At 45.8% G+C, this 57,671-nt stretch carries 32 protein-coding genes and 1 pseudogene (1 of these 33 running past the window's edge); 18 read left to right on the forward strand and 15 right to left on the reverse strand.

Translation table 11 applies throughout. The features are described 5' to 3' along the window. Positions 1 to 115 precede the first annotated feature (115 nt). A pseudogene (locus tag QUB25_RS14865) lies at positions 116 to 301 on the forward strand (IS701 family transposase); the annotation flags it as partial. Here the strand turns inward: QUB25_RS14865 and QUB25_RS14870 are convergent. The 5 genes from QUB25_RS14870 to QUB25_RS14890 all read right to left on the reverse strand — a co-directional run bounded on the left by QUB25_RS14870 (position 277) and on the right by QUB25_RS14890 (position 5,853). Next, positions 277 to 1,908, reverse strand: a complete 1,632-nt coding sequence (locus tag QUB25_RS14870; protein WP_333183911.1) for a HAMP domain-containing protein — start codon at positions 1,906 to 1,908, stop codon at positions 277 to 279. The pseudogene QUB25_RS14865 and the gene QUB25_RS14870 sit on opposite strands and share 25 nt — an antisense overlap. 5 nt (positions 1,909 to 1,913) lie before the next feature. Next, positions 1,914 to 2,798: a substrate-binding domain-containing protein gene (locus tag QUB25_RS14875; protein WP_333183912.1), complete on the reverse strand. Its 885-nt coding sequence runs from the start codon at positions 2,796 to 2,798 to the stop codon at positions 1,914 to 1,916. A 674-nt stretch (positions 2,799 to 3,472) separates the two neighbouring features. Then, positions 3,473 to 3,994, reverse strand: a complete 522-nt coding sequence (locus tag QUB25_RS14880; protein ID WP_333183913.1) for a hypothetical protein — start codon at positions 3,992 to 3,994, stop codon at positions 3,473 to 3,475. An 8-nt stretch (positions 3,995 to 4,002) separates the two neighbouring features. Next, positions 4,003 to 4,500 carry a TIGR00725 family protein gene (locus QUB25_RS14885; protein WP_333183914.1) on the reverse strand — a complete coding sequence of 166 codons (498 nt, stop codon included), beginning with the start codon at positions 4,498 to 4,500 and terminating at the stop codon, positions 4,003 to 4,005. 468 nt (positions 4,501 to 4,968) lie between these two features. Then, on the reverse strand, positions 4,969 to 5,853 hold the full coding sequence (locus QUB25_RS14890; protein ID WP_333183915.1) for a 4-hydroxybenzoate solanesyltransferase: 885 nt from the start codon (positions 5,851 to 5,853) through the stop codon (positions 4,969 to 4,971). Positions 5,854 to 6,063: 210 nt separating this feature from the next. On the opposite strand from QUB25_RS14890, the gene QUB25_RS14895 reads away from it, so the two are divergent. Beyond that, the gene (locus QUB25_RS14895; RefSeq protein WP_333183916.1) at positions 6,064 to 7,680 is read left to right on the forward strand and encodes a Ppx/GppA phosphatase family protein; all 1,617 of its coding nucleotides are present in this window, start codon (positions 6,064 to 6,066) and stop codon (positions 7,678 to 7,680) included. 357 nt (positions 7,681 to 8,037) lie between these two features. Here QUB25_RS14895 and QUB25_RS14900 read toward each other — a convergent pair whose 3' ends face one another. The 5 genes from QUB25_RS14900 to QUB25_RS14920 all read right to left on the reverse strand — a co-directional run bounded on the left by QUB25_RS14900 (position 8,038) and on the right by QUB25_RS14920 (position 16,433). Next, positions 8,038 to 13,179 (reverse strand): Ig-like domain-containing protein, encoded by a 5,142-nt coding sequence (locus QUB25_RS14900; protein WP_333183917.1) that lies wholly within the window; start codon positions 13,177 to 13,179, stop codon positions 8,038 to 8,040. A 166-nt stretch (positions 13,180 to 13,345) separates the two neighbouring features. Next, positions 13,346 to 13,795: a DUF4347 domain-containing protein gene (locus tag QUB25_RS14905; RefSeq protein WP_333183918.1), complete on the reverse strand. Its 450-nt coding sequence runs from the start codon at positions 13,793 to 13,795 to the stop codon at positions 13,346 to 13,348. A 206-nt stretch (positions 13,796 to 14,001) separates the two neighbouring features. Further along, a complete protein-coding gene (locus QUB25_RS14910) occupies positions 14,002 to 14,694 on the reverse strand; it encodes a response regulator transcription factor (RefSeq protein WP_333183919.1) in 693 nt (230 codons plus the stop codon). Next, the gene (locus QUB25_RS14915) at positions 14,691 to 15,791 is read right to left on the reverse strand and encodes a HAMP domain-containing sensor histidine kinase (protein WP_333183920.1); all 1,101 of its coding nucleotides are present in this window, start codon (positions 15,789 to 15,791) and stop codon (positions 14,691 to 14,693) included. The genes QUB25_RS14910 and QUB25_RS14915 overlap by 4 nt, the downstream gene beginning before the upstream one ends. 411 nt (positions 15,792 to 16,202) lie before the next feature. Next, positions 16,203 to 16,433, reverse strand: coding sequence for a hypothetical protein (locus QUB25_RS14920; protein WP_333041452.1), 231 nt, complete (start codon positions 16,431 to 16,433; stop codon positions 16,203 to 16,205). 21 nt (positions 16,434 to 16,454) lie between these two features. Between QUB25_RS14920 and kdpA the strand changes: the two genes are divergently transcribed. The 7 genes from kdpA to QUB25_RS14955 all read left to right on the forward strand — a co-directional run bounded on the left by kdpA (position 16,455) and on the right by QUB25_RS14955 (position 24,842). Continuing rightward, a complete protein-coding gene (gene kdpA / locus QUB25_RS14925; RefSeq protein ID WP_333183921.1) occupies positions 16,455 to 18,215 on the forward strand; it encodes a potassium-transporting ATPase subunit KdpA in 1,761 nt (586 codons plus the stop codon). Between the two features lie 70 nt (positions 18,216 to 18,285). After that, positions 18,286 to 20,379, forward strand: a complete 2,094-nt coding sequence (gene kdpB, locus QUB25_RS14930; RefSeq protein ID WP_333183922.1) for a potassium-transporting ATPase subunit KdpB — start codon at positions 18,286 to 18,288, stop codon at positions 20,377 to 20,379. Between the two features lie 157 nt (positions 20,380 to 20,536). Further along, positions 20,537 to 20,806: a K(+)-transporting ATPase subunit F gene (gene kdpF, locus QUB25_RS14935; protein ID WP_333183923.1), complete on the forward strand. Its 270-nt coding sequence runs from the start codon at positions 20,537 to 20,539 to the stop codon at positions 20,804 to 20,806. 41 nt (positions 20,807 to 20,847) lie between these two features. After that, positions 20,848 to 21,477: a K(+)-transporting ATPase subunit C gene (gene kdpC, locus QUB25_RS14940; protein WP_333183924.1), complete on the forward strand. Its 630-nt coding sequence runs from the start codon at positions 20,848 to 20,850 to the stop codon at positions 21,475 to 21,477. A 74-nt stretch (positions 21,478 to 21,551) separates the two neighbouring features. Further along, complete coding sequence (locus QUB25_RS14945; protein WP_333041457.1) at positions 21,552 to 22,691, forward strand: universal stress protein; 1,140 nt, start codon at positions 21,552 to 21,554, stop codon at positions 22,689 to 22,691. 170 nt (positions 22,692 to 22,861) lie between these two features. Then, positions 22,862 to 24,130: a sodium:proton antiporter gene (locus tag QUB25_RS14950; protein ID WP_333064717.1), complete on the forward strand. Its 1,269-nt coding sequence runs from the start codon at positions 22,862 to 22,864 to the stop codon at positions 24,128 to 24,130. A gap of 238 nt (positions 24,131 to 24,368) precedes the next feature. Beyond that, on the forward strand, positions 24,369 to 24,842 hold the full coding sequence (locus tag QUB25_RS14955) for a hypothetical protein (protein WP_333183925.1): 474 nt from the start codon (positions 24,369 to 24,371) through the stop codon (positions 24,840 to 24,842). 379 nt (positions 24,843 to 25,221) lie between these two features. Here QUB25_RS14955 and QUB25_RS14960 read toward each other — a convergent pair whose 3' ends face one another. The 4 genes from QUB25_RS14960 to QUB25_RS14975 form a co-directional block, all read right to left on the reverse strand. Further along, complete coding sequence (locus QUB25_RS14960) at positions 25,222 to 25,857, reverse strand: class I SAM-dependent methyltransferase (RefSeq protein WP_333183926.1); 636 nt, start codon at positions 25,855 to 25,857, stop codon at positions 25,222 to 25,224. A gap of 71 nt (positions 25,858 to 25,928) precedes the next feature. After that, positions 25,929 to 26,324: a cupin domain-containing protein gene (locus QUB25_RS14965; RefSeq protein WP_333183927.1), complete on the reverse strand. Its 396-nt coding sequence runs from the start codon at positions 26,322 to 26,324 to the stop codon at positions 25,929 to 25,931. A gap of 24 nt (positions 26,325 to 26,348) precedes the next feature. Further along, positions 26,349 to 26,642, reverse strand: a complete 294-nt coding sequence (locus tag QUB25_RS14970) for a hypothetical protein (protein WP_333183928.1) — start codon at positions 26,640 to 26,642, stop codon at positions 26,349 to 26,351. A gap of 1,280 nt (positions 26,643 to 27,922) precedes the next feature. After that, positions 27,923 to 32,656 carry a glutamate synthase-related protein gene (locus tag QUB25_RS14975; RefSeq protein ID WP_333183929.1) on the reverse strand — a complete coding sequence of 1,578 codons (4,734 nt, stop codon included), beginning with the start codon at positions 32,654 to 32,656 and terminating at the stop codon, positions 27,923 to 27,925. A gap of 1,364 nt (positions 32,657 to 34,020) precedes the next feature. Between QUB25_RS14975 and QUB25_RS14985 the strand changes: the two genes are divergently transcribed. The 3 genes from QUB25_RS14985 (at position 34,021) to QUB25_RS14995 (ending at position 42,149) form a co-directional block, all read left to right on the forward strand. After that, entirely contained in the window at positions 34,021 to 39,513 is a 5,493-nt protein-coding gene (locus QUB25_RS14985) for an AAA family ATPase (RefSeq protein WP_333183930.1), read from the forward strand. A gap of 132 nt (positions 39,514 to 39,645) precedes the next feature. After that, a complete protein-coding gene (locus QUB25_RS14990; protein WP_333183931.1) occupies positions 39,646 to 41,778 on the forward strand; it encodes a phosphodiester glycosidase family protein in 2,133 nt (710 codons plus the stop codon). Positions 41,779 to 41,939: 161 nt separating this feature from the next. Then, positions 41,940 to 42,149: a hypothetical protein gene (locus tag QUB25_RS14995; protein ID WP_333183932.1), complete on the forward strand. Its 210-nt coding sequence runs from the start codon at positions 41,940 to 41,942 to the stop codon at positions 42,147 to 42,149. A 69-nt stretch (positions 42,150 to 42,218) separates the two neighbouring features. Here QUB25_RS14995 and QUB25_RS15000 read toward each other — a convergent pair whose 3' ends face one another. Continuing rightward, on the reverse strand, positions 42,219 to 43,352 hold the full coding sequence (locus QUB25_RS15000) for a succinylglutamate desuccinylase/aspartoacylase domain-containing protein (RefSeq protein WP_333183933.1): 1,134 nt from the start codon (positions 43,350 to 43,352) through the stop codon (positions 42,219 to 42,221). Between the two features lie 243 nt (positions 43,353 to 43,595). Between QUB25_RS15000 and QUB25_RS15005 the strand changes: the two genes are divergently transcribed. The 6 genes from QUB25_RS15005 to QUB25_RS15030 form a co-directional block, all read left to right on the forward strand. Next, a complete protein-coding gene (locus QUB25_RS15005; protein WP_333183934.1) occupies positions 43,596 to 46,343 on the forward strand; it encodes a DEAD/DEAH box helicase in 2,748 nt (915 codons plus the stop codon). 376 nt (positions 46,344 to 46,719) lie between these two features. Further along, positions 46,720 to 49,461: a family 10 glycosylhydrolase gene (locus QUB25_RS15010; RefSeq protein WP_445251951.1), complete on the forward strand. Its 2,742-nt coding sequence runs from the start codon at positions 46,720 to 46,722 to the stop codon at positions 49,459 to 49,461. Positions 49,462 to 49,918: 457 nt separating this feature from the next. Continuing rightward, positions 49,919 to 53,863 (forward strand): PAS domain S-box protein, encoded by a 3,945-nt coding sequence (locus QUB25_RS15015; protein WP_333183936.1) that lies wholly within the window; start codon positions 49,919 to 49,921, stop codon positions 53,861 to 53,863. Between the two features lie 7 nt (positions 53,864 to 53,870). Next, on the forward strand, positions 53,871 to 55,295 hold the full coding sequence (locus QUB25_RS15020; protein WP_333183937.1) for a response regulator: 1,425 nt from the start codon (positions 53,871 to 53,873) through the stop codon (positions 55,293 to 55,295). Between the two features lie 210 nt (positions 55,296 to 55,505). Next, positions 55,506 to 55,898, forward strand: coding sequence for a response regulator (locus tag QUB25_RS15025; protein WP_333062564.1), 393 nt, complete (start codon positions 55,506 to 55,508; stop codon positions 55,896 to 55,898). Then, positions 55,895 to 57,671, forward strand: partial view of a response regulator gene (locus tag QUB25_RS15030; RefSeq protein ID WP_333183938.1) — the 5' portion only. The gene runs 794 nt beyond the window's last position; the window shows 1,777 of its 2,571 coding nt (coding positions 1–1,777); it begins with the start codon at positions 55,895 to 55,897; the stop codon falls past the right edge of the window. The genes QUB25_RS15025 and QUB25_RS15030 overlap by 4 nt, the downstream gene beginning before the upstream one ends.

Genomic DNA, 57,671 nt, shown 5'->3' on the forward strand with positions numbered 1-57,671 from the left:
CAGTATTCATCTATAAATTTGACTGTGGGTACTGGTTTACGAGGCTCTACCATAGGACTGGCAATGCTTTTGGGGTGGGTCACTCCTTATACTACCACGAGAGTGACAAAAGAGGGTTAACAACCTCCGTTTAATACTTCAACCATTTGTACTATTTAATTTTATTAAACCTTGGCTACAAGTTTTTACTGTTCCTAAGTTATCCGAGGGCTTTTTTAAGCTTCAAATGCTTGTCAATAATTTAACTCGTTCAATTTTTCAAAACCTCAATATCCCTTATGGCAACTTTTCCTCTGCGTAGAGTGACAAAAGAGGGTTAAGTTGACCTGCATAGCATTCTACCAACGGTAACTCGCCATATTGTCTGACTACTTCAATGGTTGGGCGTTCTGGCTGGGCTTGAAGGCGATGTTCTAAAATCATCAAGGTGTTATCAATGCCTTCATGGATATCGACAGCCTTGAATTCCGAGTGATCCAGACGAGAAAAGCTACGCAACGAAACCACAATGTCCCGAATGCGACCGGTGCCAATTTTCATCGACTTAAGAATCTTAGCGAGATCCTCTTTTAAGTAGTTTAGATCCACATCGTCTAGGTCATCTTGAAGTGATGGGGACGGGTTGGGATAGTGCTGTTGATAGGCATCTAGTAATCGCAGTAAGTCATGGATGTGATCGTTGAGATGAGACAGGTTGCCGTAGATAAAGCTGACCGGGTTGTTGATTTCGTGCGCTATCCCCGCCACCATTTGTCCCAGTGCCGACATTTTTTCGTTATGCACCATCTGACTCTGGGTGCGGTGCAGTTCTTCAAGGGTACTCTCTAGTTGTTGCACCTGTTGGTTCAGTTGCTGATCGCGAGCTATAAGTTGCTCTGCCATACTCTTAAATCCCTGAGCTAAAAGCCGCACTTCATCCTGACTATCAACCGGAATAGCAATGGCTAAATTGCCTCTGGCCAATTCCTGGGTTGCCTTAGTCAGTCTTTGAATGCGATGGCTCAGAGTTTGGGTCAGACGGAAACCTCCGATCGTCACAACTGCGATCAGGACACTTCCCAATAGCCCAAAGCTACCCACCACAAACCACAACCGCTGTTGTGCTTGCTCGATTTCCTTGGCAGAATGCAGTACAGCAATTTTGAGAGTTGCCCCATCGAAACCTTGTAGCTTGATTGTTTTGATCAGGTATGATTCACCAGCAATCCCGATCTTAGTGGGCAACCCGTCTGGCTGGGGAAATTGCCAAGACTGATCGCGGTTAAGTGGCAAAGTAGCAGCCGTTACCTTCTCGTCGTCAAAAGCCACCAAATGTATGGATGTGTCGCCGCGAAGCGACTGGAGCGCTGTGTCGTCCATGGCTAATCCCGCAACCAAACCAGCTAGGATCTTTTGAGATGATTTGATTGATATTAACCCAATCATGGAAGCCGGAGCCCAGTTTTCTGCCAGGAGAACTCCCGGTAACTCTAGTCCGGTTCGGGCGGCACGGTTCACAGAGCCATCCTGCAATCTCGCCTGTCTTATTGCTCCCAACTGTGAAGACACTAAGACTTGACCATCAGTGTCAACTATTCTGATCAAATCCAGTTTAAAACCCGCTTGGATTGGTAATACTGTCCGCAGTAATAAAGGGCGATCGCCCTTTATTACTGCTGTGATGACATCATTATTTTCACTCACCGAACGGGCTTTCACACGGAGTGATTCTTGCCTTTGCTTTAGAGTTTCCTGCAGCATACTAGCCAGATCCACGATCTCCCTTCGCCCCATTTGTTCTAAGTTGTTTCTAGCAAAATAACCAAAACCCAAGGTTCCGACAGTCCATAGACTCAGAAATGCCAACAACAGAGGTGATAACAACTTGACGGAAACGGGTAACCGCGCGTATCTGGACTGGATGGCCATAGCTCTTAATTCTTGGCGGATTGGCTCACGGAAATAAAGCCAGACTCCTCCATCGCGTTGATTCCGGGCGGACTAGAGATGTATTTAATTAGCGCTTGGGTAGCCTCTGAAGGTTTTTTGTGCCACAGAATTGAAATTGTCCGAACCATCGGATACTTGCCCGCTTTGACATTTTCTCGTGTTGGTTCAACCCCGTTGAGGCTGAGGCGGTTGACAGGTAGTTTTTCGGAAATGGCGTGAGCCAGGGAAAAGGTACCGATGCTGTAAGGAGTGCTTTGAATTGCGTCGATCAATTCCCCTTCTTTCCGAAATACGATTGCTTCTAATGAATTCTTTAAATCTGCTCCTAGGTAATATTCCCGCAAGAGTCGCTTGGCAGATTCATCTTCTGGGCGATCGAGCAGTACAATTTTAGCATCGGTTCCTCCGAGTTCCTTCCAGTTGGTGATGCTGCCACTATAAATACCTTTGAGGTTTTCAGTCGTGAGGTTTTTCACCCCTGTGACGCTGGGATGAGTGGCAACTAAAAGGGCATCATGAACCACCTCGCGAGACTCTAAAGTGCCATCATTTTCTTCGGGCTTTAATTTTTTCGAGATTACACCTAGATCGACTAATGTCTGTTTAATCCCATCAATTATATTTTCAGACTGCCCCGGTTCTAGCTGGGTAATTTTGACGTTTTTTGCGGTAGCTTCGTAGTTGGTTTGCAGCACCTTAATCACACCCAACGTGCTGCTTGACCCCCCAACTTTGATCGAGGTTTGGGTTTGCGTTGCCGCAGTCGTGGGCGCTGTTGTGGTGGTGGCACTGCTGGTCGTCGTACTGCAACTGGGCAGCCCTATGAGGGCGATCGCAGTTAAAGCTACGCTAAGTAAATTCTGTTTCATGTTCAAATTCCTATGATCCTACGCTATTAAAGATTAGCTGGCTACTCAAAAATCGAGTTTTTGAATATTTTATCGCGCTTGCAACTCGATCAATGGATTTTTTATTTTTTAGCGATAAACTTTATATCTCACGGTTGATTTCACCCTACTAAATTTTATGCTAAATAATTAAAACTTGCAATGAGTCGAGCGCCACGTTTTGTGATGCTGTTTGATATGATTAGCGACCGCATGATAGTTATGATAGATGCGATCGCAGACAATAAAGCCTGAGCGATTAAAAATTACTGTTACAGGTAAATCGGGAAGCTTTTATACTGAATAATTTATCTTAATTGCCAGTTACAGATATTTTTTTTTAGATTCATACATCGATGATTTGCGATCGATCTAAAACGACGAAAATCAGAAATCATTTGATTTAGAGGGACTTAGACAAAAATTGAGGCGAAAATGGCTTCAAACCTAGATGGATTAAATCGAGACTTTCTGATGGAATAGGCATAAATCTAGTATTTACAGGGGTTTCAGGCATTGTTAAGTCATCGACCTCTTTCCTTTGCGAGTGCGAACCAGAGGTTTTAAGCTTCTAGAGGGGCCTGAAAATGTCTAAGTCCCATTAGGTGAATTTCGGTGCTGTAACTGAGAATGTTTGCCTTGCCAGTTATATCTTTTTAAGGAGAGGGAAGTTGTGGCTGAAAATTGCTGCTGCCTTTATAACCGGATAAAATAGCAAGTTTTTCCAAAGATTGCCGGCCCGTGTAATATTTCCCCCGAATTTCCCAAGTGGGATAAGCTTTAATATTGGCAGCTTTGCACAAATCTGGTTGAGCATCTTTGCCTCTGGGATCGCACTCAATGTAAGTAATGGCGGTAAATGCTTCTTTGCCGAAAAGTTCTTGTTGAGTGTGACAGTGAGGACACCAGTAAGCACCGTACATTCTAGCTTTGATTGTCTGCAAATGGGTTGCTAAAGCTATTTGATCCGGCACGGATTCGCTGCGAATAGGTGGCGCTTCTTGTTCGGTAAAAGGCTGTGCGAAAGGGGGAGGAGGAGGGAGGGTTTGTGCTAATTTTTGAGTGGATTTATTGCTGAAACTGAACTGTGCAATTCTTCCGTCTGCTTTGGTAGTGACGAAAATCCCCAAAGTCAGAAAAATGCCGATCGCACAAAAGTTGAATTTACTTAGTCTCATCTTGGATTTCATCTTGAATTTACTAGGATTTCGCGAGCTTGATTCATAGCCTCTACAGCAGTGTTTACCACAAAGATGTTAAATTGTGCTAAACCTTTAAAAAAAATTTGACTTTCCGCGCTGTGATTTAACAATATAACTTGTTTGTTAGCTTTGAGGGCGAGGGCAATTTCCGAAGCTGTGCCCGTCCCCATACCGCAGGCAATTATTACATCTGAAGAAAGAACGTTAATGTTATTTCTGGCGTTTCCCATATCGGTGACAATGGCAATATCTACAGCTTCAGAAAGGCCGCGAGTGTCATTTCCCGGAAGGATGCCGACTGTTAAACCGTTAGCTGATTTTGCTCCTTTGTTGGCGGCATCCATGACGCCGACATTTCTACCGCCAGTTAGCAATATCCATCCTGCTTCGGCGATGAGTTGTCCGAGTTGATAGGCGTTTTCTAAGTCAGTTGATGTGGCACTATCGCCGGGGCCCATGATGCCAATGATGATTTTTTTCATAGTTTTGGGGTGGATATATCGCATTTTTGAAAGAGCGAGAACTCTTCTGAATCTCGCTGAGAAACGGATCTAGATCTTTCTTAGCCAGATGCCACAGCCTCACCTGTCACAATCGGTTTGTATTTATTTTTATTCAGCAATATTTATTATAATTGAGTATAATTTTGTGTAACAAAAAAATATCAGTTTTTAGACGCCTGGACATCATTAATTTATGTAAAAAATTTAATTTAATTGGATTGATAACTAAGTATATTGAACTCAGTATATTTCTGTATAATAATCGTGAAAAAGGGGGAATAAACGATCGCTCGTCCCCCTTTTTTCGCGGATGTGCAGCCGTTGGAGACTTCGATACAAAGCAGAGAGACACAGGCTTTGAGGCTTAAATCAATGGGAAGTTCTTCTGTCAAAATTCAATCATTGGAGTTTCATACCCGTTTCCTGCAGGAAAAGCCCTACAAAAAACTAAAAAATCTCCCCAACAATCATCCCCGCCAATATGACAAACCCCACCCAAACATTTTGGCGAAAAATTTGACCGTAAACAAGCTTAGGAAGATCCGCCTTCTTCAGTTGACTGTACTGCAAAAACCACAAAATAGCCGCCGCACTAATTGCCATCCAAAAACCAATGTGCAAGTGCAGATTAATTCCCATTGCTGCTAACAAACCGACCGTACCAACAAAGAAAAAACCCACAGCATTAGCAGCATTATCCCCAAAAAATATCGCGCTGGAATTAACCCCCAAACGCAAATCGTCTTCCCGATCACTCATCGCATAAACTGTATCAAATCCCATCGTCCAAAACACGACTGCACCCCACAGAAGCCAAGTTGCTAATTCTAATTCGTCAACGGCGGCGCTCCAACTAATTAAAACTGCAAAACCCCAGGCAATTGATAACACTAATTGCGGCACTGGAAAGAATCTTTTGGCCAGCGGATAGCAGATAATTACTGGTACGGCGGCGACGCATAGCCAGAAGCTTAAAGGATTGAGATAAAAAGCGAGAATCGCCGCGCAAGCAAAGGAAATTAATGCAACTCCTATTCCAGTTTGCACTGTGAGGGCGCGGGATGCTAGCGGCCGCGATCGCGTTCTTTCTACTTCGGGATCGATATCGCGATCCCACAAGTCGTTGATGACGCATCCCGCCGCACTCGTGGCTAAGGTACCCAACACAATCACGCCCACCAATGCTGCGGGCGGCCTCCCGTCTGCTGCTAAAAAGACGGCCCAGAGGGCTGGAATCATTAAAATGAGCCTTCCTGCTGGCTTGTCCCATCTCAAAAGCCTCACGACGGTTAGCAATGTGGATTCGGGTTGGCGATCGGGCTCTGTAAGCATTTCGATTGTAGATTTGAGATTTTTAACTATAAATTTTATCAAATTTTAGGCACAATCACTTACTATCTCTGCTGGCGATCGTACTTCTGCCGAAATTTAAAACAGGTGAAAGTCGGGGCCAGTCAGCAGTTCCAGATTTTTGCTGATTTAATAGAATGCCTCACTGAATTCGTGAAATAATCATAAATATCTGTCAACCCCGATACTCCAATGGTTAATTCACTTGCTTCTGCGGAGTCAAATCGCATTATTGCTGCTATTGATATGGGTACTAACTCATTTCACATGGTGGTGGCGCGCATCGATCCGAAATTACCCGCGTTTACGATTATTGCTAGAGAAAAAGATACGGTTCGGTTGGGCGATTGTGAGGTTAAGACAGGGTGTTTGAAGTCCGAGGTTATGGAAAGGGCGATCGCCACTCTGCGCCGCTTTCAAGATATTGCTAAAACTTTCAATGCCGAACAAATTATCGCTGTGGCTACGAGTGCAGTTCGGGAAGCCCCTAACGGGCGGGATTTTCTCAAACAAGTTGCTGAAGAATTAGACCTGAATGTTAGTTTAATTTCCGGTCAGGAAGAAGCGCGGAGAATTTATCTCGGCGTTCTTTCTGGTATGGAGTTTAACAATCAGTCGCAGGTGATTATTGATATTGGGGGCGGTTCTACGGAGTTGATTTTAGGAGACAGTTCTGAGCCTCGGTGTCTCACCAGTACAAAAATTGGTGCTGTTCGCTTAACAGGACAATTTGTCAAAACTGACCCGATTAGCAGGGAGGAGTTTGCTTATTTGCAAGCTTATATTCGGATTTCGCTAGAAAGACCGATCGACGAATTGCGATCTCAATTCCATGAGGGCGAACCTTTGCGCTTGATTGGCACTGCTGGAACCATCGAAACTCTAGCGGCAATTAATGCTCGCGAAAAGTGGGGAACAGTGCCGAGTCCCCTAGCCGGATATCAGTTAAGTTTAAAAGATTTGCGCGATTTAGTCAATCGCTTTCGCAAACTTTCTTATGCCGAAAGGTTGGCAATTCCGGGAATGTCGGACAAGCGGGCGGAAATTATTCTGGCAGGCGCTTTGATTTTGCAGGAAGCTATGATACTATTAGGAATTGAATCGCTGACTGTTTGCGATCGATCTCTGAGAGAAGGCGTAATTGTTGACTGGATGCTGGCGCACGGTTTAATTGAAAACCGCTTACGCTATCAAGGTTCAATCCGCCAGCGCAGCATTCACCACATGGCTGAGAAATATCAAGTCAATTTAGAACAAAGCGAAAGAACCGCAGCATTTACTCTCAACTTCTTCGACCAAACTCAAGGAATTCTACACAACTGGGGAAGTGAAGAACGCGAGTTGCTGTGGGCTGCCGCAATTCTGCACAACTGCGGTTTGTACGTCAGTCATTCAGCGCACCACAAGCATTCTTACTATTTAATTCGCAATGGTGAGTTATTGGGCTACACTGAAACAGAGATTGAAGTAATTGCCAATTTGGCTCGCTATCACCGGAAAAATCCTCCCAAAAAGAAGCACGAAAACTTTATTACTCTTCCGAAAAAATACCGAGAATTCGTCAATAAATTGCATCCTTTTCTGCGGTTAGCTGTGGCTTTAGATAGGCGGCAAATAGGCGCAATTTCTGATTTTAAATGCGAATATCGCCCGGAAGTTAGAGAGTTTCACTTGCGCCTACAACCGCTCAATCCCGAAGACAATTGCGCTCTAGAATTGTGGAGTTTGGATTATAAAAAGCCGTGTTTTGAATATGAGTACAATCTCAAATTAGTGGCAACTTTGGAACCGACTCTGGTTCCGGTTTAAATACAAAGCCGAGCCTGGAAATGAGAGACTGTAGGGTGCGAAGTACGCACCCTACAGTTTCAACTTAACCCCAAGTCTAGTACCAATATTGTGTTTGACTCTATACTCCTCCCGATCGCCCTAGCCTACCTTCTGAAGGCAGGCTAGATTAATTTTAGAGAGGATAAATCAATGCGATATGACTATTTGCTGACGCTATACGAAAGATTTAAGTAGTGTCTCATATCATATCCGGTCGAGCGATCGCGATTTTTTTAGGGGTTCCCCTCACCAACAATACCTGCCAATAATTGACAATCTCACCAACCCACCCCGACCATGATATTATAGTTAATCGATCGGACATGATATTAGCGATCATTGTGATACAACCGGATTCGATATTATCTGCAAACCAGGTAGCCCGGTTACTGTAAAATCCTGTTGAGTGATCAGATTAGCTGGCACGCCCTTGAGGCTAGCTAAGATTTGATCGGTATTGGCAATTTTGATAAAAGTTGTAGTGTTTTCTTGAAGTATGCTGAGTCGATCGACCGTTAACCCTCCCATTAAAATTAATAAATCTTCACCTTGCGTAAAATCAGCGATTACATCCTGGCCTTCTCCCGCAGTCAAGAAAAAGTAATCGCGCCCGCTTCCCCCTTGCAGCGTATCGTTTCCGAAGTCTCCCATCAACCAGTCGTCGCCAATTCCCCCAATAAAAGTATCATCACCCTTACCGCCGTACAGAGTATCGCTACCGTCACCGCCACACAATTGATCGGCATCTTGATTACCAAAAATTAAATCATTGCCGCTGCCACCGCACAAATAATCTTGTTGACTGCTAGCTTCCGTAGCGATATTGTCAATATCTCCGAAAATCGTATCCTCGCCATCGCCACCGCAGATGGTGTCATTTCCCAAATCTCCAAAAAGCAAATCATTGCCAGAATCGCCGCAAATTATATCGTTATCTTTGCCGCCGTGTAAGGTATCATTGTCTTCGCCGCCACTTAGAGTATCTTCGCTTTCTTGTCCGTACAAAACGTCGTTGCCGTTATTGCCAAAAAGCAAATCTTTTCCTGTCAAGTCACCGTCAGGCGCCTCAGAAGTGTCGCCAAATAAACTGTCATTACCTTCATCGCCAAGTAGGGTATCGTTGCCTTTGTCGCCCCAAACTACGTCATTATCTTTGCCTGCGATCGCCACATCATGATCTTTACCCCCATAAATAATGTCATTCCCAGCGTGGCCGAGGAGATAGTCGTTATTTTCGTTGCCAAATATGGTGTCGCTGTCTGCATCCGCGCCAACAGTAACTGGGCTAGCAAGGCCACCGTAAATATTGTCGCTGCCGACAAAACCATTTAGCCAGTCGCTGCCGTTGAAACCGTTGATGATGTCATTAATATCGCTGCCGGTTAGAGTATCTTTACCGTCAGTACCGTTGAGGATATTTTCAGGGATATTCGGGCCGGCAATGGAAGTGCGATCGGGTAAAGTGATTCGATCGCACATACAGTCTTCCGAAGCTGCAGGAATTAGCGCAGGTGTGGGGGTTTCGGTTGTTGGAGATGTGGTTGGGGCAATCGAATTCTGATTGGCGATCGGCGTTTGCCCAGGTTTAGCCGTCGGAATTGGAGTTTCCGCAGATATCGGAATTGGCGTCGGAATTGGTGTCGGAGTTTCCGCAGGCGTCGGAGTTTTCGCAGGAATTGGCGTCGGAATTGGAGTTTCCGCAGGAATTGGCGTCGGAATTGGAGTTTCCGCAGGAATTGGCGTCGGTGTGGGAATTGGAGTTTCCGCAGGAATTGGCGTCGGTGTGGGAATTGGAATTTCAGCAGGAGTCGGCGTCGGAATTGGAGTTTCCGTAGGAATTGGCGTCGGCGTCGGAATTGGAGTTTCCGCAGGAATTGGCGTCGGCGTCGGGATTGGTGTCGGAGTTTCCGCAGGCGTCGGAGTTTCCGCAGGAATTGGCGTCGGTGTGGGAATTGGAGTCTCCGCAGGAATTGGCGTCGGTGTGGGAATTGGAGTTTCCGCAGGCGTCGGCGTCGGAATTGGAGTTTCCGCAGGAATTGGCGTCGGTGTGGGAATTGGCGTCGGTGTGGGAATTGGAGTTTCCGCAGGCGTCGGAATTGGCGTCGGTGTGGGAATTGGAGTTTCCGCAGGCGTCGGCGTCGGAATTGGCGTCGGTGTCGAAATTGGAGTTTCCGCAGGAATTGGCGTCGGAGTCGGAGTTGTATCTACAATAGTCAAAATAGCACTATAAATCGCTCCTAAATCTGCTCCATTAGTGGGATTGTTCAGAGTTAAGTTAACAGTTTCATCCTCTTCTATCTCTGAATCATCAACAATGGGAATCGTGAAAGCTTGAGCAGTTTCGCCAATGCCAAAATTTAACGTTCCCGATGTTTGGTTATAGTCATTGCCAGCATTAGCTGTTCCATTACTCGTACTGTAACTGACAGCAGCAGCCACATTAGTAGCATCAGTGCGAGTAACGGTAATTGTGGCAAACTGACCGTTTTCATTGGCGCTGTAGTTGGCGTTGCTGAAGTTAAATCTACCGGGAAGATTGACATTAATATTTGCTAAAATGGCTGGTGAAGTAAAAGCCCCATCGCTGACAGTGTAAGTAAAACTATCGGCACCAAAAAATCCAGGATTGGGAGTATAAGTAAACGAACCATCATTATTAAATCCGAGAGTGCCATTGTTGGGATTTGTGACTTTAGTTGCCGTCAATACATCACCGTCCGAGTCGATGTCGTTGGCTAAAACTCCCTCAACAACAGGCACATTCAGGACTTTACCGTGCAGGGTCTTGTAATTGTCAATTACTGCGAACGGTGGATTATTTGTGACATTAATATTTGCTAAAATGGCTGGTGAAGTAAAAGCCCCATCGCTGACAGTGTAAGTAAAACTATCGGAACCAAAAAATCCAGGATTGGGAGTATAAGTAAACGAACCATCGTTATTAAACCCGAGAGTGCCATTGTTGGGATTAGTGACTTTAGTTGCCGTCAATACATCACCGTCCGAGTCGATGTCGTTGGCTAAAACTCCCTCAACAACAGGCACATTCAGGACTTTACCATGCAGGGTCTTGTAATTGTCAATTACTGCGAACGGTGGATTATTTGTGACATTAATATTTGCTAAAATGGCTGGTGAAGTAAAAGCCCCATCGCTGACAGTGTAAGTAAAACTATCGGGACCAAAAAATCCAGGATTGGGAGTATAAGTAAACGAACCATCATTATTAAATCCGAGAGTGCCATTGTTGGGATTTGTGACTTTAGTTGCCGTCAATACATCACCGTCCGAGTCGATGTCGTTGGCTAAAACTCCCTCAACAACAGGCACATTCAGGACTTTACCGTGCAGGGTCTTGTAATTGTCAATTACTGCGAATGGTGGATTATTTGTGATGTTAATCACAAATGTCTGGTTTGCCGAAGTATCGACGCCACCGTTAGCTATACCGCCATTGTCTCTGAGGTTTAGAGTGATATTGGCAGCGCCAGTTGCACCCCCCGCCGGCGTAAAAGTCAGTTGTCCTAAAGAGTCGATCGCCGGTGGTACGCTGAATAAAGCAGTATTGTCATTACCCACTACTTGAAAACTAACAGTTTGAGCCGACTCGTTGGCGGGGCCTGGGGAAATGGCTGTAGCCCATCCAGGGACTGTTTGCGGGCCTGCGTTGTGGCTGGCGATGGGATCGACCCCTTTGACAAACGAAGGTGGATCGTTGACTGGATTAACTGCGATCGAACTTGTTAAACTATTAGTGCTAAACGGCGTTGTTCCCCCAGTAACTGAAGCATTAACGCCCGCAGTACCGTTACCCACTCCGTTACTTCCATCCCACGCCCGAAAAGTAATTGTTGGTTCGCTTCCAGGGGTACTGTAATAGTCTGGGTTGGGTACAAAGCGGACTCTCGCAGGCGTTTGCAGGGATACCCGCGTCAGGTTGATGTTAGCTTGCGCCGAGGTTGTGTCGTCACCGAGGAATAGAAAATTAGGAGTTTCGTAAGGATCTATCAAGCCGCTAAATCCTGAATAATCGCGCAGCGGGCCGGCTAGTATGATATCGCTGCCATCGGAAAGAAAGTAATTGTCACCTTCAACTCTGAGAGTGTAGTTAGTAGCAATATTGGTGTTATAACCAAAATTCTCTGCTGCAAGAAATAAGCCGTTGGTTTGTCCGCTTGGGTTGGGAGTAATGCCGTCGCCTTGTGCAAAGATATTGCCCGAAGTTGCAGATAGGCGCTGGAAACCAATTTCAATGGCTTTGCGATCGCTAGTAACGGCAACAATGCTAAAACCCGCCCGATTTTGATTAGTGCGGGATTCCGAGATAATTTGGAGATTAAAAGATAAGCTAAAGCCCGTAGTGCGATCGAGCGGGGGAAATGACGGATTTAAAGGATTTTTTGTATAGCCAGCATAAATTCTATTGTCCGCAGTGCTGTTTAAATTAACTCCCTTACCGCTAAATATTTCTGAAGCTTTAGTGGCAGGAGAAAGAAGATTTAAGTTAGTCAAAGACAGCCAATTTTGAGCAGTGGGAGTGTTACCAAGTAAGCCATTATAAAGAGGAGTCTGACCGATCATGGTTGCTGAACTTTCAGACACTGTGCCGAAATTTGTCCAAGTATTGCCGTTAGTTGAAAATTGCCAATTGCCGTTAGTATTGTCTGCTGCAGTGACTGCGACACCCAAAGGATCGCCATTAGCGTCACTTCCTAACTCGCTAGTGAGGTTAAAAATACTAAAGCCTGTGTTATCTGCGCTGGGTATATCTTCATTAATTGCGATCGGCGGATTAACATTAGGAGTTGCAAAAGTCGGAGCGATGTTAACCTGCGGGTTGCGGAGGCTGTTAATATAAATAGTGTTAATTCCGCCGTTGGGCAAACCCAACGAACCCGGATTATTTACAGCATAATTAGCTGTTTTGTTCACCCCGCCAATAGCGCTGGAAAACTCGACAATACCCCCGTTGGGTGGTGCTGGAATTTGCACCTTAGCTGCACTCCCAAATACCCCTAACCCAGTCGTCGGCCAGGCGAGGGAATCAACAGAAGTAATTCCCTCACTGCTAGTATCTACCCAAACAATATCTGACGCTGCAAAATCCCCGCCGAAAGGGTTAGTTCCGAATAAGACATTATTGAGATAAGTACCGCCAGCACCGTTATTTATCAGCAATTGAATGTTCCAATCAGCATTATTGCCGCCGGCAACGGGGTTGTAGGTAATATCATTAGTAGGAATGACATCTGAACCGCCGATCGCAATTATTGTTCCTGCCTTGAATACAGGAGAAATACTCTCCATGTTCCTGAACTGATAAGCAGAAAATTTCTGTGCTGTGTCACCGCTTGAATCGCCTACAAAAAAACTTTGAAGTTGAGCTATTGTTAGATCTTCGGTCAACAGCAGTTCAACATACTCATTCCCCAGGAATTGCCCGTTGCGGCGGAATTCGTTAATAATTATCTGTCCCATCTAGATGCACCTAAATTTGAAATGATTATGTATTAGCTGCCAACTACTGCCGCTGTTTTTTCACTGTTAAATTTGATTTGCGTAATTACACTGAGATTATGGCCCGTACAGTTGCTTGTGGAGGTCATTTTTGTTACTAAAATAATATCTGGATTGCTGAGCAGTGTCAAGCAAAAGCTTGGATTATTGCGGAACTGCCGATCGGCGATCTAGAAGCAGCAATTTTTGCCTTGGTTAGCTGACTCAGTTGCTGCACAAAGTTAGCGCCCTTCTCCCCCGCCGCTACCTCGCATCCGTAAAGCAAAATCTCTCCACTGTCTGCCAGCGATCGCGACCAACGCTGCAATTGTTTAGCATAACTTTTTAAATTTATTAAGTTTAGATCGATCGCGCCTAGCTGCAAACTCGCGGGGCTGCCGTGGGAGATGATATGAATGCTTTTTATATTGCTGCGACTCGCTAGCGCGGCCGTTATTTGTTCTAGTCCATCCCGCGCCCCATCCAGGGTAATAACTTCTGTGCCCAATTCGATGCCGTTGCGGAGAGTTTCGCCATCGGGAAGAGCAGAGTCGAGAAAGGCGATCGCGGTGGGGACTAAACTTATATAGTCTGGCATAATACACCTGAAGGTAGATGAAGGTACGGAAATTAAGGTGTATTTACGTTAGCAAATTTATATATGAAGTGTCATCGGTAAAATGTCAGCATCAAGGGTGAATAATAGTAATTTTTTGTGAAGCTGCAACGGATTCATCTTGTAGAGGCGAGTTAAGCAAGTAATTCATTTCAAAAACCGACAATTCCAGTACAAAACTCGCTGTTCTAGGGTTCGATAGCCAAAAGTTCTTCAGCAACCAATCCTTTCTGAATTGCGAACACTGCTGCTTGAGTGCGATCGCGCACTTCTAATTTTTGCAAAATGGCGTGCACGTGAACTCGCACTGTACCCGGAGCAATGTACAATATTTGAGCAATTTCCTGATTGCTTTTTCCCCCCGCAACTAAAGCTAATATTTCCTGTTCTCGCTTCGTCAGCGGATTCTCTAAAAATTCCGATTTCAACCCTTTTTTCACAGGTTCGGGATTAGCAAAAACCGCCCGAATTTCCGCAGTCGCGACCTGATCCCACCACGAAGCACCCGCCGCCACCGATCGAATTGCCAAAACCAAAGTTTCCGCCGCAATTCCCTTAAGGCAATATCCCTGAGCACCCGCTGCCATCAATCTTTCAATTAAAGATTTTTGCGAATGAGATGTTAAAATCAAAACTGGAATTGCTGAATGCCGCTGTTTAATTTGGCGGCACGCTTCAATGCCCCCAATTCCAGGCAAACCGACATCGAGAACCACCACATCGGGCAAGTGTTCCTGAGTCAATTCTACTGCCGTTTCGCCATCTTCGGCCTCGGCAATTACTTGTAAGCAACTTTCTTGCTGCAACCGCGTTTGCAGTCCCAACCGAAACAGTTCGTCGTCTTCAACTAAGAGAATTCGCAAGGGATAAACTGGTTTCATTTCTCTGGGATAGCAGGGAGTCGGAATCCAAACAAAGCGCCTAGAGGCAATTTATTTTCTGCCCAAATTATACCGCCGTGGGCGTCAATAATTTGGCGAGATAAGTATAACCCCAATCCCGATCCTTTGGCTTGGCGATCGCTGTGTCCTTGATAAAAACGCTCAAACAAGTGGGGCAGTTCATCGGCGGTAATTCCCAACCCGCTATCGATAACTTTCACCACCTGATAACTCGAATAAGATTCCATGATTATTTCTACTTTGCCACCGCGAGGAGAATGGTTGATGCCGTTTGTTAGCAAATTCACAAAAACGCGCTGGAGTTGCACCGCATCGCCATTTACCCACAAAGAGCGACGGAAATCTGAGTCTCCGTAACTCATACTAATGTAAACCCGGCGCGCCGCAGATAAATGGGTGAGAGTTGCGATTACTTCTTCGGCCAAAGCTACTAAATTTACGGGCGCAAGTTGCAGTTTTAAACCTTCGGCATCGTTGCGGTAAACATCTAGCAGCGTTTCTACTAATTGTAGTGACATTTTGTGCGATCGCGCCATTGTTTCGAGAACTTTTTGCTGACTGGCGGTGACATTCCCAAATTTTGCTGACTGAAAAGCTTTAATTGTTTCGATCGCCCCCAGCATCGGCGTTTTTAAGTCGTGACTCAAAGTAGAGACAAAATCTTCTCGGATGCTTGCTAGCTGCTGCTGCGACTGCAACTCAGCTTTAGCGATCGCGATCGCTTCTTGGTACTGGTGGTTGCGATCGCTCAAATATCCCGTCACCCCTAAAGCCATGACTGCGATCAATCTATTTGCGACAGTGGCTAGGGCGATCGCTTCTCCATGAGGAACAAACAAATTTAACAGCGTCAAAGCTGCCGATAGCAGCGTAATTTGCAACTTACCCAACCGACTCAAGCGCGAATTTGCCAGTAAAATTGGCCCCGTGTAGAAATACCCAAACAGATACTCCGACGGCGTAGTAAATTCCAGCATTGCAACAATCGCAAATAAAATTGCGATCGACCACCTCCCCCGCAAATACTTCTCTTGAATAGCCAGGTTTTTTGGGAGAGCCGATAAACTTTTAAACATCCTCAATCAATCCATTTTATATTTGATATTCACAGTTTTTTTCCTTCTATCTACTCCCTTCTACCTACTCCTTGTTACCTACTACCTTAGCATAGTTATTTTTTTGGATTTTTTTCACCTATTCTCGCGCAAAAGCCTCGCGTTTAGCGAACATATATATCTCGAAGTATAGACAGTTAACCCGATTTAAATATTTATATATTCTGATAAATATAGAGCAAATAAGCTTAATGTGCAAACAGCAATTTATACCTGAAAGCTGATTATCCAATTTTCTAAGAGTGAGTATAGTAATCAGTAAAAGTAGATAGCATTTTTGGGCTTACAGAAGTGACAGATGAACTTTGTCTAATCAAAGCGACTTCAGTTTCATCCAAGTTAACAAGAGTTATGGTGGCGCACCCTTAAATGCTATACAATTGCTCGATCGCTGTCAAAGCATGGGATTAGCCAAATAAAAACAAGGAATTCTCGCCAACAAAAACCCGATGATGGCGTTAATCCCTCTGGCTGGGGAGATTGCATCTTAGCAGCATTGGGGCGATCGCCCCCAAACTGAAAGTGAGCTGCAAAAAAAGCTCGCCCGGTTTTTGGAACCTCCCACCGAAGCCATTTGGCGATCGGCAAAACCCCTTTATCCAACGATAAAAAATTGGCTCAGTTATGCAGCAAGGATTACTTCAAATCGCATTAACCCTAATCATTTTAATAGCAATCGCGCCTGTCTTCGGCAAATACATGGCGCGGGTGTACATGGGAGAAAAAACCATTCTCGATCCCGCTATTAAACCCCTAGAACAACTCATCTATAAAGCCAGCAACATCCGGTCTGTAGATTCCATGACTGGTTGGCAATATGCCCGCTCTTTACTCTACAGCAATGCAGCAATGGGCATATTTGTTTTTTTTATTTTCATACTTCAGGGAGTGCTGCCTTTAAATCCCACTAGCCTAAGTACCCCAACCTGGGATACTGCGCTCCACACAACTATTTCATTCCTCACAAATACCGACCAACAGCATTATTCCGGCGAGACAACCTTCAGTTACTTATCCCAGTTAACTCTGGGTTTTTTAATGTTTACCTCAGCCGCTACCGGTTTAGCGGTAGGGATTGCCTTTATTCGGGGATTGACTGGTCGCCCGCTGGGCAACTTTTACATCGATTTAATTCAATCAATCACCAGGATTCTGCTACCTCTTTCTTTAATAATTGGCTTACTGTTGCTAATTTCAGGAGTGCCGGAGACCCTCGCAGGGCCGGCAGTTGCCCGTACCTTAGAAGGTGGCACCCAAGTAATTGCTCGCGGCCCAGTAGCTCACTTGGAAAGTATTAAACAACTCGGAGAAAATGGCGGCGGATTTTTTGCCATGAACTCGGCTCACCCTTTTGAAAATCCCAACCCTTTTACCAACCTGTTGGAAACGCTAGCAATGGTTTCTATACCAACAGCTATGATTCACACATACGGCAGATTTGCCAACAACAAAAAGCAGGGATGGCTGATTTTTTGGATGGTGTTTGCCATCTACGTTGTCTTGATTGGCATTGCAGCGTTTGGCGAGTACGGCGGCAACCCTCAAATTAATAATTTACTGGGCGCGCAACAACCAAATTTAGAAGGCAAAGAAGTTAGATTTGGCTGGGCCGAGACTGCACTGTGGGCTGTTACTACGACTGGGACAATGTGCGGCGCTGTCAACGGGATGCACGATTCTTTAATGCCTCCCGGTGGTTTTGCTACTCTGTTTAATTTGTTTCTGCAAATCGTTTGGGGCGGACAAGGAACGGGAACGGCTTACTTGTTTATTTACTCAATTTTGAGCGTATTTCTCACCGGATTGATGGTGGGGAGAACGCCGGAATTTTTGGGACGTAAAATTGAAAAACGGGAAATTGTTTTAGCCAGCGTTGTTTTGTTAATTCACCCGATCGCAGTTTTAATCCCCGGTGCAATTACCCTCGCCTTTACCGACAGTTTGAGCGGCATCAGCAACCCGGGATTTCACGGCATTTCCCAGGTAATGTACGAATACGCTTCGGCGGCGGCTAACAACGGTTCTGGCTTAGAAGGATTGGCGGACTCTCAACCCGCACCGACAGGACTGTGGTGGAATTTAAGCACCTGTTTTAGCCTCCTTTTGGGGCGCTACGTTCCAATTATTGCCCTGCTGCTTTTAGCTGACAGCATGACGAACAAACAACTGGTTCCCGAAACAACGGGCACTCTCAGAACCGATTCAGTTTTGTTCACCAGTGTAACCGCAGGAGTAATCATAATTCTGGGCGCGCTGACATTTTTCCCAGTCCTAGCTTTAGGGCCAATTGCCGAAGGATATGAAATTAGCAGCGGCAAGTTTGAACCTGCATCGATAACTACACCCACAACACCTTTAGCAACACCAACTCCTCCACCTCGGTAGCAAAAAGTTATCAACCTCACTCTTCTCTTTCTCTGTGTTCTCTGTGGTTCATTAAAAATTCCCAATCGATATGGCTTCTTCCAATACTCCTGATTCCCCAAAAAAACCTGCTAGAGGCTCTCGCGAGTCTCGCAAGCACACGCCGAAAGCAAATACAAAAGGCCTTTATCAAAGAGCTTTTAAAGAAGCTTTTGTCAAGCTAAACCCGCGGGTGATGCTAAAAAATCCGGTGATGTTTGTGGTGTGGGTAGGCACAATTGTGACTGCACTTTTAACGATCGATCCGACGTTGTTTGGCCCGGTTGCCGGCGAAAATCAGAGAGTTTTTAACGCTTTAGTCACGTTTATTTTGTTCTTCACTTTAGTATTTGCTAATTTTGCTGAAGCGGTAGCAGAAGGGCGTGGCAAAGCGCAAGCAGATGCGCTGCGATCGACCAAAGCCGACACAACAGCCCGCAAACTCTTACCAGACGGTTCAATTCAAGAAGTTAGTTCGACCTCCCTGAGACGCGGCGACCAAATTAAAGTGATCGCAGGCGATGTCATTCCTTCCGACGGCGAAGTAATTGCAGGCGTCGCGTCGGTGGATGAATCTGCGATCACTGGCGAATCCGCGCCGGTGCTCAAGGAACCGGGTTCGGACATCGCCAGTTCCGTCACCGGCGGTACGCGCATCCTCTCTGATGAACTGACGCTGCGGGTAATGGCCGACCCGGGTAAAGGGTTTTTGGACAGGATGATCGCGCTGGTGGAGGGGGCCGAAAGGTCGAAAACGCCCAACGAGATCGCGCTGACGGTGCTGCTGGCGGTGCTGACGCTGGTGTTCTTGATTGTGGTTTCGACGATTGGGCCGATCGGCAATTACGTGAAAACTCCCGTGGGCGTGGTTACGCTGATTTCGCTGCTGGTGGCGCTGATCCCGACGACGATCGGCGGTTTGCTGAGCGCGATCGGCATTGCGGGAATGGATCGCGTCGCTCAGTTTAACGTGATAGCGACCTCTGGACGCGCTGTGGAGGCTTGCGGCGACGTGAATACGCTGATTTTGGACAAAACGGGGACGATCACGCTGGGGAACCGTTTAGCCGAGGAGTTCATTCCGGTAAACGGTCACTCGCTGGAAGAGGTTGCGACTGTAGCCCTTGCTGCTAGCCTGTTTGACGATACTCCAGAGGGAAAGTCGATCGTCCGTTTGGCTCAGAATTTGGGCGCACAGGTGGATTTCGATCGCACCAACGCCACGGGGCTTGATTTTTCCGCAAAAACGCGGATGTCTGGCACGGATTTGCCCGATGGGACGGAGGTTCGCAAGGGTGCGGTGGACGCGGTGAAGGGTTTTGTGCGATCGCGCGGTGGCAATTTCGGGCCGGATCTCGATGAAGCTTACGAGCGAGTTTCCCGCTTGGGAGGCACACCCTTAGCTGTTTGTCAAGGCAGCGACACCTACGGCATTATCTATTTAAAAGATGTCATCAAACCGGGAATTCGCGATCGGTTTGACCAACTGCGAAAAATGGGAATTCGTACCATTATGCTCACCGGAGATAACCGAATTACAGCATCAGTAATTGCCGATGAAGCAGGCGTTGACGACTTCATTGCCGAAGCAACTCCCGAGGACAAAATCGACGTAATTCGCAAACAACAAGCCGAAGGCAAATTAGTCGCAATGACTGGAGACGGAACCAACGACGCACCCGCACTAGCCCAGGCAAACGTAGGACTCGCGATGAATTCTGGAACCCAAGCAGCCAAGGAAGCAGCGAACATGGTGGACTTAGATTCCGACCCCACCAAACTAATTGACTTAGTGACAATTGGCAAACAATTGCTGATTACTCGCGGCGCCCTGACTACGTTTTCGCTAGCGAACGATATTGCAAAATATTTTGCAATTATTCCGGCAATATTTGCCCCTGTTGGCGCTTTAAACATCATGGGTTTAGCCAGCGGTCAATCGGCAGTTTTGTCGGCATTAATTTACAATGCTTTGATTATTCCCGCTTTGATTCCACTAGCATTAACTGGCGTAAAGTTTAGACCTTTGAGCGCCAATCAACTTTTGCAGCGGAATATTTTAATCTACGGATTGGGCGGAGCAGTTGCCCCGTTTATCGCCATCAAAGTTATTGATGTTTTGATTACCGCCGTTGGGCTAGCATAGATCGGGAAAGCACGATACGGATTTTGACACGGATACAGGGATTAATCTCGTTCCCCGGCTCTGCCGAGGAACGCAGTTCCAGAGGCTCTACCTCGATTTTCCACAAAAAATCCTCCAATAGAAAGACAGAGATTTATTTCCAAAATAAGGAGAATTTATGAAACGGAATGATTTGCTGAATGATATTTTTCCCAGAGATTTCCAAGAAATTATTGAGTTATGGCAAATGCTTTGGCAGCGCCACCCAATCCCGGTGCAGCTATTTCTGGTAATGTGTTTCAATGCTATAATTGCCCCCGCTGTTTACGCGGCTGCGGGTGAAGATTTGACCCGAAAAGCTGTCTGGGGTTTAAGTCTCCTGGGTTTGGTGATTATCGCCCTTTCTATTTACCTGTTTGTAGTCATCTTTCAGCCGGAAAGATTTTAGTCAATAATTAACCCTTAGCAAATAACCGAGCCATGTAATTTATGAGAGAAATAATTAGAGCCATTCGCGTTACCCTGGTTTTATGGGGAATCACAGCCATTATTTACCCTTTAATCTTGCTAGTAATCGGTCAAATTGCCTTCAACTCCCAGGCAAACGGCAGCTTAATTACCCAGCAAGGAGTTATAGTGGGCTCGTCATTAATTGGCCAACCTTTCTCCTCAGAAAGATATTTTTGGAGCCGCCCCAGCACGACAAATTACAGCAGCTTTGCGACAGAAAATTACGCTCCCACAAACGCAGAAAATTTAACTCAAAAAACAGGCATTTCGGGAGCTAGCAACCTGGCCCCCAGTAACTCGGATTTGCTGAAACGAGGTAATGAGAAAGAGGGTTTTCAGGGGGTGCAATTTGAATTAGATCGCCTCAAAAAAGCTGGTATCCAACCGACTGCAGATTTAGTCTACACCTCTGGTTCTGGCCTCGATCCGCACCTTAGCGTAGAGGCAGCTAGGGCGCAAATTCAGCGGATAGCAACGGTGCGATCGCTCAATCTCAATCAAGTAGAAATGTTGGTAGCCAAAAATACAGATGGCAGATTTCTCGGCATTTTCGGCGAACCGGGAGTTAACGTCCTCAAACTGAATTTGGCTCTCGACGGTTTACAATAGTTTACAATAGTCGGCAGTCATCGGTCATAAACTGACTGATGACTCGAAATTGACTAACTACCCACTACTCAGCTATGATTCACTCTAGCGAACTTACAAACAATCCAGACGCGGTTTACGCCCAACCGAACCGCACTTACGATCGCACCCTCCGCCGGGGAAAGCACAAAATATTTATCGGCATGGCCCCCGGTGTCGGCAAAACTTTCCGAATGCTAGAAGAAGGGCACAGGCTGAAATCTGAAGGCATTGATGTGGTAATTGGACTGTTAGAAACTCACGGGCGAAAAGAGACAGCAGCTAAAGGCGAGGGACTAGAAATAGTGTCTAAAAAACAAATGCTGCGCGGCGAAAAAATTCTCACCGAAATGGATACTGAAGCTGTCATAGCACGCCGCCCCCAATTAGCCTTGATAGACGAACTAGCTCATACAAACATTCCCGGTTCTCTGCGAGAAAAACGATATCAAGATGTCGAAGAAATTCTCAAGGCTGGGATTGATGTTTTCTCCACCCTCAACATTCAACACATAGAAAGTCTCAACGATTTAGTAGCTCGCATTACCGGAGTTGTAGTGCGAGAGCGAGTGCCCGATCGCGTCCTCGAAGATGCTGACGAAATAGTCGTTGTCGATGTCACGCCGGAAACTTTAGAAGAAAGGTTGCTAGAAGGCAAAATTTATGCTCCCGAAAAAATTGAACAATCTTTAGAAAACTTTTTCCAGCGCCGCCATTTAATCGCTTTGCGAGAACTCGCCCTGCGAGAAGTCGCAGACAATGTGGAAGACGATGCAGCAACTTTAAAAGGTCAATCTTGCAACATTCACGAACGAGTTTTAGTGTGCATCTCGACTTATCCGAATTCTTTGCAACTGCTGCGGCGGGGCGCGAGGATTGCTAGCTATATGAATGCCCCATTTTATGCTGTGTTTGTCAACGATCCAGACCGATTTTTAACAAAAGCAGAAAGCTTGCACGTTGAAACTTGTGAGAAACTTTGTCAAGAATTTAAGGGGCAATTTTTGCGGGTAAACGGCAATAATATAGCCAAAGCGATTTCCGAGGTAGCTAAACAGTATCGCATTACTCAAATTGTGATCGGCGAAAGCCAGCAATCCCGCTGGAAATTGCTGCTGCGGGGTTCTTTGACTCAACAGTTAGTGCGATCGCTCAAACACGTAGATTTGCACATCATCGCTACCGAAAAAAGTTAGTAGTCAGTAGTCAGTAGTCAGTAGTCATTAGTCATTAGTCAGTAGCCAGCAGTCAGCAGTCAGTAGTTGTGAATGGTTGGTCATTTGGCATAAAAACTGCAACTTTCGGAGGAGAACTCAATCTAGCGGACGACGGATGCGCCAGAAGCTTTTACGTGTGAAAATCGCCCTTGTTGAACCTGATAAAAAGTGCGATCGCTATGGTGGATGATTACATTCTCAAGTTGCTAGTTATTGGCATCCTCCTGCTTACCGTTACCTTGGGTTCCGGCTGGATTTCGCGATTGCCTGTATCTTATGCCTTAATTTATCTCATTGTCGGTATCGGATTAGGGCCCTACGGCATCAAGCTGATTGACTTGCGTCCCGAAGCTGAATTTTTAGAAAGACTTACAGAATTTGTAGTTATTGTTTCTCTGTTCAGTTGTGGCTTAAAAATGAATCGCCCGCTGCAATTTTGGGCTTGGAATTCCACAGTGCGGCTGATCGGTTTTTTAATGCCGATTTCTATTTTTGCAGTAGCTGCTATCGCTCATTGGTTTGTGAAATTAGATTGGGGCCCGGCGATTTTACTGGGAGCAATTCTCGCTCCCACCGATCCAGTTTTAGCCTCAGAAGTTCAGTTAGCTCATCTAGACGATCGCGATGAATTGCGCTTTGGTTTAACATCGGAAGGCGGTTTGAACGATGCTTTAGCTTTTCCCTTTGTTTATTTCGGCATTTATTCGCTAAAAGATAACAACTGGTCGAAGTGGTTTTCACAGTGGGTAGCAGTTGACTTGATTTGGGCGATCGCCGCAGGTATCGTTATGGGAATTTTAGTAGCTAAAGCCGTCACCTGGATCGATCGCCAACTCCAACACTATCGACCGGCCGATCAATTAATGGAAGATTTCATTGCTCTCAGCACAATTCTGCTCACATATTCCCTCACAGAAGTAGTCAATGGCTACGGATTTCTCGCAGTTTTTGTAGCAGGAATTGTGGTGCAGGGGAGTTACAGAAACCCCGAAAAGCCGCTTTCCCAACTGCACTTTACCGAGCGCATAGAAAAGTTAATGGAAGTAGCAACTATTTTACTATTAGGTTCACTTTTACGCCTAGAACCTATGTTGGCCTATGGAGGTTACTCCCTCTTAGTAGCTGGATTGTTAATTTTTTTAATCCGGCCTGTGGGAGCTTGGATTAGTACGATCGGCAGTCCTTTGCATCCCGCCAACCGCTGGCTTTACGGTTGGTTCGGCATTCGTGGTGTCGGTTCTATCTATTATCTTACCTATGCTTTGGGTAAAGGTTTGAAAGGCGAAACCGCCGAAAAGATTGCCTGGATTACCTTTACAACCATCGTACTTTCTGTGGTTTTGCACGGCATTAGTTCCACCCCGCTAATGAACTGGTACGAGCGCCGAATCAAACCTGAGGTACCAGATTTAATTTAATTCAGTAAGGTGCGTGACTTTAATAGTCCTGGACGCAACCGTCACACCACACGACTTGTAGGGTGCGTCAGGCGAAGTTCTCTAACGGCGATCGCGAATTTCGGGAGCTGACGCACCTTACTATATAATCTAAAATTGACTTGTAGGGTGCGTCAGGCGAAGTTCTCTAACGACACCGAAACAAAAGAAGATTATAATTTTTTGGATAACTCTCATATAAACGTTCGCTCAATCAAACATGGATAGATTTGAGTTTCAGCTAGCCATGCTGCAAAAAGGAGCAGAGGAACTAGAAAAAAAAATAGCTAACTTCACAACGATTCTGATGCAATTAAAAACTGTGGCAATTACCATTTGGGTAGCGTTGATTGGTTGGGTTTTTACAAGCAAAATAGATGCGTTGGTTCCTCTAGGATACGTTATAATTTTTGGTTTCTGGTTTTTAGAAGCTACCTACTGGAAGGTGCAATTTTATTACATACAAAGAGGCAATGCAATTACCCAATTCTTGAATAATGAAAGCGCCTTAGATGAAAGTTTTAATACTCGCTCAATTCCGGAAGGTCTTGTTCACCCGCTCGGCTCATTAAAAACAATTAAAAGGCCTTCTTTATGGAGAGCTATCTGCGCTCCATCAATCTATATTTTTTATACCTTTTTGTTTGTTGTTAATTCGATCGTTTGGTTAATAACTCTTAAAACAGCCCTATAACGGGCTAAGATCCCAATGTGCGAGCGACCGGACAATATCTTCCATCCCAACTAACTAAAAGTGTAAATTGGAGGTTCAATTTGCTTGCTACTGAAAAAACGGTTGCTTTCTGTATCGTTTGGGTTAAGAGTTTGCCTGTTCTCTCCTCAATACTTTGTTGGTTATTGTCAAATAACCAGAACTGTTGGCGTTCAACTTCTACTACGATAGCAACCTTTTATATTCAGGACTTGGGCAACTGGCATACTAAAATCAAGTTGTAGGGTGCGTCAGGTGAATTTATAGAACGATTATTGAGGGTTTAAAAATCTGACGCACCTTACTAATTGTGAATATTTCCAATTTTAAAAGGACACGAGAATGCAGTCCTTACCCGCAGCTAAAAAGGTTTGACCCCAACTAATAAAGCGAGTTCGCGCCACTTCCAATAACAGTCTGCATCGGTAAAACCAATTTCTCTAAACCAGCGCAATTGCGTTTCGACATCAAGCAATTTATTAGACGGATCGTCTGGCGAATCGCTAATACCCAGCGCTTCTCGAAATTTCTCGTGTAAAGCCGGAGTTGCGGACGCTACGTGCTCCAAATTGCCAAAAATGCCTCCCGGTTCCAAAAGCTCGAAAATTTCAGTGTAAAGCGAACGTTTGCGATCGTCTGCTACGTGATGAATCGCAAAACTAGAAACAACCGCATCAAATTTGCCCAAATCCGGTAGCGGTTCATCAAAATTGTGTTCGATTACCGTGACATTCGGGTCATCAGCAAAGCGAATTCTGGCTTTTTCCAGCATTGTTGGCGAAAAGTCGATCGCCACACATTCAACATTTGGTCGATCGCACTTAAGCAGATCTAGCAACCGCCCGTCTCCCGTGCCCACATCCAGAATTCGTTTAACATTTTTCGGCACTTCCTCCAACAAAACCGCTTCACCTTCAGTGCGGTGAGGAATACCATCAGCCTTAGCCAGATACCATAAAGCGTGTTCCGCCGAACTCCAAAGATTGACTTGACTCATAAATTTTTAACTCTCATAAACCTCGCCCTTTTGGCGAGTGAAAATCCAACCATTATCGCTAGCTTTGGCAATTAAATCATCATCGGGATAATTGGCTGAATCACCATCAGTGCGATCGCCAATTTCGAGAGCAACACATCTACATTCGAGCGGTTGACTAAATGATGCCCATCTGCATCACCCCCCGGAAAACCCGCCACCATACCCCGTTTCACCCTTTGCTCTCCCGAACTTGTAATCAGAGTAACTTCCCCTTCCCGAACATAGATTAACTCATCTTGCCGGCTGTGCCTATGCCTGAGAGCAGAATAACTTCCCGGCCAAAGTCTCACCAAATTCACCCCAAAATTCTGCAATCCGGCAGCATCGCCCAAGCGTTTTTTAGCTCTCCCCAAAACTGCCGATTGGAATTGCCGAGGGTACTTGGAAGCCGTAATCTGCGGCACATTGTTAGGATCTATAATCATAGATTTTAACCCTCCAACCTATGGTTACAAACTACTCAAATTATATCTTACTTTTGCGGCAATTCCTATAGCTATTAATTCAATACCGGATAATCCTGGTACTGCATCATCATAATCTACTTTTCGGCGATAGCTTCGCAAATACCTCAAATTTTCTGCTATTTTCCGGCGAGTGCGATCGGGACTGACAGCGAATTGTTGCTGAACATATCTCTGAACTTCTCCTGTCTTGGGAATAGAAAGTCCTTCGCTATGCCGTAAATAGTATCGCGCTTGAATCAAAGCTGCATAGTAGGTTTTAATGATAAGCTGTTGCACATTTAAACGGTGATACAAGCATTACCCTTGTTTTTGATTTTGCGACGACCCAATTTAATTATTAATGGCCCTTCATTTAAGATGCCATGCAATAAATACTCTAGCTATTCAATTGATGTAAAAAGTGGATTAGCTATATGTTTTTTTGTCCAATACCCTACTAATTCAATTCAGTTATAGTAGGGGCTGTATTCGGCGAGGAATTCTCAATGGAGATTAGGCATTTGTGTTTCAATTTGTTTGACTTAATCTTCTTTATTAGGAAAACTAGCCTTATCCAAAAATATCACTATTTTTGCTCCTTTATCAGCAAATTTGGAGCCTTGATTTTCTGCTGATACCCATTTATTAATTAGCTATTTATAAAGTTTTACTTCGGGATAAAAATTATATAAATTGCCTTGGTTGAGGGAGTTTGCCGACTTTTGTTTATCTGAATTTCTCACTCCTTCCCTTACATCAACTCTGCTTTTTTCTGCCTCTTCTGACCTTTCTTCCGCTGCCCTTTTTACACCCGTTATTTCTTATAGTGACTCTTAAAGTGAATCCAATGTCGTCTCAAAACCTTACCTGTAATAGTTCGTGGGTTTATTATTCTAATTTGAAATCTCACCTATTCTTATTTTCAACGCTGTTGTTTTGTTGGGATTTTTCTTGAATTATCGGCTATAGTTAGCGAGGTAAACATACTTTTTTTGCTTTAATATCCTCCTAACTTGTCCTCCACTTAATTTTATTTTTGTGGCTAAGTCTAAGTATGTTGCTAATTTCTGCGCTGTCCCTCTGACAAAAATATATCCTAATTGTTGAGGGTCTTTATCTATTATTTTTAATAATATCTCTAGAGATTTATCTCGGGCTTTTTTGTGATTTTCCTTCAGTGTCTCATCTCTTATAATTTCTAAATTTTCCGGGTTTACCTTCAGACACTTTTTTAAAAATTTTGTTGACTAAGCAACCCCAAAACTCAGCGTTTTTAAATTGTTTTTGGCCGTCAGTGAGCAATACTAAAATCATAATTCTTTATCTAAAATTTGCCTTTTCTTGCTCTTTTCAGGCTTTTTGTAGTTTCTCTATTTGTTTGGGATTGAGATAGTTTTTGGCTAACATTTTTGTATTGATTGACTAAACTAAATTTTAATTATACCCTATTTAAAGGCACAACAGCTTCAATAGAGCGCTCTTGCTCTTGAGAAAGCGATCGATTATTCCGCAAGCCCTAAGTAGATTAAAAAAGAGGCAACTCGCGTCGCCCCTCATCTATTTAACCAACTGCAAAATTACACTTCCACAGCAATCTTTTGTTCCGAAGCCTCCGGGGAATTAGCTTCACTCGGCGGCACAACTTGCCAGAACTTAGGCAAATATTCCGACCAATTTGCTAAAATCTTCTCAGCTTTCTTGCTGCCGGTTCGATCGCGCTGAGCCTCGATTAACTCCTTCAATTGCGCCTCCCCAGCCGCCGTACAAACCCGCTGTATCTTCACAATCTCCCCGTTTACGTGAGCCGGGAAAGTCCCATCTTCATCGAGGAAATAAGCCAAGCCGCCAGTCATTCCAGCGCCGACGTTGCGGCCGACTTTTCCTAACACGACGATCGCGCCACCAGTCATGTACTCGCAGCAGTGATCGCCTGCACCTTCAATGACTGCTTTCGCCATCGAGTTACGCACCGCAAACCGTTCGCCAGCTTTACCCGCAGCCAACAGAGTTCCGCCCGTCGCACCGTACAAACAAGTGTTCCCGACGATCGCATTTTCGGAAGCATCATAAGTTGCACCAGCCGGCGGTGCGATCGCGATTTCGCCGCCGTGCATTCCTTTACCCACGTAGTCGTTGGCTTGGCCTGACAGTACCAGCGTCATTCCCGGCAAATTGAACGCGCCGAAGCTTTGGCCTGCGCTACCAGTAAAGTTGAGGGTGATTTGACCGCTAAAGCCGGTGTTACCGTGTTGCTGTGCGATCGCACCTGCCAAACGTGCACCCACAGTGCGATCGGTATTCACCAATTTTACATTCTTGCTAACAGTGCCGTGATTGGCGATCGCACTTTGAATCTCAGCATCCGCGAGCAAATCGTCGTCTAACACAGGCCCGTTGGTGTGTACGTCGCCGTGGATCAAGAAAGATCGATCGCTCTTAGTATCCGGTAACTTGGTCAAACAATCCAAATTAATCGCTTGGGTTTTAGTTAGTTGAACCCCATCGCGCATTTTCAGCAAATCCGCGCGGCCGATGATATCTGCGATCGACTTATAACCCAATTTCGCCAGCAAACTCCGCACTTCTTGTGCTACGAAATAGAAGAAATTAACAACGTGTTCCGGCGTTCCGGGGAACCGTTTCCGCAAGTGTTCTTGTTGAGTTGTTACGCCCACGGGACAACTATTCATGTGGCAAACGCGAGCCATAATGCAGCCTTCTGCAATCATTGCCACCGTCCCAAAACCGTACTCTTCGCCGCCCATCAAAGCGCCTACAATCACGTCCCAGCCGCTTTTAAAGCCACCGTCAACGCGCAGCAAAACTCGATCGCGCAATTTATTCTCCATCAACACCCGGTGAACTTCTGTCAAACCGAGTTCCCACGGAGAACCTGCGTGCTTAATCGAACTCAGTGGCGAAGCACCGGTGCCGCCATCGTGGCCGGAAATTTGAATCACATCAGCATTTGCCTTAGCGACACCAGCGGCTACAGTCCCGATGCCGACTTCCGACACCAACTTCACCGAAACTCCTGCTTTTGGATTGATTTGGTGCAAGTCAAAAATCAACTGCGCCAAATCCTCGATCGAATAAATGTCGTGGTGAGGAGGAGGCGAAATCAGGGTGACACCCGGTTTCGATCGGCGCAAATAAGCAATGTACTCGCTCACTTTCGGCCCCGGCAATTGACCACCTTCACCCGGTTTCGCACCTTGTGCGATCTTAATTTCGATTTGTTCGGCGTTCATCAGGTACTCAGGAGTCACCCCGAAGCGTCCCGAAGCTACCTGTTTGATGGATGAAGAAGCTGTATCGCCGTTTTGCAAACCTTTCAAGTGAGGTAGCGTTTGTGAGAAACCAGCCGCGCTCACATCGTTTAGCACTTTGTAGCGCACCGGGTCTTCGCCACCTTCGCCGGAGTTGGATTTGCCGCCGATGCGGTTCATGGCGATGGCTAGCGTTTCGTGGGCTTCTGGGGACAAAGCGCCGAGAGACATTCCGCCAGTGGCAAACCGCTTGACAATATCTGCTACAGGTTCTACTTCTTCGATGGCAATGGGAGGACGATCGCTCTGGAAATCCAGTAAATCCCGCAAAGCCGTTACCGGGCGATTTTCGAGCTGTTTCTTGTAAACCTCGTAATGGTCGTAGGCACTTTCACCATTTTTGTCACCAAATGGTGTCATTTTTGGTTCGGCGCCATTGCCGTTACTGTTAGTCTGAGCCTTAAAAGTAGTTACAGCCTTGTGCAAAGCCTTGGCCATTTCCGGGCTGTTCATGTGATATTCACCACCCCGCCGGTACTGCACAAAGCCGTAATTTTCCAGCTTTTTGAGGTGCAATTCTGGGAAAGCCTGAGTGTGGAAAGACATTACCTCGTTAGCCAGTTCCGCCACACTCAAACCGCCGATCCGAGAAACCGTGCCTTTGAAACCCAAATCGAGCAAATCGCCGCCAATGCCGATCGCCTCAAAGATTTGCGCCCCTTGATAGCTAGACAATAGCGAAATCCCCATTTTCGACATAATCTTCAGCAAGCCGTTTTCCACCGCTGTGCGGTATCTAGCTTGAGCCTGTGTCACGGTAATATTGGGAACTTTGCCGTGCTGCATCAAATTTTGAGTCTTGGGGTCAGACCACCAGGCGCGCACGCTTTCCAATGCCAAGTAAGGGCAAACAGCCACCGCACCGTAACCGAGCAAACAAGCGAAGTGGTGAGTGCTCCAACATTGGGCTGTATCCACAACCAGCGAAGTTTGCATCCGCAGGCCGACGCTAATTAAGTGGTGGTGAACCGCGCCAACTGCCAGGAAAGGCGGAATATAAGTGCATTCTGCACTCAATCCAACAGAAGATTCGCCTTCGGCCTTCGAGACTCGATCGGTCAAAATCAGAATCCTCGAACCCTCGCGCACCGCTATCGCCGCCTTTTGACAAAGTTGCTCGACTGCGGTTTTCAAACCTCCAGGCCCGGCAGAAATTTTGTAAAGCGTTGACAATTCCGTAGCTAGGAAAGACTTTTGCTCTTTCAAGAAACACAGTTCAGCGTCGTTGAGTACGGGGGAATCAATTTTTAGCCGCTTGGCATTTTCTGGTATTGCTTGCAGTAAATTGCCCCGCAGGCCCACATTCATCGTCAGCGACATCACCATCCCCTCGCGCAGGGGGTCGATCGGCGGATTTGTCACTTGAGCGAACCGCTGTTTGAAATAGTTGTACAGCAACTGAGGCTTTTCTGACAACACAGCCAAGGGAACGTCGTCGCCCATGCAGAAAGTCGGTTCTTTCCCAGAACTCGCCATCTCGACGATCACCATGTCCAAATCTTCTGCTGTGTAGCCGAAAGCAGTTTGGGTTGCTAACAGCGTTTGCGAGTCGAGGGTTGGGGTTTCGGCAAAAGGCTGCGGTTCCAAGGTTTCGCGGTTTTGTTTCAGCCATTCGCCGTAGGGGTGGCGCTTAGCAATTCGCTGTTTGAGTTGCCAATTTTTGAGAATTTCTTGAGTTTGCAGGTCAACTGCAATCATTTGTCCTGGCCCCAAACGGCCTTTTTCGACAATATCTGCTTCGGGAATATCGACAACTCCGGCTTCGGAGGCCACAATTACCAAACCGTCTTTAGTAATGCAGTAGCGGGCCGGCCGCAAACCGTTGCGATCGAGCGTAGCACCTACTTGTTTGCCGTCGCTGAACACCAGCAGTGCGGGGCCGTCCCAAGGTTCTTGAATGCCGCTGTAATATTCGTAAAAATCGACAATTTCTGGATAAGGAGCTAAATCCGGCTGATTTTTGTAGGCTTCGGGTACCAGAATTGTCAGGGATTCTAGGGGGGTGCGGCCGGAGTGCACCAACAATTCCATCACGTTGTCCAAGTTTGCCGAATCGCTGCTTTCAGGATTGACAATTGGGTTAAACGTGTCGATATCAGCTTGACTCCAATTCGGGTGAGCTAAATTCGCTTGTCGCGCCTTCATCCAGGTAATATTGCCCAACAGCGTGTTAATTTCCCCGTTGTGTCCCAGCAAGCGCATCGGCTGGGCTAAGCGCCAGCGGGGCAGGGTGTTGGTGCTGAAGCGCCGGTGATAGACGGCAAAAGAGCTTTTATAAGCGGGATTTTTCAGGTCTGGGTAAAATTCTGCCAGTACGGCCGATCGCACCATGCCTTTATAGACGATCGTGCGGCAGGAGAAAGAGCAAGTATAAAAGTCTTCGCGGGTGAAGTTAGGGCGATTTGACAGCGCGTGTCCGATCGTGCGGCGCGCCAGAAATAGATGTCTGTCAAGTTCGTCTCCGGCTAATTGCGGTGAACTGACAATTACTTGTTCGATTTGAGGTTGATTTTCTAGCGCTTGCTCGCCCAAAACCGACGGTACAATGGGAACTTTGCGCCATCCCAAAAGTTTCAGCCCGCGATCGGTCAGAACCTGCTCAACCACCTGCCGCGCTATAGTCGCTTGAAATTTATCTTGAGACAAAAACAGCATTCCCACGCCGCAGTTTTCCCGTGCGGGAGGCACAATTCCCTGTTCGGCAAACCAAGCATCCAGCAATTCCCAAGGAATCGCGGTCATCAAACCCGCACCGTCGCCGGAATCTTGGTCGGCGCTGCAACCGCCGCGATGTTCCAGACAAGTTAAAGCTGGCAGCGCTTTCTCAATAATCGAGTGCGTAGCTTCGCCGCTTTGGTTGGCAATAAACCCCACACCGCAGGCATCTCTTTCTTCCACTAACCAGCTTTGGCCGGCATAGGGAGTTCCTCGCTCAGTCTGATGCACGTTTCTGTTTCTGTTTGGATCGATCGTGTTACCCATGTTGATTGAATGTTATTTCCGTGATTGTGTGGTGGATGCGTTTTTATAGCTCGGAGAGAGAAGGCTGCCGAGCGGTGGGAGCCTAGTAAACTTTAAAACAGCACATTGGAAGCTGATTGGATAAAAATTTACGTCGATGCTGCCTGTACTTAGCACTAAAACCCTGTTTGCAGATTTCAAATTATCTCGCTCGCATCGCCTCTGAGATGTCTCCTAGAATACCCTGCTGTTAAAAAGCAGTGATTCTTTGGGAAATCGCCGCCCTGCAACTAGATACATTGCAGGCGCTCTAGTTTTTTGTGTGGGTTTTTCCTGAGTTTGGAAGGGTAGCCTTGCGGACTCAGGTAGATAGTAACTTTAGCGTTATTTTGCTTGCTGCGCTGTTGAGTTGCTTTCGTCAGCGCCCGCAGACACAAAAGCCACCTGCCCGCTCAGTCGGTAGGTGCAATGTAGCAGCGCGGTTCACAACTGGTGAAACCTGTCTTATTGTGAAGTCAACTCTCAAGCCGCGAACATCAAGTTTATCAAAAAATTGATAAAATTTCACCCCTTACACTCAGAGTTTGCGCGCAAGTCTTGTCAGCGATGTCCAGAACCCAGGCTAAGATGCCTAGCCGAAAAAGGTTGACAGTTTTCCATAAGCCTATTTTTTATTTTTTTACCCACAAACTTTTTTGACACTCTCAGGTCTAAAGACGCGCTTGATTCTTGATTCGTTGAGGCGATTTGCTGATGCAGGATTTCTATCTTCTTCAGTACATCTCATCTCTCCCCAAGCGTTGCCTAGATTTAATCCAGAGGTATCGGTCTTCGCGACCGTACCCCATCCTCTCCTGGAGGATGTTTATAGCTGCGTTTTCGTAGCGAGCTAATACACAACCACACTTGCAAATAGGGGTTTTGGTATATAGCATTTTCTTTACCACGACTCCGCAACTAGAGCCTTCTTGGCTGGTTGTATTGCGGATTAACCGCAACCGTGCCTCTCTTAAATACTTTTGCAAAGTATTCAATCCACAAACAGGAGTCGATACCACTACCCATCGTTAATTGACTTAGCTAAGCAAAGATTTTTCACCATGCTTTTTATCCTATTCATTAGCTTCTTAAGTTCCTATTCAATGAACTGATGTCATTCAATCAGCGTTAGCCTCCTTCATTTTCTCCTTAGTCTTAACTGCCTGATCAACATCTCTTACCTAAAATATTAAATCTTGTTTTTTTAAATGGCGTTTTCATAATTTGAGGTACAAAGTAGATTAAACTAAGTATAATTAATGAATAGTACGGCTGATAGAGCGAAAATAGTAGATATTAACTCTAAAAAGCTTCAGGCTTGACAGAAGCAATAGGAATAGGTAGGTATGGCTAGCATAACAAATATTTTTCGAGGATATCAGATTAACGAGCAAATATACGCAGGCAATCGAACTCTAGTTTATCGTGCCCGTCGGTCTTCCGATCAGCAGCCCGTAGTGATAAAACTGCTGCGAAATGACTTTCCCCGCTTCCACGAACTGGTTCACTTCCGCAATCAGTTTGTCATTACTAAAAACTTAGAGATCCCCGGCACTGTCAAGGCATACAGCCTGGAGACTTACCATAACCACTATGCTCTGGTGATGGAAGACTTTGGCGGAATTTCCTTAAATAGCTACCTCGCTAGTTTAGTGTTCGCCAGCAAGGAACCTCTGGAAGGGTTGCCTATTAACGAGTTTCTTCCCATTGCCATTCAAATTGCCAACTCGCTTGATGGACTTTATCGCCACCACGTCATCCATAAAGACCTCAAACCCGCCAATATTTTAATTAACCCTGTCAGCAAACAAGTTAAGCTGATTGACTTCAGCATCGCTTCCCGGTTGCCGCGCCAAACCCAAGAAGTTCAAAATCCCAACCTCCTGGAAGGCACTTTACCTTACATATCTCCCGAACAAACTGGGCGAATGAACCGAGGCATTGACTACCGCACGGATTTCTACTCTCTGGGAGTTACATTCTACGAACTGCTGACGAGACAGTTGCCTTTTCAAAGCGAAGATCCCATAGAGTTAGTACACTGCCACCTTGCCAAGCAGCCTATCCCACTCCATAACCTTAACAAAAGCGTTCCATTGGTGCTGTCTGAAATTGTTAGCAAACTAATGGCGAAGAATGCTGAAGATAGGTATCAAAGTGCGATCGGGATCAAGTTTGATTTGGAGACTTGTTTGTACCAGTGGCAACAAACTGGAGAAATCGCATCTTTTAAACTAGGGCAGCGAGATTTGTGCGATCGCTTCCTCATTCCCGAAAAATTATATGGTAGAGAGAACGAAGTATTCTCCCTACTAGCAGCCTTCGATCGCGTAAGTGCAGGAAGCGCGGAAATGATGCTGGTGGCTGGCTACTCAGGTATTGGCAAAACCGCCGTCGTCAACGAAGTTCACAAACCGATTGTTGCAGCTAGAGGCTACTTCATTAAAGGCAAATTCGACCAATTTGGACGCAGCCAACCCTTCTCAGCCTTTGTACAAGCTTTTCGCGATTTAATGAAGCAATTGCTGAGCGAAACAGATGCTAAAGTTGAACATTGGAAGACTCAAATCCTGGCAGCATTGGGCGAAAATGCTCAGGTAATCGTTGAGGTAATTCCTGAACTAGAACGGATTATCGGAGAGCAACCACCAGCACCAGAGCTTTCGGGCAGTGCTGCCCAGAATCGCTTCAATCGCTTATTAGAGAACTTCATTCAACTCTTCACAACCAAAGAACATCCCCTCGTCATTTTCTTAGATGACTTGCAATGGGCTGACTCAGCCTCATTAAAGTTGATTCAACTTTTGACGAGCGATCGCGATCGGCGGTATCTCTTTTTAATTGGAGCGTATCGAGATAACGAAGTCAGTCCTGTACACCCTTTAGTAGTGACATTATCCGACATTCAACAAACGGGAGCTACTCTCAATACCATCACCCTCGCGCCGCTCGATTGCGTCAATTTGAATTGTTTGATTGCCGATACTTTAGTTTGTTCTAGAGCGTTGGCTATGCCCTTAACAGAACTGGTCGATCAAAAAACCCAAGGCAATCCATTTTTTAGCACACAATTTCTCAAAATATTGCATGAAGATGGGCTAATTACCTTTAACTTTGACGAGCGGTATTGGCAGTGCGATATCGCGACCGTGCGAACCTTAGCCCTGACAGATGATGTTGTCGAGTTCATGGCGATTCAATTGCAAAAATTGCCCATCCAGACGCAAGAAGTTTTAAAATTAGCTGCCTGCATTGGCAACGAATTTGATATAGAAATGCTGGCGGTAGTGTGTGAAAAATCTTCTTCAGATACGGCAGCCACCTTGTGGCCAGCTTTGCAAGCAGGGTTGATTCTCCCACTAACTGAAGTTTATAAGTTTTTCACTTCAGAGGAGTTTGAATTCACAAATCAGAATTCAGAAGAAGAAAGCAATACTTCTGACTCGTGGTTCCAGAATCCCGACTCCTGTAATTACAAATTTCTGCACGATCGCGTACAGCAAGCAGCTTACGTTTTAATTCCCGAATCTCAGAAACAATCCACTCACCTCAATATTGGTCAACTTTTGTTGATTAATACTCCAACAGCAGAAAGGGAAGAGAGAATTTTTAATATAGTCAACCAGTTGAATTATGGTGTTGATTTAATTGCCGAACCAACAGAGCGTTATCAACTGGCTGAGTTAAATTTGATTGCTGGACGTAAGGCGAAGACTGCTACCGCTTATGCTGCGGCACGCAAATATTTAAGTTTTGGCAGGGAAATCCTAGCTCCCGATAGCTGGCACACTCACTATGAAACAGCCCTGGAACTGCACGTATTAGCGGCAGAAACTGCATACCTGAGCTATGATTTTCAGGAAATGGAGGAATTAGCAGCTTTAGTCCAGCACCATGCCAAAACGCTGCTGGATAAGGTCAAAGTTTATGAAATCGAGCTTTCTGCTTGTACGGCGCAAGTCAAACCTAAACAAGCAGTTGAAATGGGGTTAGCAGTTCTCAAACTCTTGGGAATCTGCTTTCCAGAAAATCCAACTCCGGCAGATATTCAGCAGAGACTAGAACAAACAGCGTCACTTTTTGCTGGCAAAAAAGTTGCGGACTTTATTGATTTGCCAGAAATGGAAAATATCCAAAAGCAAGCAGCCTTGCGAATTTTATCAGGTTTAGTTTCTCCAGCCTACATCACGGCTCCACTTCTCCTGCCACTGGTTATTGTCGAAATGGTTCATTTGTCGGTTAGTTATGGGAATGCTCCCTTATCTGCTTTTGCTTACGGCTTGTATGGATTGGTATTAAGCGGTGTAGTTCAAGACATTGAAACAGGGTTTGAGTTTGGAAAATTAGCGTTAAATATTGTGGATTTATTTAATGCTAATTACCTCAAAACTAAAGTATACTATACAGTAGGCGTTCACATCATACATGGCAAACATCATGTTAAAGAAACCATCCCTCTTTTAAAAGAGGGCTACACGAGAGGGCTGGAAACGGGAGAGCTAGAATTAGGATATTCAGCCAAAGAAATCTCTCAATATTCATATTTAATCGGTCGGGAAATTACCGGACTCGAAGAGGAGGTAGCGACTTACTGCAAGGCGCTGGTTCAATTTAAACAAGAAGCAGCGTTAAATTATACTCAAATCGTTCATCAGGCTTTATTAAATCTGCTGGGGCGATCGGAAAACCCCTGTCAATTTGTGGGAGATGCCTACAATGAAGAAAAAATGCTCCCCTTTCATATCCAAGCAAACGATCGAAACGGACTCCACTATTTTTACTTCCATAAACTGCTTGTCTGTTACCTGTTTGGAGAAACCGAGCAAGCATTAGAAAATGCTCGGCAAGCCGAACAGTATTTAGACGCTGTGACAGGTATGCTCAATGTGCCGATGTTCTACTTTTATGACTCTCTAGCACGGCTGGGAGTTTGTAGCGAGGTGGGTTCATCCGAAGAGAAACAAGAACATCTGCAAAAAGTGAAAAGCAACCAGGAAACCCTTCATAAATGGGCACATCACGCCCCCATGAATTTCTCTCACAAATGTTACCTAGTGGAAGCCGAACTGTTCCGAGTGCTGGGTGAAAATGTGCAGGCGATGGAGAGTTACGATCGCGCCATTTTTCTTGCTAAAGAAAACGATTATCTCAACGAGGAAGCTCTAGCGAATGAATTGGCTGCTAAATTTTATTTGGCATGGGGGAAAGAAAAAGTTAGTCAGGTATATCTAATAGATGCTTACTATGCTTATGCTCGGTGGGGAGCGAAAGCAAAAATCGACGATTTAGAACAACGCTACCCCGAACTTCTGGCTCCTATCTTCAAACAGGAGAAAGCTCGTTCGTTTGAGGAAGGTACTATCTCCCATGAGACTTCATTGATTTCTAGCCATCGCCAAACAATTGCTGGAAGTACGAGTACCACAGTAATAGATTTACCAACTGTTATCAAAGCTTATCAAGCTTTGTCTAGCGAAATTAAGCTGGAACAATTGCTCACTACCCTTATGGAAGTAGCGATTCAGAATGCAGGCGCTCAAACAGGAGTATTGATTTTGAAAGAAGAGGACAAGTGGACAATCGCCGTCCACTGTAGCGATCGCCAAGGCTGTATTCTGCAAGAAACTATTGGGATCGAGGAGAGCGAATCAATTCCCCAGACTGTCATTAATTACGTCAAACGCACCCAGAAAATCCTAGTTTTCGATGATGTCAAGACTGAATTAATATTTGCTTCTGACCTCTATATCAAGCAGCACCAACCTAAGAGCATCCTATGTACTCCGATTATCCATCAAGGCAAAATGATGGCAATTCTGTATTTGGAAAATAATCTGACGACGGGGGCATTCACTGGCGATCGCGTCGCTCTCCTCAACATCCTCTGTTCCCAAGCTGCCATCTCGCTGGAAAACGCCCGCTTATATCAGCAATCTCAACAGCTTTATCAACAATCTCAGGATTATGCCCAAAAACTGGAGCAGTCTATCCAAGATCTCAAACAGACGCAACTGCAATTGGTGCAGGGTGAAAAGATGTCGGCTCTGGGAAATTTAGTCGCAGGGGTAGCCCACGAAATTAACAATCCCGTAGGCTTTATCGCCGGCAACTTGCAACCTGCTCAAGAATACGTGGGGGATTTATTCAATTTGATTGATTTGTATCAAGAAAAATTTCCCAATCCGGGAGGGGAAATTGAAGCCGAAATAGAAGATATGGACTTGGAGTATTTGCGGGAAGATTTGCCCAAATTGATTAGTTCAATGAAGGAGGGAGTCGAGCGCATTCGCAATATTAGTACGAGTTTGAGAACGTTTTCGAGGGCAGATAGCGATCGACCCGTTTCTTTCAATATTCACGATGGGATTGAAAGCACTCTGCTAATTCTCAAGCACCGTTTAAAAGCCAGCGAATTGCGCCCTGCCATTGAAGTGGTGAGAGAGTATGGTAACTTGCCCCTAGTGAAATGCTTTCCCGGACAGTTAAACCAGGTATTTATGAATGTGCTGGCTAATGCCATTGACGCTTTGGAGGAGTCAAATAAGGAGCGCAGTTTTAGTGAAATTAAAGCCCTACCTAATAAAATCACGGTTCAAACTGCTCTGAGCGAAGACAAAAATCAGGTTTTGATTCGGATTAAGGATAATGGAGTGGGGATGTCGGCGGAAGTCCAGGAAAACATCTTTAACCACTTATTTACAACCAAGCCTGTGGGTCAAGGAACCGGGTTAGGATTGTCGATCGCACACCAAATTGTTGTGGAAAAACATGGAGGTACGTTACTCGTAAATTCTTCTTTGGGGCAGGGTTCGGAGTTTGTGATTTCTATTCCGGGGTGAGCCTTTTGTAGTAGGGCTTGAGGGCAATTAGTGCGATCGCCAAAAATATCGGATTTAGTAAGAAGAGACATACGGATTTTCCGGGTTTCTACATCCCCAGGCGTTTAGAAGTGAAATTGTGAGTTGTAAGCTGTGAAAGGTAATTTTTTCTATTGGCGTATAATATTTTTAGTCTCGATTTTACCCGTACTGGCGATCGCCCCGTCTTTAGTGTGGAATCAACCCGCAAGAGCACAAGAGGGGGAGAGGGCTGCGCTGATTCATGCTTCGAGAGCCCGCCAGGGAATGAATTCCCTGGCTGATAGCGAAAGTCGGTTAAAACCGACTGAAATATTGAGCCATAGTTCTTTTGAGAAAACTTTAACTATGAGACAGGGGTTGAAACCCCTGTCGGACTCTAGGCTTTTGGCTCAATCTGTACCGCCATCTTCGATAATTAGACAAGGCCGCCAAGTTTCTCTAAACGGTCGCATTCTGCCCTTAACTTGGACTCAGCAGCCGGCAAACAGCACTTCTGGGAATTTCCGAACTTGGATTGCTGATCTTGGATTGATGCAAAGTGCGGGAGTGGATTTGCTTAGCAGCGCCGACAGTGCCCAACAACCGGTGCAGTGGTTTTCGGTATCTTTAACCGGTGCTCAAAGCTTAGCAGCGCGGGCAACAGGCTCGTATCGTTACTTAGATGTTACCGATTTTGCTACACTTGCGGGCTGGGAGATATCTGCTGATGGGAATATTCTCAAAATTACTTCTCAAACTGCAAGTGTTACCGGAATTCGGCAAGCGGAAATAGAATCGGGCGATCGCATTGTTGTAGATCTCGATCGGCCCGCCCCTTGGCAAGTCAACTTTGTCGATAAACCAAGCCCGTCGCCGACACCCACACCCAACCCCCCGGACGACCCCACAAAGCCCGCTATCCCACTGCAAAACCTCCGCGCAGCGCCAAACCTCGAAACACCAGACGACCCGACCAAACCCGCCCTCCCGCAGCAAATAACGCCCGCAGCGCCGATCGCCGGTCAAGAATGGTCGATCGCGATCGATGCCAAAGTCGCTCCCGCCTTACTTCAGGACACTTTTGCCCCCAGCCAACAATTGCTATCACTAAAAGTCGAACCTGATGGCGCTCAAACTAAAGTCAAAGTGAAGATTCCTTTAGGTTGGCGGCCGCAAGTTTTCAGCCTGGGAAATCCCAATCGATTAGTTATCGACATTCGGCCAGACTCGTTAGTAGAAAAAAACATTGTTTGGGCGCCCGGTGTGCAGTGGCGGCAGCAGTATCAAAGTTTAGGAACTGCTCGTTTTCCAGTAGTTTGGTTAGAAGTTAATCCGCGTCAATCCGGTGTAAAAATTCGACCAATTCTCAGCAATCCGCCGACAGATCAAGGCACTGCACCTCTATTGCAAACAGCAGAAGTTTCGGGAACTGCTGCGGCAATTAATGCAGGTTTTTTCAATCGGATAAATCGGTTAGCTTTAGGAGCCATTCGGCGGGACAATAAATGGCTTTCCGGGCCGATATTGAACCGGGGGGCGATCGCCTGGAACGATCGGGGAGAATTTGCGATCGATCGTTTGACTTTGCAAGAAACTGTGATAACTCCGGCAAATCAACCTTTGCCCGTTTCTCATCTCAATAGTGCCTACGTACAACCGGGAATCGGTCGCTACACTCCTGATTGGGGAACAACTTATACTCCGCTGTCTGGCAATGAAATAGTTGTAACAGTTGCTGACGAGCGAGTTGTCAGCCAATCGCCCGGAGGTGCGCCGGGAACAACAAGTTTTCCCATTCCAGCTAACGGTTATATTTTGGCTTTGCGTTCCGATTTGTCGCCTACATCTCAATTCACTCCCGGTACATTATTGCGTCTGGAAACTAACACTTTTCCTGCTGATTTTAACCGTTTTCCTTACATTCTCGGCGGCGGGCCGGTGTTGGTACAAAACAGTCGAGTTGTGCTGGATGCGAAGGCGGAAGGGTTTAGCGATGCCTATGTTAGACAGACAGCAATTAGAAGTGCGATCGGGCGAAATGCTGCGGGAAATTTGCTGATTGTAGCGGTGCACAACCGCGCGGGCGGGGCGGGACCAAATTTCGCAGAACTGGCGCAGATATTGCAGCAAATGGGTGCTGTGGATGCTTTAAATTTGGATGGGGGAAGTTCAACGAGTTTGTATTTGGGAGGTAGTTTGCTCGATCGACCTCCGTCAACTGCTGCGAGAGTTCATAATGCGATCGGTATTTTCATTCAACCATAAACCGTCACCTTAAATTGTAGGGTGCGTCAGTGTGCGTTATCTTCTCAACAATCTAGAATCTCCGCACTGACGCACCTTACAAACTCTTGTCCCACCCTGATTAAGGGTGGGAGTAAAAGTTTTTATAATCCAAAATCGCAAATCGAGCGGCTTGTTTGTATGTGATGATAACGGGATATTCCCCGCGAAATTTGGAGGCTCAAAATTCGTTTTTGGCGATTTTACAAAATGATGCGGTTCCTGTGCGCGATCGCACTTCTGCGATTCCTCAACCGCTAGCCACCGTTATCGATCGCGCTTTAATTGACAATCCTGATATTTATAAAAGTGCAGCGGAATTTAAACAAGCCCTATTCAATAGTATATCGTAATTTATGGTTCGACTAGCAATAGGTTTTCCGAAACCCGGTTTCTTGAATAAACCGGGTTTCTTGGTATTCTCAATCTGCCATCACAGACAGCACATACTCTCCTTGATTTACTGACTGATTTGTCGAAACATCAAAAATGAAAACATCCGACTCAGCACAAACATCAACCAAACTGGGAAATTCCCCATTCTTATTAAAGCTGAGAATTTGATAAAGCCGATCGCCCTTTTTGACATAACTCCCCAATTGCACTCGATTTTGAATCATCCCGCCCGCCGGCGCATAGTAGGTGTTCAGCGAATGCTTGGGGGTGAAAATAACTTGATGATTCGCAGTTTCCGGGAGAGGGAATCCATCTATTTTCAATAAACCTTTACTTGCTAAGTAATTTTTGATGCCCCGCAAGCCATTCGCCACCGAATCGGGATTCATTTGCATCCCCGAACCTAATTCTAAAGTCCAAGCTTCCACATCAAATTTGATCGCACTTCCCAACTCTGCTAAAATCTTCTCCAAAGCCAGCCAAGGCTTGAGAAACGCCTCGTCAAAAGCATCCCCATCGTACTCGTCCATCAAGATTGCGCGATCGAGCAAAAAAGCTTTTGCACTCTCCTCGCGGGAATTAAAACAGTAAAGGTAATCTAAACTTTGATTTGTAGAACTGTGCAAGTCCAGCACGTAGTCAGCATCCAAACACAAAGATTGTAGCTGATATCGGTAAAGTTCGCTGTAGGGGCGGCAACTAGGAGCGTTAATTTTTTCCAACTCTTTCGCAAAAGTCAAAGCAATCGCTTTTCTGTAATTAACTTTGACAGTATCGGCATCAAGATGGATGTGAGACTTAGCAAAACCCAGAATATCTTCCCCTTGTTTTTCAAAATCCCAGAAAATCCGGTTCCAATTTACCCCATCATAAAGATTGTAGCGACCAGGAGAAAAATGGTGCGATCGCTGGCTGACACCCACAGGATTGCAAACCGGAACTAGCCAAATTTCCCCGATTAACTGACTGCTGTCCAAAGACCTTAAAAACTCAATTAATTGGTAAATCACAGCATTACCGCTAATCTCAGCGCCGTGGAGGTTAGATTGGAGATAAGCTTTTTTGCCGGGAATCGCACCTTGGAACTGATAGACTTGCAGTGAAAGCCGATCGCCAGAAGCAAGCTGCACCACAGGAATAGTCGAAATAACTGGAATCATAGAGAAGGAAACGGGGAATGGGGAATGGGGAATTGGGCATTGGGCATGGGGCATGGGGCATCGGGCATTGGTAACTGGTAATTGGTAATGGTTACTAATGACTAATGACTAATGACAACTGCCAACAGACTTATTCCTTAATAGCCGATTTGCTGACGAAGGTCTAAAATCAATACAGTCCTCTGCTGACTTGCTTTCAGCAAGATTTAAGCATACTTATCCTGCAACCTTATAATAATTCTTGTGCCAGACACTGCCCAGAACCGCCCAGAGCTGGATCTGAAGACCATATTTCCATTCGAGCTAGATAACTTTCAGAGAGAGGCGATCGCCGCCCTCGATGCAGGTAAATCGGTTGTCGTGTGTGCTCCCACAGGCTCTGGGAAAACGTTAATCGGGGAATACGCCATCCATCAAGCACTCTCCAGGGGGCGGCGCGTCTTCTATACCACTCCCCTCAAAGCTCTTTCTAACCAAAAGCTGCGCGACTTCCGCAGTCAATTTGGAGACGACAACGTAGGTTTGCTGACGGGCGACATCTCCGTCAATCGAGATGCGCCGATTTTGGTGATGACTACCGAAATATTTCGGAATATGCTCTACGGTACGCCGATCGGAGAAGTCGGTACTTCCCTCACCGGAGTCGAAACCGTGGTGCTCGACGAGTGTCACTACATGAACGATCGCCAGCGCGGTACCGTCTGGGAAGAATCTATCATCTACTGTTCCAGCGAAATTCAACTTCTCGCCCTCTCAGCAACCGTTGCCAATAGCGAGCAACTCACAGACTGGATTAACAAAGTCCACGGGCCCACAGAGCTCGTCTACTCAGACTTTCGGCCAGTACCGCTGCAATTCCACTTCGCCAACCAAAAAGGGATATTTCCCCTGCTAGACGAGACCGGCAAAAGAGCGAATGTCCGGTTAGTCCCCAAAAAGAAGCAGCAAAAAGTAGAAAGAGGCAGCATCCCCACTCCGAGTTTGACCGATGTTTTGGCGCGGTTGGACGATCGAGATATGCTACCAGCAATTTACTTCATCTTCAGCCGTCGCGGGTGCGACCAAGCAGTCGCCGAAGTCGGCAATTTCTCCCTGGTTAACGAAGCCGAAACAGCCGAACTCAAACGCATCATTGACGATTTTTTACAGCGAAACCCAGAAGCAGAACGCTTCGGTCAAAAAGAAGCTCTTTTAAAAGGCATCGCCGCCCACCACGCAGGCATTTTGCCCGCTTGGAAAGGTTTAGTAGAAGAACTATTTGGCAGAGGTTTGATTAAAGTCGTATTTGCCACCGAAACCCTAGCAGCCGGGATTAATATGCCCGCCCGCACCACAGTCATTTCCACCCTGTCGAAGCGCACCGACAAGGGACACCGACTGCTAAACGCTTCAGAATTCCTGCAAATGGCCGGTCGGGCTGGTCGGCGGGGCATGGACAAGCTTGGGCACGTCGTCGCAGTTCAGACGCGCTTTGAAGGCGCAAAAGAAGCCTCTTATTTGGCAACAGCCAAAGCCGACCCCCTAGCCAGTCAGTTTACGCCCAGCTACGGCATGGTGCTGAATTTGCTGCAAACACACACTCTCGACGAAGCTCAAGAGTTGGTAGAGCGAAGTTTCGGTCAATACCTGTCAACCTTGTACTTGCAGCCGCAGCAAGAAGAATTAGACCGGCTGCAAACAGAATTGGCGGTGCTTGAACAGTCCCTGGCGGCGGGAGGAAATGTCTCCACCCTAGAAAAAGAGCTCGCCCATTACGAAAAATTGCAGGCAAGACTCAAAGAAGACAAACGTTTGCTCAAAATTCTCTTGCAGCAAGCTGAAGAAGCCAGATTTAAGGAGATGTCCGTAGCTGTGGCTTTTGCAGTGCTCGGCACGGTTATGAGTCTCAAAGGCAAGCACGTTCCGACAGCCAAACGATCGCACACAACTCCTGTACCCGCCGTATTGGTTGCCAAAATCGCAGGTTCCGGCCAAGCACCAAATTTGGTGTGCTTGGGCAAAGATAACCGCTGGTATGTCGTCGCCATTAGCGATGTCGCTACCCTGCACGCCGAATTACCCCGCTTGAGCGTTGCAGATACCTTGAACCCGCCGTCGGAAATGCCCCTGAGACTCGGCCAGTGCCGCTTGGGAAATGAAGAAACTGCTTCAATTGCTGCATCGATCCCACAATTGCCGACACCGGAACCGAGCCCAGAGGCGATCGAGCAACAGCAGAAAATCGCAGCCCTAGAAGCTAAGCTAGAAATTCACCCGGTTCTAGAATGGGGAAATCCCGGTACTTTGCTCAAACGCCAACGCCGCCGGGAAGAATTGAAAAAAGAAATCCGCAAAAGCGAACAAGAATTAGAGAAGCAGCGAGCTCGCTACTGGGAGCAATTTCTCAACTTAATCGACATCTTGCTTAATTTCGGCTGCTTGGAAAGAGTAGTTTCGGCAACGGGAAACCGAGATGACTCCTCCGACAGGTTGGTGCCCACAGTCTTGGGTCAAGCTTGCGCCGCCATTCGCGGCGATAACGAACTGTGGCTGGGTTTGTCCCTGATGTCTGCCGAGTTTGACGAACTCGACCCCCACCACCTCGCTGCTGCTTGCGCGGCCTTAGTTACAGAAGTTTCCAGACCGGACAGTTGGACTCACTACTCGCTGTCGCCAGAAGTTTTGGCACCTTTGGACAATCTGCAAAAAGGCCTGCGCCGCCGATTGTTTCAAGTGCAGTACCGTCACGAAGCTGCCATCCCGATTTGGCTGGAACGGGATTTAGTGACTTTGGTCGAACAGTGGGCTCTGGGTGTTGAATGGCTGGAACTGATTAGCCATACGAGTTTGGATGAAGGGGATGTGGTGCGGATTTTGCGCCGGACTTTGGATTTCTTGTCTCAGATTCCTCACGTTCCTCACGTCTCGGATTCTTTGCGGAGGAATGCTTGTCGGGCGATGCAGTTAATCGATCGATTCCCGGTGAATGAAGCTGCAACGCCAGAAAATTAGTTGACTGTTGGCTGTTGGCTGTTGGCTGCCCCGCATCTAAATTGTATTTTTGGTTTTTCAACCCAAATGCACGCATATTTTAATCTAAAATCGTTTGCGGTTGCATCGGTATTTTTCAAATGTCCAAACAGTCAATACTCAACAGTCAACTGTCAACTGTCATCAGGACTACACCCAGATTTAAATCTAAAATCCAAAATCTAAAATCCAAAATCTAAAATCGCTCGATCGCACTTTTTCCTGATTCAGGTTGCAGGGCAGGATAGAAAATTGTATGGTGCGGATCGATCGCTCTTAATTGTTATTGAATTTTTGTCTAGCGGTGCGCTGGGTAATTCTCATATTTATGATGCAACAAATCAAAAAGCCTCATCAAATGCCTAATGCCTGCTCCCAGGCTAAAAAAAATCGCTTTTTCACTTTCTTGCAAAGAGTCTTAATTGGAACTCTAGCGAGTACATTACTAAATCTCTTCATCCTATTTCCCTCTCCGAGTTTCGCAGAAGTAGTTCTGGGCGTTGTTCGCAGTTCCGAGAATTCTCCCGACTGGGTAAAGATTACCACGCGCCTCTGGGAAAGCGGCATTGCTTACAAACCAATCAATCTCGAAGAAATCAAAAATGTGGCGGATTTAGCAGGCGTTAACGTGCTGTTTTTGCCCAATATTGAAACTTTGAGTCCGGCGCAAATTAAAGTTTTAGAAGCTTGGGCCTCCCAGGGCGGCCGCTTGATTGCTTCGGGTCCCGTCGGCCGCAGTTCTCCGGCCTTGGTGCGCCAATCTTTGCGATCGCTCCTCGGGGCCTATTGGGCTTTTCCGTTAACCCAGCCGGCTACTCCACAACCGCGCAACCGCTGTCGGGATCTTGCTTGCACTACTTCTAGCAATTGGGTGCCGACTGCACAACAAAATGCTTCTGTTCAAGGCGGTGTCTTGATTCCGGCTGATGCGAACAGTCAAACTATTGCTACTTGGAAAGATAGTTCCGGTTCCTCCGCAGCCATCGCCACGGATCGCGCTACCTATCTCGGCTGGCGCTGGGGTAGCGACGGTTCGGCAAATGTAGATAAGGCTTGGCTGCAAGCCTCGATCGCCCGCTGGGGAGGGACGATCGCTTCTGGGCCTGTAGCGCCGCCCACTGCTGCCGCGACCCCACTGCCAACTCCCCCCTCAAGAGTCACTAGAAACAGCCCTAGTTCGCCGCGTACTACCCCGCTGAGCCGACTTTCTCCCTCTGGCTCGGTTCCCGATCCAGTTCCTGCAACTTTTACAGACCCTTCGGATCAGTCGGCGCCGCCGGGTTTGGACGTGCAGGCAAATTCCAATAAGCCGATCGTCAGCATTGAAGCGTACTTGATGCGCCAAGAACTCACCAACCTCCTCGGCCGGTTTGAAAGCGCCCTGACAGCATCTAATTCAGCCAATACCGCCGTCAATCTCAATGCTGCTACCACCCCTCAACTGGTGGCTGCAGAACAGGGGGGCGGCGGCCCGGCAGCCAGTCGCTTGACTATTATGCAAGCGAGCAGGACGGGGGCGATCGCCCAAGCGCGACAGGTTTTGCAAACTTTTGACCAACTCCTGCAACAGCAAAACTACGCGGAGGCTAGAAAGCAGTGGGTGGAAGCGCGGCAGTTGCTGTGGCAAAATTACCCGAAGGAAGGACAGCGCGTTGGGGCGGAAATTCGGGCGGTTTGGCTCGATCGCGGTACGATCGTCGCAGCGCGATCGGAACAGGGTTTGGCGGCAGTGTTCGATCGGCTCGCCGCCGCCGGTATCAATACCGTTTTCTTTGAAACTTTGAATGCCGGATATACGATTTATCCCAGTCAAGTTGCACCGCAACAAAATCCCCTAACAGTTGGCTGGGACCCGCTGGCATCTGCGGTTAAATTAGCTCACGAGCGAGGCATGGAACTGCACGCTTGGGTATGGGTTTTTGCCACAGGAAATAAGCGCCACAATACTTTAATTGGCCAGCCTAGTTCTTATCCCGGGCCGGTACTTTCCGCTCATCCACAGTGGGCGAATATTGACAATAAAGGACGCACGCAAAATCCTAATGATGGTAAATTTTATCTCGATCCGGCGAACCCGGAAGCGCGTAATTATTTGCTGCAAATTGTCAGCGAAATTGCCAACAACTACAAAGTAGATGGGGTGCAATTAGACTATATTCGCTATCCTTTTCAAGATGACAATGCGAATTTTACTTACGGTTACGGTATTGCGGCGAGGCAGCAATTTAGGCAGTTGACTGGTGCAGATCCGGTGAATATTTCCCCCAGGGACGGCAGTTTGTGGCGGCAGTGGGTTGAGTTTAAAACTAATCAAATTAATAGTTTTGTAGCTGAAGTTTCTCAGCTTTTGCGGCAGAATTATCCGCGCACAATTCTGTCGGTGGCGGTGTTTCCGCACCCGGAAAGTCAGCGGATTTACAAAATTCAGCAAAATTGGGAAGTTTGGGCTCGTCAGGGCATTGTAGATTTGATTGTGCCGATGACTTATGCTTTGGATACGAACCGACTTCAGCGCATCACCGAACCGTTGGTAAAGGAACAGATTCTGGGTTCGGCTTTGATTTCTCCGTCTGTTAAGTTGTTGAGTCTCCCGGAAGTTGTGGCGATCGACCAAATTCAAGCTTTGCGCGATTTGCCGACTGGGGGCTATGCTATTTTTGCGGTGGAAAGTATCAGCAGCGGGATGCAGGGGTTTTTTAACCGCACTCAAGGCCCGCCAGTGCGTTCCACTTCTGCTGCGGAGCCGATTCCTTACCGACAGCCGTTTGCGGCGGCGGCTTCGCGGTATACTGCTCTCAAGCAGGAATGGAGTTTTTTGTTGGCTAACAATCAGTTGCGGGTGTCGGAATCTGAACTGAAAGTTTTGCAAAGTCGAGCGGATGAATTGGCGCAAGCTTTGAGCAACTTGGCGGCAAATCCTTCTACGGAAAGTTTAGCCACGGCTAAAAGATTGTTAAGGGGTTTTCAATCTCAATTTCAATCTTCGATGCGCTTGCATTCTGCCGAAAATAGCTATCAGGTGCAAACTTGGCAAAATCGTTTGGAGAGTTTGGATATGCTGTTACGTTACGGCGAAAGGATGGAGTTGAATCGCAGGTAAATAAAGATTTTTGGGGTATGTGCTGGTTAGCTACTGTTTGTTCAAACTGAGATGTTGCACCATTCTCAATAACCCTTCCCTGGGCGGGTTCTCCTGCCCACCCCACAAGAAAATGTACTTGTTGTGGGACAGGCAAGATGCCTGTTCCACAATAAAATTCATCTCTTGTGGAACAGGCATCTTGCCTGTTCCTAAATAAGTAATTGAGAATGGTGCAATAGATCAGATGATTTCGACTGAGGTCGATCGCGCCCAAGGATCTGTATCAGTAGTTACGAAAAAACTCTGAGTAGAAATACGCTATTTTGATATAAATTGATCGACGGTACTGTCGTCAGTAAACTACAGCATAAGGAGAAAAGGAAGGGCAAAGGGAACATAATTTACACTCAAAACTCCCAACAATTACCAATGCCCAATTCCCAATGCCCAATGCCCAATTCCTCTTAGGATGAATATGTTTCCTAAACCCCTCAATCGTTTGGCTACAAAATATATCGGCAAAGCTCCATTACAAACGGTACTCGTGGTTCCCTTTTTAGTGCAAATTGTCGGCACGGTAGGAGTTGTAGGTTGGCTATCTTTCCAAAACGGTCAGCGGGCAGTCAACGAGGTGGCCGCTCAGTTGCGGGGAGAAATTAGCGATCGCATCAAAGACCGCATGGAAAATTATATGTCAATTCCCCACATTGTCAATCACTTGAACGTTCAAGGCATAAAATTGGGGCAGTTGAACCTAGAAGACAACCAAAAACTAGAACATCATTTCCTAGAACAAATTCAATATTTTGATTCGATCAGCATCATTTACACAGGTAAAGAAAATGGAGAACATTCGGGAGCAATCCGCACTAAAGATAGGATTTTGATCTCGGCTGCTGACAGCTCTACGGGCAATAAATTAGCTCGATATACTGCGGATTCTCAGGGAAACCGCATTCAATTAGTGCAAATTTCACCCAATATCTACGACCCGCGAACTCGCCCTTGGTACATAGCTGCGGCTGCGGCAAAAAAACCTATTTGGACTCCAATTTATACAGATTTTTTGACTAGGGAACTGGCAATTACTGCTGCTTTGCCTATCTACGATGACGCTGGCAAATTGTTAGGCGTAGCTGGCAGCGATTTGCTGTTTTCTCGAATCAAAGAATTTCTCGTCAGCCTCAAAATTGGCAAATCGGGACAAACTTTTGTCATGGAGCGATCGGGGATGTTAATTGCCACTTCAACGGCGAGTGCAGAATTTGTGGTGGAAGGTAAAGAAACAAGACGCATCAAAGCTTCAGAAAGCGACAATCCGGTAATTAGACAAACCGCACAGCATTTAGATAAACACTACGACAGCTTAGCTAAAATCAATAATTCTCACCAGCTTACTTTTGATGTTGACCGCAAGCGAAATTTTATTCAGGTAGCTCCTTTTAAAGACGATCGAGGGTTGGATTGGCTGATTGTAGTAGTTGTGCCAGAATCGGACTTTATGGAACAAATTAACGCAAATACGCGCACGACTTTTTTGCTGTCGGTTGCAGCTTTAATTGGGGCGACAATTCTGGGTATTCTTACTGCTAAATGGGTAGTTCAGCCGATTTTAAGATTGAATGCGGCGGCGAAAGCTTTGGCGCGGAATGAATGGGATACAAAGCTCACTCTGAATCGTGAAGATGAACTCGGAGAACTTGCCACTGCTTTTAACAGCATGGCAGAGCAATTGCAGCATTCATTTACTTCCCTCTCAGAAAGCGAAAGCAGAGTCAAACAATTTCTCAATGCAGTACCGCTAGGCATTTTTATTGCAGAGCCAAACGGTCAACCTCACTACATTAACCCTACAGGAAAGAAACATTTATCTCAAGGGATTGTGGCAGCAGATACCGAAAATTTGCGCCAATTATACCGAGTCTATTTAGCTGGAACTCAGGAAATTTACCCGGCGGAACGCGACCCAATTTTAAATGCTTTGCAGGGCAAAGCTGTAACTGTTGATGACATTGAAATCTCCTCCAATAACAAAACTGTTCCCCTGCAAGTTTGGGGAACTCCTATTTACGACGCCCAAGGAAATATTATTTACGGAATGTGCGCTTTTCAAGATATTACGAAACGGAAACTAGCAGATAAATTATTAAGGGCATACAACCAAAATTTAGCAGTGCAAGTTGCAGAACGCACCGCAGATCTTGCTAAGGCAAAAGAAAAGTTTTCTAAAGCTTTTCGTTCGAGTCCGAATGCGATTACAATTACAAGAATTCGTGACGGTTGCCACCTAGAAGTTAATGATAGTTTTTGCCGAATGATGGGCTACACCCAGGAAGAAATTATCGGTAAAACAGCGGTTGAACTCAACTTTTGGGCGAGTTTGAAAGAGCGTGACCGCATGATTCAGATGTTAAAAAACAAGACAGCAATTCACAATTATGAGCTGACGTTTCGCAATAAAAATGGTACAGAAAGAACGGCACTGCTGTCTATAGAAACCATCGATATTGACGGAGAAGCTTGTTTTTTGTCGATGTCTAGCGATATTACCGATCGCCAAAAAGCAGAAACTGCCCTCCGGGAAGCCGAAGAAAAGTACCGCAACATTTATGAAAATGCTTTGAATGGAATTTTTCAAACTGCTGTTGACGGGAAATACATCAGTGCTAACCCCGCTTTAGCTAACATCTACGGTTACGACTCGCCTGCAGATTTAATAGCAGCACAGCCGAATTTCCATAACCAGCTTTACGTGAAACCCAACCGCCGCGACGAATTTGCAGCGCTGATGAACGAGTGCGGCATACTATCAAACTTTGAATCGGAAATTTACCGCAAAGATGGCAGCATAATCTGGATTTCGGAAAATTGTCGCGCTGTCTGCGATGAAGCAGGAAATTTACTTTACTACGAAGGTTTTATTAAAGACATTACTGATAACAAACAAGCGGAAATCAAAATGCAGCAGGCGAAAGAAGCGGCCGAAGCAGCAAACAAAGCTAAGAGTACCTTTCTCGCCAATATGAGCCACGAATTGCGATCGCCCCTGAACGCGGTCATCGGCTTTGCTCAAGTCCTGATCCGCAGTCAAACGTTGTCTCAGGAAAATCAAGAAAATGTCGGAATTATCCTGCGGAGTGGGGAACATTTACTGGCTTTAATTAACCAAGTTTTAGACTTGTCAAAAATCGAAGCCGGACGCACGACGCTTAATGCAAAAAGCTTCGATTTGTACCAACTAATCGACGATTTAGAAGATATGTTTGCTCTCAAAGCTGAGCAAAAAGGTTTGCAATTAATCTTCGACACAGACGCAGAAGTTCCCCATTACATTTGTACTGATGAAGTTAAATTGCGGCAAGTCTTAATTAATTTGCTCAATAATGCGATTAAATTTACCTCAGAAGGGGGAGTGTCGGTGCAAGTCAAAGCAGGAAGGCAGAATATACATAAAAACAGCACTGACCAATTGCCCGGCCGCTACTGGCTGCATTTTGAAGTTCAAGATACTGGTGCAGGCATTGCTGCTGAGGAAATCCATCAGTTGTTTGAAGCATTTGTGCAGACGAAAACAGGGAAAGATTCTCAGGAAGGAACGGGTTTAGGTTTAGCTATTAGCCGTCAGTTCGTGCAATTAATGGGAGGGGAAATTACTGTTAGCAGCGAGATCGGGAAGGGTGCATTATTTCAGTTTGATATCCAAGTTTATCTTGTTGAAGCTAGTGATATTGAAAGCAAAAAAACTCAACGTCGAGTTGTTGCCCTCGAACCGAATCAGCCGAGTTATCGCTTGCTAATTGTGGACGACAAACCTTTGAATCGCCAACTATTAGTAAAACTTCTCAGTCCACTCGGATTTGAGTTGAGAGAAGCAAATAACGGTAAAGAAGCGGTTGATATTTTTATGGAGTGGGAACCGCATCTGATTTGGATGGACATGAGAATGCCTGTCATGGACGGCTATGAGGCAACGAAACAGATTAAAACTACAACTGGCGGGCAAGCAACGGCGATTGTGGCCCTAACTGCTAGCGTTTTAGAGGAAGAACGGGCGGTGATTCTTTCGGCGGGTTGCGATGATTTTATGCGGAAACCGTTCCGCGAGGAGGATATCTTTGTGGCAATGGGAAAACATTTAGGAGTACGCTATATTTATGAAGATCCAACCGCAGTAAGTGCCGCAGGTGTAGAGGAGTCAAGTCAGGAGGTGCTGACACCGGAGGCTTTTGCCTCTCTTTCTCCAGACTGGATGGCCCAACTTAAGCAAAGTATTTTGAGTGTGGACATGGAGGCGATCGCGACTTCGATCGCACAAATCGGCACTGTCAATCCCTCTCTCGCGGGCAAGCTTCAAGATTGCATTAATAATTTTGAATATGACAGAATTTTGAACACAATCGATATCAGCGAAAAACAGTAAATACCCGATGACTTCAACTTTACCTATAACCAATCGAGCTAATATTTTAGTAGTGGACGATACGCCAGAAAACCTGAGGCTGCTGGCTGGAATTTTGAGCGAAAAAGGCTATCAAGTTCGCCCCGTACCCAATGGCAAGCTAGCATTGTCTGCAGCTCAAAAAATACCCCCAGATATAGTGCTGTTGGATATTAGGATGCCGGAAATGGACGGCTATCAAGTTTGTCAGCACCTCAAAGCTTCTGAAATTACAAAAGACATTCCGGTTATTTTTATTAGTGCGATTAATGACGTGCTGGATAAAGTTAAAGCTTTTGCAGTTGGCGGAGTTGACTTTATTACTAAACCGTTTCAGGTTGAAGAAGTTTTAGCCCGCATAGAAACTCATTTAAAAATTTGTTCGCTGCAACAAACTTTGCAAGAGAAAAATCAAGATTTAGCATCGGCGCTGCACCAACTGCAAGCCACCCAGGAGCATTTGATTCAATCGGAAAAAATGGCAGCTCTGGGACAACTTATTGCCGGCATTGCCCACGAAATCAATACCCCCCTTGGAATTATAGGTTCCTCTATTCATAATATAGCTAACTTTTCCGACGAGTTCTTAGAAAAATTTCCTGAAATTTATCAACAACTTTCTGCCGAGAGCAAAGCTTATTTTTTAGCTTTACTGTACAAAGCCACCCATCAAGAAGTTTTATTCACAAGCAGAGAAAAACGCAAATTTAAGCAGCAGTTGGCGGCGGATTTGATGGCAGAATCTGTTGAAAACGCCGAGGAAATTGCGGATACTTTAGTTGACATGGAAATCTACGAAAAAATAGAAGAGTTCTTGCCGCTTTTTAAATCCCCCGATTGGGAAGTAGTTTTAAATAGTGCTTACCAGTTTGCGAGCTTTAAAAAAAGTATTAGCCTGATCCAAAGAGCAACAGCGAAGTCTGGAAAAGTAGTATTTGCCTTAAAAACCTACGCTCATTTTGATAGCAAACTAGAAAAAGTCCAGGCGGACTTGCACGATGGCATTGAAACGGTATTAACCCTTTATCAAAATCAACTGAAACACGGTATAGAAGTAGTGAAAAACTATGGAGATTTACCCCAAATTATGTGCTATCCCGATGACTTAAATCAAGTTTGGACTAATCTCATTCATAATGCCCTGCAAGCAATGGATTATAAAGGTATTTTGACGATTGAAACTCGGCAGCAAGAGGCAACTATTTTCCTCAAGTTTACTGATAACGGCAAAGGTATTCCCTCTGAAGTTATTCCCAAAATTTTTCAGCCGTTTTTTACGACTAAATCTGCGGGCGAAGGTAGCGGTTTGGGATTGGATATTGTGAGAAAAATTGTGGAAAAACACGAAGGCACAATTGCAGTAGATTCTGTACCGGGGCAGACAACTTTTACAGTCTCGCTGCCTATTTATTAAATAAAACTTACCTGCCGGGGGCTGATTCCCGGTGACGCTCGTCGCTGTCTCGCTAACAAATACAAGATTTATTACAAGAAACCGGGTTGATCTTCGGAAGTCCTATTAAAATAAGATAGGGGACAGATATCCTGCATCCTTTCCCGAAATCCATAATGTAAAAGCAAGTCATGCCAGTAAACCCACTAAAATTTAAGCAGAGAAGAAAAGATGGATAAGCCTATAATTCTTTGTGTTGATGATGAACCGGATATCTTGAATACTCTCAAGATGCAGCTCAAAAAGGAATTTAAAAATGATTACTTTTATGAATTAGCTGAAAGTGGTGATGAAGCTTTAGATTTACTGGAGGAATTTCAAGAAAAAGCTCAGGTGATTGTGGTTGTTTCTGATTGGCTGATGCCGGGAATTAAAGGTGACGAACTTTTAATTAAAGTTCACCAAAAATATCCTAAAATCATTAAAGTGATGTTGACTGGACAAGCGGATGCAGGGGCAGTTCAGCGGGCATTAGAAGAAGCAGATTTATACTGTTGTTTGTACAAACCCTGGCAAAGCAAAGACTTAATAGAGATTATAAAATCTGGGCTGGCTAAGTTATGAAAAAACCTGTGATTGTTTGTATTGATGATGAACCTGACGTTTTGAATAGTTTAAAGATTGAACTGAAAAAGGCGATCGGCGATCGGTGTATAATTGAAACCGCTGAAGGGGGGGCTGATGCTTTAGAGTTGCTGGCCGATTTGCAGGCAGATGAATACGAGATTGCTTTGGTGCTTTCCGATTATATCATGCCGGATATTAAAGGGGATGAACTGCTCAGAAGAATTCACGAAAGCTCGCCGGAGACGCTGACTATTATGCTAACGGGGCAAGCAGATTTGGAAGCCCTGAGTAATGCTATCAAGTATGCTAAATTGTACCGTTATATTCCTAAACCTTGGCAAAATGAAGACTTAAAATTAACGGTAGTAGAAGCGGTTCACAGTTACTTGCAAGATCAAAAGTTAACAGATGAAATTCATAAGCGCCAAGAAGCAAACGAGGAGTTAAAGCTAGTAAATGAGGCGCTGTCTGCGAGTGAAAGCCGCCTGAGTCAATTTTTAGAAGCTTTGCCAGTGGGGGTATCTGTTTATCATCCAGATGGCTCGATCGCCTATTTCAACCAGGCAGCGCGGGATTTGCTGGGTGCAGACACTATCCCGGAAAGCACTGCGGAACAATTAGCTGCCACTTATCAACTTTATGTTGCCAATACTGATGAGCTGTACCCGCCGGATAATCTGCCAATTTTGCGGTCACTGAAAGGAGAATCTGTCAAGGTTGACGATGTAGAAATCCGTCAAGATGGCAAAAGAATTGCGATCGAGATCAATACCACGCCGATTTTTGACGCTAGCGGAAATATTGTTTATGCGATCGCAGCTTTTCAAGATATTAGCGATCGCAAACAAGCCGAAAAAATACTAGCAGAATACCACCACACCTTAGAAGCCAAAATTGACGAACGCACAGAACAACTGCAACAAGCCGCATTAGCTGCTGAAGCAGCAAACAGAGCTAAAAGCACCTTTCTGGCCAATATGAGCCACGAGTTACGCACCCCTCTCAATTCTATACTCGGCTTTGCACAAATTATGGAACCCAGCCCGGATCTTACTGTCGAAAACCGAGAAAATATGAGAATTATTCGGCGTAGTGGCGAACACTTGCTGACATTGATCAATGAAGTCTTAGACTTGTCAAAAATCGAAGCGGGGCGGATGACGCTCAACCCGAAAAACTTCGACCTCTACCGCTTGCTTGACGATTTGCAAGATATGTTTCAACTGCGGATAGAGAATCAAGAGTTGCAGTTGCGTTTCCAGCGCGATGCTGACGTTCCTCAGTACGTGCGAACCGATGATATTAAACTCCGGCAAGTGCTGATTAATCTTCTGAGTAATGCGATTAAGTTTACGGAAACAGGCGAAATCATCTTAAGAGTTATAAAATTAGAAAAATCTGCATCTTTGGATTTATTTGATAGTCCCACAGCTTGCTTTGATACCACAAGAAGTATTCGGGATTTTGCGAAAACTAGCAGTGATTTTGCAAAGGTTATATGGAGGGATGAGGCTGAGGATTCAACTGTGCCGACTTTTTTCCTTTTGTTTGAAATTGAAGATACAGGAGTTGGCATTGCTCCGGAAGAATTGGGCAATATTTTTAAGGCTTTTGTGCAAACCGATTCCGGTAAAAAAAATCATAAAGGTACGGGTTTAGGATTGAAGATCAGCCGTCAATTTGTCCGCCTGATGGGAGGAGAAATTATCGTAGAAAGTCAACTGGAACTCGGCACCACTTTTAAATTTGAAATTCCAGTCGGTGCAGTTT

The organism is Microcoleus sp. B3-D7, from assembly GCF_036705305.1.
Taxonomy (GTDB): Bacteria; Cyanobacteriota; Cyanobacteriia; order Cyanobacteriales; family Microcoleaceae; genus Microcoleus.

Excerpts from the sequence above, each read along its gene's own strand:
- QUB25_RS14870 (WP_333183911.1), bottom strand. The coding sequence starts at position 1,908 with ATGGCCATCCAGTCCAGATACGCGCGGTTACCCGTTTCCGTCAAGTTG.
- QUB25_RS14875 (WP_333183912.1), bottom strand. The coding sequence starts at position 2,798 with ATGAAACAGAATTTACTTAGCGTAGCTTTAACTGCGATCGCCCTCATA.
- QUB25_RS14880 (WP_333183913.1), bottom strand. The coding sequence starts at position 3,994 with ATGAGACTAAGTAAATTCAACTTTTGTGCGATCGGCATTTTTCTGACT.
- QUB25_RS14885 (WP_333183914.1), bottom strand. The coding sequence starts at position 4,500 with ATGAAAAAAATCATCATTGGCATCATGGGCCCCGGCGATAGTGCCACA.
- QUB25_RS14890 (WP_333183915.1), bottom strand. The coding sequence starts at position 5,853 with ATGCTTACAGAGCCCGATCGCCAACCCGAATCCACATTGCTAACCGTC.
- QUB25_RS14895 (WP_333183916.1), top strand. The coding sequence starts at position 6,064 with ATGGTTAATTCACTTGCTTCTGCGGAGTCAAATCGCATTATTGCTGCT.
- QUB25_RS14900 (WP_333183917.1), bottom strand. The coding sequence starts at position 13,179 with ATGGGACAGATAATTATTAACGAATTCCGCCGCAACGGGCAATTCCTG.
- QUB25_RS14905 (WP_333183918.1), bottom strand. The coding sequence starts at position 13,795 with ATGCCAGACTATATAAGTTTAGTCCCCACCGCGATCGCCTTTCTCGAC.
- QUB25_RS14910 (WP_333183919.1), bottom strand. The coding sequence starts at position 14,694 with ATGAAACCAGTTTATCCCTTGCGAATTCTCTTAGTTGAAGACGACGAA.
- QUB25_RS14915 (WP_333183920.1), bottom strand. The coding sequence starts at position 15,791 with ATGTTTAAAAGTTTATCGGCTCTCCCAAAAAACCTGGCTATTCAAGAG.
- kdpA (WP_333183921.1), top strand. The coding sequence starts at position 16,455 with ATGCAGCAAGGATTACTTCAAATCGCATTAACCCTAATCATTTTAATA.
- kdpB (WP_333183922.1), top strand. The coding sequence starts at position 18,286 with ATGGCTTCTTCCAATACTCCTGATTCCCCAAAAAAACCTGCTAGAGGC.
- kdpF (WP_333183923.1), top strand. The coding sequence starts at position 20,537 with ATGAAACGGAATGATTTGCTGAATGATATTTTTCCCAGAGATTTCCAA.
- kdpC (WP_333183924.1), top strand. The coding sequence starts at position 20,848 with ATGAGAGAAATAATTAGAGCCATTCGCGTTACCCTGGTTTTATGGGGA.
- QUB25_RS14945 (WP_333041457.1), top strand. The coding sequence starts at position 21,552 with ATGATTCACTCTAGCGAACTTACAAACAATCCAGACGCGGTTTACGCC.
- QUB25_RS14955 (WP_333183925.1), top strand. The coding sequence starts at position 24,369 with ATGGATAGATTTGAGTTTCAGCTAGCCATGCTGCAAAAAGGAGCAGAG.
- QUB25_RS14960 (WP_333183926.1), bottom strand. The coding sequence starts at position 25,857 with ATGAGTCAAGTCAATCTTTGGAGTTCGGCGGAACACGCTTTATGGTAT.
- QUB25_RS14965 (WP_333183927.1), bottom strand. The coding sequence starts at position 26,324 with ATGATTATAGATCCTAACAATGTGCCGCAGATTACGGCTTCCAAGTAC.
- QUB25_RS14975 (WP_333183929.1), bottom strand. The coding sequence starts at position 32,656 with ATGGGTAACACGATCGATCCAAACAGAAACAGAAACGTGCATCAGACT.
- QUB25_RS14985 (WP_333183930.1), top strand. The coding sequence starts at position 34,021 with ATGGCTAGCATAACAAATATTTTTCGAGGATATCAGATTAACGAGCAA.
- QUB25_RS15000 (WP_333183933.1), bottom strand. The coding sequence starts at position 43,352 with ATGATTCCAGTTATTTCGACTATTCCTGTGGTGCAGCTTGCTTCTGGC.
- QUB25_RS15010 (WP_445251951.1), top strand. The coding sequence starts at position 46,720 with ATGCCTAATGCCTGCTCCCAGGCTAAAAAAAATCGCTTTTTCACTTTC.
- QUB25_RS15015 (WP_333183936.1), top strand. The coding sequence starts at position 49,919 with ATGTTTCCTAAACCCCTCAATCGTTTGGCTACAAAATATATCGGCAAA.
- QUB25_RS15020 (WP_333183937.1), top strand. The coding sequence starts at position 53,871 with ATGACTTCAACTTTACCTATAACCAATCGAGCTAATATTTTAGTAGTG.
- QUB25_RS15025 (WP_333062564.1), top strand. The coding sequence starts at position 55,506 with ATGGATAAGCCTATAATTCTTTGTGTTGATGATGAACCGGATATCTTG.